Below are 51,095 nucleotides of genomic sequence, written 5' to 3' on the forward strand. Positions count from 1 at the left end.
AAACGCTCGGCCTGGCCGCGCAACGCTTCGGCCAGCACCTTGCCCGCCAGGTGCGTGTAGGTCACGCCATGGCCGCTGCAGCCCTGGGAGTAGTAGATGTTGTCGCCCAGGCGTCCGACCTGAGGCAGGCGCGACAGGGTCAGCAGGAAGTTACCGGTCCACGCATAATCGATCTTCACGTCCTTGAGCTGCGGGAAGGCCTTGAGCATCTTCGGTCGAATGATCGCTTCGATGTTCGCCGGATCCCGCGCGCCGTACACCACGCCGCCGCCGAAGATCAGGCGCTTGTCACCGCTGAGGCGGTAGTAGTCGAGCAGGTAATTGCAGTCTTCGACGCAGTAATCCTGAGGCAGCAGGGTCCTGGCCAGTTCTTCGCCCAGGGGCTCGGTGGTAATCACCTGCGTGCCGCAAGGCATCGACTTGGCCGCCAGTTCCGGCACCAGATTACCCAGATAGGCGTTGCCGGCGACAATGATGAATTTGGCCCGGACCTTACCCTGCGGTGTGTGCACCACCGGATTCGCGCCGCGCTCGATGCGCACGGCCGGCGACTGCTCATAGATCGTCCCGCCCAGGGATTCGACCGCCGCCGCTTCACCCAGCGCCAGGTTGAGCGGATGAATGTGGCCGCCACTCATGTCCAGCATGCCGCCGACATACTGATCACAAGCCACCACTTCGCGAATGCGGCGCTGATCCATCAACTCGAGCTGGGTGTGGCCGAATCGCTCCCACAGGCGCTTCTGCGACTCCAGATGACCCATCTGCTTGGCGGTCATCGCGGCGAACACGCCACCGTCCTTCAGATCGCACTGGATGTTGTACCTGGCGACCCGCTCACGAATGATCCGGCCACCTTCAAACGCCATCTGTCCCAGTAACTGAGCCTGCTTGGGGCCAACCGTGCGCTCGATGACATCGATGTCGCGGCTATAGCTGTTGACGATCTGCCCGCCATTACGCCCGGACGCCCCGAAACCTACCTTGGCGGCCTCAAGCACCGTGACCTTGAAACCGTTCTCCAGCAGAAACAGGGCAGAGGACAGCCCCGTGTAACCGGCGCCAATCACACAGACATCGGTCTCGACGTCATCCTGCAACGCCGGGCGCGGCGGAACCGCATTGGCCGATGCGGCGTAGTAGGACTCTGGGTAGGGAGTGTTAGCCATCCGGCAGCCTCTGTTTAATATATTTTACGAGTGCGTTGATCCTACCCGAGTTGAAAATCGCCCGCCAGCCACCCGGAAAATCTTCTTTGTACCGACAAAATTAAATATTTTGCATATTCATAGGGTTAGCGCGAAAAAAGGTGTTGACACCCCTCCGGAATTCCGTAGAATGCCGCCTCACAGCAGGCACGTAGCTCAGTTGGTTAGAGCACCACCTTGACATGGTGGGGGTCGTTGGTTCGAGTCCAATCGCGCCTACCAAACAAAATCCGCTCTGCTGGGCGGTCTGGAAGGGCTCACCGAAAGGTGGGCCCTTTTTTGTTGTTGCTGTTTACCTGCAGACTCAACGAAAGCGAAGCCAGGTCCGTCGCCGCCTGGCCACGAGCCTCACCCACTGCGTTACGCCTTCGAGATTTTTCGGGGGATTGTGATGCGAGGGGCGGGAGGGAGAAAGGCAACAGGTGGTTGCATCCAGATGGCATGTTCCATTGCCAGTGCTGAATACACTTACCTATTGCCGGGTAAATCGATCAGTGTGTCGCTTGCCCCATAAAAGCTCAGAGCGCGAAACCCGTCGCATGAACCAGATGCACCTCCTGCGCTCCAGCGATCAGGTGCATGGGGACGTTCTGATGTGCATCAATGGACGGTACCTCGAAGCTCCCGACAATCTGGAGGTGTCGCTCGCTCAGTTCGGTCGACTCTGCTGCCTTTTCCTTAGCCATTCTCGCGTGGTTCATTGCGATTTCGTTGAGCGTTGACACGTTACATCTCCCGGTGACTGACCAAGCGTATCGCTGGAGTCCTTAAGCATTGATTGAATGGCTGCTGCGTCAGAATTATGTCGTTCCGGCGCTGCTACGCGCGATCTGTGCAATCCTCAAGCCACGGATGCGGTTGAACTCATCGTCGTGTTTTGGCAGGCGACGAATGGCGGACAACGGTGGATGATGATCCGGATTCTTTGCCATTCAGGCGTAAACTAATGGGGCTGCCTCATTCAAAGGAGCCGCCTATGAACGTCGATCAAATCAGCAAACAGGCACCCGTAGACAAAGCCGTTTGGGATCAATACTTCTGCGCTGCGTTGATTGCCGAAAGCAATCTGACAGCCCCGGTTGTGGGCGGGGCTACGCACGAAGACAGGCAGAACCTGTTGATCGAGAGGGCTAAAACCCTGGCCGACAAAATGATGGAAAACCGGAAGTGACCAGAGCCCAGCCATCGCGCTGGGCTCTTTGCATGCGGGGTGCGCCGATGCTGGCGATGTGCGCGTTGTGGGTCAGGCGATCAACTCTACCTTGCCGCTCGCCAGGCGATAGATGCCTCCCACGATCTTCAGCATGCCTTTGCTCTGTGCATCGGTCAGCAAGGGCGAGGCCTGTTTCAGGCTGTTGACCGAATTTTTGACGTTCTGCGCGGTGGCGTTTTCCATCAGGCTCCCGGGTTGCTTGAGCACGGCCTCGATGGCCGACTTGAGTGCGTCGGTCAGTTTCGGGATATGGCCGGGGAAAACCGTCTGGTCCTTGACGGCCTTGATACCGGCCTCGATGGCGCCGCAGCTCTCATGGCCGAGTACCAGAATCAGCGGGGCGCCCAGTACGGCAACCCCGTATTCAAGACTGGCCAGGCCTTCCGGGGTGACAAAGTTGCCCGCGACACGGATGGAGAAAAGATCGCCGCGTGCAGTGTCAAACGCATACTCCGGGGCGATGCGCGAGTCAGAGCAGCTCAGCACGGCCACGAACGGATTTTGACCCGACACCAGGGCCTCTCGCTCGGCCTTGAAATCATGAGTCGTGGATGTGCCGCTTACATATCGTTCATTGCCCTCCATCAGTCTTTTCAGCGCCATGTCGGGGCTGATCACGTTTTGTGGTTTGGGTGGGGCCGACGCTTTTTCGGCTGCCTGGATGATCCTGCCGGGCAGTGTGCCGGTCAGCAGCAGGGCGCCTGCGCTCAATCCGGCAAATTGAAGAAAACGACGACGGCCTGTTGTGTTTGAAGCAGAGCTTGAATCACATGATTCACACATGATTTTGTTTACTCAGTTCAATGCGGTGAGAGTGAGTTGCTGTTGGGGCCGGGACTGCCACGGTAGCTCAATGCCAGCGCAGTGGAGTCTAGTTGGTCTGCCATATTGTGTTCCGGGCATTGCCAGGGATGCCGTGCAAGCAGCCATTTCATGGGCTACTACTGTCAGGCTTATACAACTTCGACCTGGCAGGAGTTTCTCGATGCTGACTCATTGGTTTCTGGCGGCGGTTCATCTTTTGGCAGTTGCCTTGGGGTTCTGGGCGGTGCTGACGCGAGGCACGGCTTTTCGGCGCTTGGCCGACGGGGCAGGAGAGGTGCGCAGTGTTCTGATAGCGGACAATATCTGGGGTATTTCAGCTGTCGTGTTACTGATCAGCGGGGGGATGCGAGCCTTTGGCGGGTACGAGAAAGGCACGGACTATTACCTGCATCAGCCATTGTTTCATCTGAAGATGACACTGTTCGTGCTGATCTTGCTGCTGGAGATTGCGCCCATGGTGACGTTGATCAAATGGCGGATAGCGCTGGGCCGTAAAGTCGCCTTCGATACCGGCCGTGCGAAGCTGTTTGCACGGATCAGTCATGTCGAGTCGCTGCTGGTGCTGTTGGTGATGGTGGCGGCGACTGGCATGGCGCGCGGGGTGATGTTTGGTTGATCACGCAGCGAACGTGTCCTTCCCCAGGATAAACAAGAAATGTCTGACAGCCAGGGCCTTGAGCTTGTCGCTAGTAACGACCCCTGAAAGCTTGCGTGGGAAAGCATGCGGAAGCGATGCGATGCTGAATCTTTAGCCAGCCGTGGTTGCGCACTGAACGGGCTGGCTACTGACTGCAGCAGAATTCAGGATTGCGGCTTTTCCGGGGCGGTCAGGCCGGCCTGAATGCGCTGATAAATTTCTTCACGGTGCACTGCAACGTCCTTCGGGGCGTTGATGCCGATCCTGACTTGCTGGCCGCTTACGCCCAGGATGGTGATCGTAATGTCATCACCGATATTAATGCTTTCACCGACTTTGCGGGTGAGTATCAGCATGGTCTTCTCCTTGATTGCTTCGTGGGGCACCTGATTCGGACAGTGCAGAGGTCGGTGGTATGTATAGATTAGTGCGAAGTCTCACAGTTTGGGTGCCTCTTTCTGACGCGCAGATGTGGCATTAATTCCCAAGGCGTAACTATACAGAGGCCGCCACCATGATTCTCGTTGTTTTGAGCCCATTTTACGGCACTCGTGAAGTATTCATGGATGTTAAAATCCCCCCTTTAAGCATTTAGAGGGAAACGCCGTGCACAAAATGGTCTTGATATTCGCGATGTTGGCACTGGCGGGATGTGGAGAGGGCGGCAGTGTGGATGCGCCGAAGCCAAAGCCGGCCATGGCTGCCGTACCTGCAGCAGTGTCCGGCCCGCAATGGGATCTTGAAGTGCGAGGTGAAACCCCTCAGGCGGTCAGCGATTTGAGTGGCTGGCTGATCGAGCACAGTTTCATGTCCAGCGTCGTCAAGGAAAATGGCAATACGCGAATCCTGATGGGGCCGTTCAGTTCGAAAGCCGAGGCCGACGCCAAGCAGGATGAAGTCCGTGCGGCGCTCACTCGCGCCAAGAAACAGAACATCGAATTGCTGGTGCTTGAGCGTCCAGCCGCTCAATAACATTCGGCAACGAAGATGTTGGGCAAACAAAAAGGCTGCTCCTACAGTTTCCCGGGATTGCGAACCAATAAAAAGGCCTCGGGGGTTTAGCCTCGAGGCCTTTTTTGTTTCGGGTGCCACCTGGATTCAGCCGCAGGCCTTCATGTCCACCGGGCCGACGAACTCGTTGCCGCGTCCCATGACGCACCCCACGCTCTGGTTGCGTTGACGCTCCCACGCCTGTACGGGATAGGTTTTGTCCCAGGCCTCGTACAGTTGCCGATCCTGTTTCGACAGGCGCAAGCCATACTGCTTGCTCATGTAGAAGTAGGTCCGGGCGATCATGCCGCGAATGGAAGGGCGGGGCATGACTTTCTTGGCCTTGAAGTCGACCTGGGTCAGGCACGAACCATACTGTCCCGACTGTTCGGGCAGCCAGCCGAAACTGAAGTTGCTGCGATCGCCATTGACCTCGCCAATGCTGGGCACCAGGTTGTGCAAATCAGCTTCGGCCTTCTGGTAAACCGGATCGTAGCGGGTGCAGTTCTTGCGACCGCCTTCTTGCCAGCACTGGCGTTGATGGCCGATCTGCCAGGCCGGAACGATATGCTCCCACTCGATGCGGGATGCGCGCTTGGCATTTTTGCGCGGCACATAACCGCAGGCGGCAAGGTTCACCCGGTTGCCGGTGTACTTGCAGCCACAGTAAAACTCGGTGGATTGGGGGGCGTAGAGCTTCCATGCGACCTTTTTCGCTTCGGTAAAGGTGCGCGGAGCGTCGGCTTGCGCCGCCATGGCAAAAAACACAAAAAACAAAGCAAACCAGCGGACACTCATCAACTCAATCTTCCTTCGGCACAACCCAGAAAATCTGCACGCCGCCATCGTCGCGATAGGCGAGGGTGACGTTGTCGTTCTCGTCGATTTCTTCCAGCAAGCGTTCCCATTCATCCACCGGCTCGTCAGGCAGGCGGAAGATCAGGGCTGCCCTGGCTTTTTGTGCGGTGGGGGAGTTGATGATTTTCTGAACGCGCAGGCCCATGCGTACATAGGTGTCAGGAGAGGCAGAGGTAGTGTCCACGGAATTATCCTTATTAAGCTGTACGTGTATACAGTATTTAACTGTAGGCAATTTCGCAACTGCTTAAAAATCAAGAAAATCCTCTGACAGCGGTTTGTTCTATTTGGTGTAAGGCGCAGGGAGTTTTTTTGTCAGATCGAGTGGCGCCAATCGCCAGGACTGGAGAATGGCGCACAGGGTGCCCGACCGGATCGGTCGGGCGAGGGCGAATCAGTATTCCCAGAACATCCGCTGCAGCTCTTTGCTGTCATTGGTCTTGGTCAGCGCGACCATCGCCAGGATCCGGGCCTTTTGCGGGTTCAGGTCGTGGGCCACAACCCAGTCGTATTTGTCGTCAGGCTGTTCGGCGTTGCGCAATACGAAGCCGCCGGCGTTGACATGGGAGGAGCGAATGATCTGCACGCCGTCCTTGCGCAGGGCTTGCAGGGTCGGGACCACGCGAGACGATACCGAGCCATTGCCGGTGCCGGCGTGGATGATGGCTTTGGCGCCTGATTGAGCGAGGGCCTTGTAGGCGGTGTCGCTGACATTGCCGTAGGAATAGGCGATCTCGACGTCAGGCAGGCTCTTGATGGTCTTGATGTCGAATTCGGAATCCATGGTGTGGCGCTTGGCTGGCAAACGGAACCAGTAGGATTTGCCTTCTACCACCATGCCCAGCGGACCCCAGGGGCTTTTGAACGCTTCGGTCTTGATGTTGATCATTTTGCTGACGTCGCGACCCGACTGGATTTCATCGTTCATGGTCACCAGCACGCCTTTGCCTCGTGCATCCTTGCTGCTGGCCACGGCCACTGCGTTGTACAGGTTGAGCATGCCATCGGCGGACATCGCGGTACCCGGGCGCATGGAGCCGACGACAATGATCGGCTTGTCGGTTTTTTCCACCAGGTTCAGGAAGTACGCGGTTTCTTCCAGGGTGTCGGTGCCGTGGGTGATCACGATGCCATCGACGTCTTTGCTGTCGGCCAGTTCGGCTACGCGGCGGCCCAGTTGCAGCAGGTTTTCGTTGGTGATGCTTTCGGAAGCGATTTGCATGACCTGTTCGCCGCGAACGTTGGCCAGTTGGCTCAGTTCTGGGACGCCGGCGATCAGTTGTTCAATACCGACTTTCGCCGCTTGATAGGTCGCGCTGTTGGCGGCGCTGGCGCCGGCGCCGGCAATGGTGCCACCGGTGGCCAGGATCACCACGTTGGCCAGTTTCTGTTGGGTTTCGGCTTCTTTGGCCTGAAGGGCGGTCGGCAGAAGCAGCAGCAGGGCCAAGGCGCCCGGAACAAAGGTCTTGAGTGCAGATGTCATTATTTTTCTCTTCTAGTTGTGAGACGGTGCAGATGCAGGTTCATCTAGATACGCCCCGGGCGAATCTGAACGCCGGAGGTGCGAGGAGAAGAGCAGGATCTGTACCAGTAACACCCTGAATCGAAAAACACGCGTAACTTAATGATTTGTAACGGTATTGCAGTTTGTTTCCGGAGGTGGTTCCGGGGCCGGGCGTCCGGATTGCCGAACATGTTTAACTTTTGCGTTCGGCTCTCCGAAACGGATGGCAGTCCTGTTTAGAATCTAAACGCATCAAATCGTCGTTAACGACTAAAGAAAAGCGCGCGTCGGTCGATGCTCCTTCAAGGGATCTATTTCTGCAGGAGTTCACATGTCGTTATCTATTGGCTTCCCGAATGCCGCGGGCATCACCATCGGGGGAAAGTCTGCGGCGACCATTCGTGCCTTGGGCGATGCAACAGAGGATTCGGCTGCCCAAGCGCTGGGTGTAAAGGAAGGCGACGGCACCCAGGTTAAAACCGGTCCGGTAGGTCTGGGACAAAGTGCCGGCGCACAGGCCGAATCGGAAACCAGCGATAACACCAGTATTGCGGTGAAGGTCCTGCTCAAGCGCTTGAAAGAGTTGCAGGATCAATTGCGTGAGCAACAGCAGCAATTGGCCCAGGCCCAGGCGGCGTCCTATCCGACCCCGGAAGCCAAGACCACCGCGGTAGCGGCCATTCAGGGGCAGGTCGCCGAAACCAGCGGCGCCATCCTGCAGGTGAGTGCGAGTCTGATCAAAGAGTTGGCCAAGGGTTCCGGCACGGGATCGGTGGTCAACACCACGGCATGAGCTGAATGCCGTTTTTCGCCAATCCGCTCTGAAAGCGCTTTTCAGGTCGTTGACAAATACCGGCAGGATTCGCATAGTCTGGGTCACGCAAACGTTTGCGCGCCCCCTGTAATGGCTTTCCACCACAGGGGGTCGTGGAGCTTACGCCAGCGCAAGCGTTGCTCACAATAATCATAAGATCGGAGTGAACCCATGAAGCTGCCATTTGCTGGACGTCTTCTCGCTGTCGCTGTGCTGGCTGCCGCATCCGCTGCACTGCCTGTCTCCTCTGCCTTCGCTGAAACCACAGAAAAACCGAAAGTCGCACTGGTCATGAAATCCCTGGCCAATGAGTTTTTCCTGACCATGGAAGACGGCGCCAAGGCCTATCAGAAAGATCACTCCGGCGAATTCGACCTGATCTCCAACGGCATCAAGGATGAAACCGACACCGCCGGCCAGACGCGGATCGTCGAGCAGATGATCCTGGCCAAGGTCAATGCGCTGGTGATCGCGCCGGCAGATTCCAAGGCCATGGTGCCGGTGATCAAGAAAGCCATCGATGCCGGTATCACCGTGATCAACATCGACAACCAGCTGGACCCTGCCGTCGTCAAAAGCAAAAACATCAGTGTTCCGTTCGTAGGCCCGGACAACCGCAAGGGCGCACGCCTGGTTGGCGATTACCTGGCCAAACAGCTGAAGGCCGGTGACGAAGTCGGCATCATCGAAGGTGTGTCCACCACCACCAATGCCCAGCAGCGCACCGCAGGTTTCAAGGATGCGATGGAGGCGGCGCAGATCAAGGTCGTGTCGTTGCAATCCGGTGACTGGGAAATCGACAAAGGCAACAAGGTGGCCGCCTCGATTCTCAGCGAATACCCGCAAACCAAGGCCCTGTTGGCCGGCAACGACAGCATGGCGGTCGGCGCGGTGTCTGCCGTGCGCGCCGCGGGCAAGGCCGGCAAGGTGCAAGTGGTCGGTTATGACAACATCAACGCCATCCAGCCGATGCTCAAGGATGGTCGGGTGCTCGCCACTGCCGACCAGTTTGCAGCCAGGCAGGCGGTGTTCGGCATCGAGACGGCATTGAAGATTCTCAAGGGCGAGAAGGTCGACGGCGGCGCCAATGGCGTGATCGAAACGCCGGTAGAGTTGGTCACCAAAGAGTCGGTCACCCAGTAACCTTCTGGCGACGCAACGGCGCTCGTCCAGCCGGACGGGCGCGTGGAGAGTTTTTATGTCCGCTTGCGCTACGAACGCTGTCCTCTCGGTCAGCGGTATCGGCAAGACCTACGCCCAACCGGTTCTGGCCGGCATCGACCTGACGCTCATGCGCGGTGAAGTGCTGGCGCTGACCGGCGAGAACGGCGCAGGCAAAAGCACGCTTTCGAAAATCATTGGCGGGCTGGTCGCACCGACCACCGGGCAGATGCAGTTTCAGGGGCAAGCCTATCGTCCGGGCAGCCGGAGCCAGGCAGAAGACCTCGGCATCCGCATGGTCATGCAGGAACTCAATCTGCTGCCGACCCTGTCGGTGGCGGAAAACCTGTTTCTTCACAATCTGCCCAACAACGGCGGCTGGATCAGTCGCAAGCAATTGCGCAAGGCTGCCATCGAGGCCATGGCTCAGGTCGGACTCGACGGCATTGACCCGGATACCCTGGTCGGCGAACTGGGCATCGGTCATCAGCAAATGGTAGAGATCGCCCGTAACCTGATCGGCGATTGTCATGTGCTGATTCTCGATGAGCCCACCGCGATGCTCACGGCACGCGAAGTCGAAATGCTGTTCGAGCAGATCACCCGCCTGCAGGCTCGCGGCGTATCGATCATCTATATCTCTCATCGCCTCGAAGAGCTGGCGCGGGTCGCGCAGCGCATTGCCGTGCTGCGCGACGGCAATCTGGTCTGTGTCGCGCCGATGGCCAACTACAACAGCGAGCAACTGGTCACCTTGATGGTCGGTCGCGAGCTCGGCGAGCACATCGATATGGGCGCGCGCAAGATCGGCGCTCCGATGTTGACGGTCAAGGGCCTGACCCGATCCGACAAGGTTCGCGACGTGTCGTTCGAAGTGCGTGCCGGAGAGATTTTCGGCATTTCCGGTTTGATCGGCGCGGGGCGCACCGAGTTGCTGCGCCTGATCTTCGGTGCCGATATCGCCGACAGCGGCACGATTGCCCTGGGCTCGTCGGCGCAGGTCATCACTGTGCGTTCGCCGGTGGATGCGGTCGGGCATGGCATCGCACTGATCACTGAAGATCGCAAGGGCGAAGGCCTTTTGTTGACGCAGTCGATCGGTGCCAATATCGCCTTGGGCAACATGCCCGGCATCTCCAGCGCCGGCTTTGTCGACAACGATGGCGAAAACGCCCTGGCCCAGCGGCAGATCGATGCCATGCGCATTCGCAGCTCCGGTCCGGCACAGTTGGTGGCCGAGCTGTCCGGCGGTAACCAGCAGAAAGTCGTCATCGGTCGCTGGCTGGAGCGCGATTGCTCGGTGCTGCTGTTCGACGAGCCGACCCGGGGCATCGACGTCGGCGCCAAGTTCGATATCTACAACCTGCTCGGTGAATTGACCCGCAAGGGCAAGGCGCTGGTGGTGGTTTCCAGTGACTTGCGCGAGCTGATGCTGATCTGCGACCGGATTGGCGTGCTGTCGGCAGGAAGACTGATCGATACGTTCGATCGCGACAGCTGGGCCCAGGATGAGTTGCTCGCCGCTGCTTTTGCCGGCTACCAAAAACGTGATGCGCAGCGCTTCGAAGCCGCGCCTAGGGATCTTCCATGAAAACCGCTTCTTTCGCCGGCACACGCAGTGGCAACTTCTATGGCCTGGGCACCTATCTGGGCCTGGCGGGTGCCTTGTTGGCGATGATCGTGCTGTTCTCGGTGCTGAGCAGTCACTTCCTGTCCTACGATACGTTCAGCACCCTGGCCAACCAGATTCCGGACCTGATGGTGCTGGCGGTCGGCATGACCTTTGTGTTGATCATCGGGGGTATCGACCTGTCGGTGGGTTCGGTGCTGGCACTGGCGGCCTCGACCGTGAGCGTGGCGATACTCGGCTGGGGCTGGAGCGTTCTGCCCGCAGCGTTGCTCGGCATGGCCGTCGCGGCGCTCGCTGGCACCATCACTGGTTCGATCACGGTGGCGTGGCGGATACCGTCGTTCATTGTGTCCCTGGGCGTGCTGGAAATGGCACGTGGAGTGGCGTACCAGATGACGGGTTCGCGTACGGCCTACATCGGCGATGCGTTCGCCTGGTTGTCCAATCCGATCGCCTTCGGCATTTCACCCTCGTTCATCATTGCGTTGCTGATCATATTCATCGCCCAGGCCGTATTGACCCGCACGGTATTCGGTCGCTACCTGATCGGTATCGGCACCAACGAAGAGGCTGTGCGGCTGGCGGGGATCAATCCGAAGCCCTACAAAATCCTGGTGTTCAGCCTGATGGGATTGCTGGCCGGCATTGCCGCGTTGTTCCAGATTTCTCGCCTGGAAGCCGCCGACCCGAATGCCGGCTCCGGCCTTGAGTTGCAGGTGATCGCCGCCGTGGTGATCGGCGGGACCAGCCTGATGGGCGGGCGCGGCTCGGTGATCAGCACGTTTTTTGGCGTCCTGATCATTTCCGTGCTGGCCGCGGGGCTGGCGCAGATCGGGGCAACCGAGCCGACCAAACGCATCATTACCGGCGCCGTGATCGTGGTGGCGGTGGTGCTGGACACTTATCGCAGTCAACGCGCAAGCCGGCGGACCTGAGTCATGGCGACTATCAAAGATGTGGCAGCCCTTGCCGGCATTTCCTACACCACGGTTTCCCATGTGGTGAACAAGACCCGCCCGGTCAGCGAAGAAGTCCGGCTCAAGGTCGAGGCCGCGATCGAGACCCTCGACTACGTCCCCAGCGCCGTGGCTCGTTCACTCAAGGCCAAGACCACGGCAACCATCGGCCTGTTGGTCCCCAACAGCCTCAACCCGTACTTCGCCGAGCTGGCCAGGGGGATCGAGGATTACTGCGAGCGAAACGGTTACTGCGTGATCCTGTGCAACTCCGACGACAATCCGGACAAGCAGCGCAGCTACCTGCGTGTGCTGCTGGAAAAGCGCATCGACGGCCTGATCGTAGCCTCGGCCGGCGGCGACAGTGGCCTGGTACAAGGCCTGAAAGGCGTGCGCACGCCCATGGTGATCGTCGACCGCGGACTGGACGGTGTCGATGCCGACCTGGTGCGCATCGACCATGAATACGGCGCGTACCTGGCGACCCGACACCTGTTGGAGTTGGGCCACCGGGATATCGCCACGATCAGCGGGCCGGAAAACACCAGTGTGGCGCAGATGCGTCTGGCGGGTTATCGCAGGGCCTTGAAAGAGGCGGGCGTCGAAGTCTCTCCCGAGCGCATGCTGGCAAGCGATTTCACCAGCACCGGCGGTTACAGCGCTGCCGCGATTTTGCTGGAAAGCCATCCGCCTACCGCCATTTTTGCCGCCAACGACATGATCGGCATCGGTGTGCTGCGGGCCGCCGCCGAGCGCAATATTCGCGTACCGAGCGAGTTGTCGGTGATCGGCTTCGACGATATCCAGATGAGCCGGTATGTCTATCCGTCGTTGACCACGGTGGGGCAGTCGATCCTGCAACTCGGTGAAATGGCTGCCGAAGTGCTGTTACGGCGAATCGCCACGCCGGGCCTGGCGACCGATCAGCGGATCGTGACGCCGAGTATTGTCATCCGTGAATCGACGGCGCCGCTGGCCGGTGTGTTTGCCCAGTGCCGTTGAAACAGAGAGCCGTTGAGAGCCGTTGAAAACAGAAAGCCGCTGACCCAAAAGCGCCGCCGAAACAGAATCGATGAGTAGCAATGTATGCCAGCAAAAGTAGTGGTAATAGGCAGTTTGAACATGGACCTGGTGACCCGGGCCCCGCGCTTGCCCAAGGGCGGTGAAACGCTGATTGGTCAGTCGTTTGCCACCGTCTCCGGCGGCAAGGGCGCCAATCAGGCCGTGGCTGCGGCGCGGCTCGGGGCCCAGGTGTCGATGATCGGCTGCGTGGGCAATGACGCCTATGGTGAGGCGCTGCGCGGGGCGCTGTTGGCCGAGCAGATCGATTGCCAGGCGGTGAGCACGATTGACGGTTCCAGCGGCGTGGCGTTGATCGTGGTCGACGACAGCAGTCAGAACACCATCGTGATCGTTCCCGGTGCCAACGGTGCATTGACCGCTGAAGCCATTGACCGTTTTGATTCGGTGATACAAGCGGCGGACGTGCTCATCTGTCAGCTGGAAGTACCCGATGCCTCCGTTGGTCATGCGCTCAAGCGCGGCCGCGAGCTGGGCAAGACGGTCATCCTCAACCCGGCGCCGGCCAGCCGTCCGTTGCCATCGCACTGGTACGGCTCTATCGATTACCTGATTCCCAACGAGAGCGAAGCGTCGGCCTTGAGCGGAGTGTCTGTGGACTCTCTGGAGACCGCGCAAGCCGCGGCGACCCGGCTGATTGCCCTGGGCGCCGGCAAGGTGATCATCACCCTCGGCGCGCAAGGTTCGCTGTTTGCCGATGGCCAGCGCTTCGAGCATTTCCCCGCGCCGGTCGTAAAGGCTGTCGACACCACGGCGGCGGGCGATACGTTCGTCGGTGGTTTCGCTGCGGCGTTGGCTGCGGGTCAGGATGAAGTGCAGGCGATCCGCTTCGGGCAGGTGGCTGCGGCGCTGTCGGTCACCCGTGCCGGCGCGCAACCGTCGATTCCCGCCTTGAGCGATGTGCAGGCGTTTAAAACTCCATGAAAAAGACACCCTTGCTCAACATCGCTTTGTCGCGGCTGATCGCCTCATTGGGGCATGGCGACATGGTCGTCATCGGCGACGCCGGTTTGCCGGTTCCACCGGGCGTTGAATTGATCGACCTGGCCTTGACCCAGGGCATCCCGGATTTTGTCAGCACCTTGAAAGTGGTGCTCAGTGAGATGCAGGTCGAAAGCCATGTGCTGGCTCAGGAGATTTTCGATAAGAAACCGTCGGCCCTGATCGCGCTGGATGAACTGAACGGCGAAGGCGCACTGGGGCGGCGTGAGGTGCTCAGCCATGAACAATTCAAGGTCCTGAGTCGGCAGGCGAGGGCGATTGTTCGTACCGGCGAGTGCCAGCCGTACTGCAACATCGTGCTGTTCGCCGGGGTTACGTTTTGACGGACTGCCTGCCTTTTGATTTCCCATGCACAAGGAGTGCGCCATGTATCGCTATGCTCAGAAACTGCACCAACTGCTCCGGAGTCTGCTGCTTTTGTCCCTGATTACCGCAACGAACGCCCAGGCGGCACAAAAAATCGACTTGATCATCGACACTGATCCGGGGGCTGACGATGTCGTTGCCCTGTTGTTCGCCCTGGCGTCGCCGGACGAACTGAATGTCCGGGCGCTGACCACCGTTGCGGGCAACGTTCGCCTCGACAAGACCTCGCGCAATGCGCGACTGGCCCGGGAGTGGGCGGGGCGCGAAGAGGTGCCGGTCTATGCGGGAGCGCCGAAGCCCCTGATGCGCACACCCATCTATGCCGAGGACATTCATGGCAAGGAAGGGTTGTCAGGCATTGCCGTGCATGAGCCCAAACAAGGCCTGGCCAAGGGCAGTGCCATCGCTTATCTGATCGACACCCTGAAATCCGCCGAGCCCCACAGCATTACCATCGCCATGCTTGGCCCGCAGACCAACCTGGCCCTGGCACTGATCCAGGAACCGGGTATCGTCCAGGGCATCAAGGAAGTGGTGGTCATGGGCGGTGCGCACTTCAACGGCGGCAACATCACGCCGGTGGCCGAGTTCAACCTGTTCGCCGATCCGCAAGCCGCCGAAGTGGTGCTCAAGAGTGGCGTGAAGCTGACCTACCTGCCGCTGGATGTGACCCACAAGATCCTGACCAGCGAAGCGCGTCTGAAACAGATTGCTGCGCTGAACAACAATGCCAGCCGTTTGGTGGGCGACATTCTCAATGAATACATCAAAGGCGACATGGAGCACTACGGCATTTCGGGTGGCCCGGTGCATGACGCCACGGTGGTCGCTTATCTGCTCAAGCCGCAGTTGTTCAGCGGTCGCTCGGTCAACGTGGTGGTCGACAGCCGCGAGGGGCCGACTTTCGGGCAAACCATCGTTGACTGGTATGACGGTTTGAAAGCGCCGAAGAATGCGTTCTGGGTTGAGAGCGGCGATGCCCAGGGCTTCTTCGATCTGCTGACCGAGCGTCTGGCCCGTCTGAAGTAAGTGTCATCTCCCGCAGGTGCCTGCCTGCGGGGTTCACTCCCGCCCGCTGACAGCGTCGGCCTTCTGGTCCGACAGATGTTTCTCGAAAATCTGCTCGATGAACGATTGGGCGGCTTCGGTTCCCAGGTCCCTGACCAATAGGTCGATACCGATAATGGCAAGCTCTTCCGTGCTGCTTGGACTGTAGGAGCTGTGGCCGTCCTGCCACTTGGCCTTGATGTCGGCGTCGATACTTACGGTGGTCATGATGGCACTCGTGAAGTCGGGGGAAGTCTGAGTGCCGAGTTAACCATTTTGCGGGGCTTTTGACACGTCGACTTAGGCATGAAAGAAGGGCTATGCGACACTTGGTCTCTGTCGAATTTTCAAGGAGCACGCTGTGCAGATCGATTTGAACTCCCCGGATGGCCTGACCCTCGAGGCGGTGCGTCAGTTGCTGGCCGGCGCCAGTGACGATGAGCACACCCAGTTGCGGGTCACCAAGGGAGGTATTGCGTACATCTCCTCGGGTGTCGTGGGCGGAACCGATATCGACGGCTTGTTGTTCCGGCTCGAAACCTGGGCCAAGGGCTCAGGATATGTCGGACGGGTCGCGGCCAGCGATGAAGTCTGGGTCATGCAAATCTTCAATGCCTTGAAAGAGAACTGGCCCAATCCGCCTTACGACTACATCGACGTCTATTGAGCGTTGTTCATATTCAGTCACGATTCAGTGATTAAGGGCAGGGCGGCGCTCAGGCAGAATCGCGGCTCGTGCGGATTGCGGGCAGGGTGCTGGCACTGCCTGTGAAACCAAACGCCAGTCTGGTTGTCGCACGATCTCAGCTTAATCATTGAATAAGGAGGCTTCATGCCTTGGAAGCTCGCGTCATTGGGTACTTTGCTGGCCGTTGCCACGCTGGCCGGTTGCAGCACTGCCTCTACGGAGTCGGCAAACGCGGATGTTGCGACGACTGACACGGGTCACAGCCGCTGTGAGGCGAAGGCTGCCGAGTTCACCATCGGCAAACAGGCATCGCCGCAGCTGCTTGAGCAGGCGCGTACCCGCGCAGGGGCGCAAAGCGCGCGGTTCCTGCTGCCAACCGATATGGTGACGCTGGAGTACCGTTCCGATCGCCTGAACCTGAACACCGATGCCGGCAGGGTGGTCACCCGGGTCAACTGCGGCTGATCCCCAGGCTTTTGTTTCACCCATAAAAAACCCCGTCACATGGACGGGGTTTTTTTAGTGCGCCTGGAAATTACTCTGGGCGAACTTGAGCAGCTTGCATACCCTTTTGGCCTTTCTCAGCCACGAAGGAAACAGTCTGGCCTTCTTTCAGGCTTTTGAAACCGTCGCTTTCGATAGCTTTGAAGTGTACGAACAGGTCGTCACCGCCACCTTGAGGAGTGATGAAGCCGAAGCCTTTTTCATCGTTGAACCATTTAACGGTGCCGGTTTGGCGATTAGACATGGTGTATCTCCAAGAAACATATATTTTCAGTAGTACTGTGCTGCTCAGGCCAACTGGGCACACCCGAGTATCATAGTCGAAATGTTCGGTTTGGGACCCCCCCAGACGCGCTGTTTGCTTTCATATTGCACGTCTTTCACCACCAGAAATGGCTGTGAGCCCCGGTTTCAGGGGGTTTGCGCTGCAAAACAGGGGAGTAAAAAAACCCGTAAAAGCTGCGTAAATTATGTGAATCAGCCGATATTTGGCTGATTTAGGCCCCCGGATCACTCAAAAAACGTCCTGCGCAGCGCTATTTCTGGACTCGGCACACCGAGATTTCTTTCAGTGCGCGTTGGCTCAATTCAGGGCCGGCTGGATTGTTTTTGTCCATCAACTGCGCGATCTCCTGGGTGGTGAATTTCTTCTCCAGAACGTCGGCGCCGCATGAGCAGTGCTTCTTCGCTTCGGCCGGGTTGACAGTTTGGCTGGCAGCTTTTGTGCAATCGCTCATGTACTGGGCTTTCACACCGTTTGGCCAGGCCGCGTGTGCGCTCAGTGGCAGCAACAGGGCAAGCGGCGCGGCAAAGGCAAAAAGACGGATAAGGCGCATGACAGGAACTCCTTGGGGTCGATATCTGTGGCGATTCTCAGTCAGTTTGAGGCATCTCGTATATCTCAAGTTCACTCTGCGCCATAAAAGTGAGGAAATTTTCACCGTCTGATTGCGTGCAGGCCGATAACCGTTCATCTGTGCTAGCATGCCCCGCTCGGGCGTTTGCAGGCTCCGACGGACCTTCAGTCCCGGTGGCGGCAGATGCGCGATTAATCCTGATTTGAATCCCAGTCACTCTGGTTCGGTTTTCCGGTTGGCCGCAAGGCTCCTGCCGCTGTAAGGCAGGCGTTCGTCATTGAATGGCCTGGACCGGATCTTGTACTGGCTCATCCCAACCCACGTGACCTTTGGTAGGGGTCACCACTAGGAGAGGAGGCGCCATGCCAACTATTACTCTTCCCGACGGCAGTCAACGTTCATTCGATCACCCGGTTTCCGTAGCCGAGGTCGCCGCATCCATCGGTGCAGGCCTGGCCAAGGCCACCGTTGCGGGCAAGGTCGATGGCAAGCTGGTCGACGCCAGCGATATCATCGACAGCGACGCGTCGCTGCAAATCATCACGCCAAAGGATGAAGAGGGGCTGGAGATCATTCGCCACTCTTGCGCCCACCTGGTTGGCCATGCGGTCAAGCAGTTGTACCCGACCGCCAAGATGGTCATCGGTCCGGTCATCGACGAAGGTTTCTATTACGACATCGCCTTCGAGCGTCCTTTCACTCCGGACGACCTGGCGGCCATCGAACAGCGCATGCAGCAGCTGATCGAGAAAGATTACGACGTGATCAAGAAAGTCACTCCGCGCGCCGAAGTGATCGAAGTGTTCAAGGCCCGTGGCGAAGACTACAAGTTGCGCCTGGTCGAGGACATGCCGAACGAACAGGCCATGGGCCTGTACTATCACGAAGAATACGTCGACATGTGCCGCGGTCCGCACGTGCCGAACACCCGCTTCCTGAAATCCTTCAAGCTGACCAAGCTGTCCGGCGCCTACTGGCGTGGCGATGCCAAGAACGAGCAATTGCAGCGCGTCTACGGCACCGCATGGGCGGACAAGAAGCAACTGGCGGCTTACATCCAGCGCATCGAAGAGGCCGAAAAACGCGACCACCGCAAGATCGGCAAGCGCCTGGGCCTGTTCCACACCCAGGAAGAGTCGCCGGGCATGGTGTTCTGGCACCCGAACGGCTGGACTCTGTACCAGGTACTCGAGCAGTACATGCGCAAGGTTCAGCGCGACAACGGCTACCTCGAAATCAAGACGCCGCAAGTGGTTGACCGCAGCCTGTGGGAGAAATCCGGGCACTGGGCCAACTACGCCGACAACATGTTCACCACCCAGTCGGAAAACCGCGACTACGCGATCAAGCCAATGAACTGCCCTTGCCACGTGCAGGTGTTCAACCAGGGCCTGAAGAGCTACCGCGAGCTGCCGATGCGCCTGGCCGAGTTCGGTGCATGCCACCGTAACGAGCCATCGGGTGCCTTGCACGGCATCATGCGTGTGCGCGCATTCACCCAGGACGACGCCCACATCTTCTGCACCGAAGAGCAGATGCAGGCCGAGTCCGCCGCGTTCATCAAGCTGACCATGGATGTCTACGCCGATTTCGGCTTTAAAGATGTCGAGATGAAGCTGTCCACTCGTCCGGAAAAACGCGTCGGTTCCGACGAGCTTTGGGATCGTGCCGAAGCGGCACTGGCCGCAGCCCTTGACAGCGCGGGCCTGCCGTACGATCTGCAGCCGGGCGAAGGTGCGTTCTACGGTCCGAAGATCGAGTTCTCGCTGAAAGATTGCCTCGGTCGCGTCTGGCAATGTGGTACCCTGCAGCTCGATTTTAACCTGCCTGTGCGTCTGGGAGCCGAATACGTCTCCGAAGACAACAGCCGCAAGCACCCGGTGATGTTGCACCGGGCGATCCTGGGGTCCTTCGAGCGGTTCGTCGGAATCCTGATCGAGCACTACGAGGGCGCGTTCCCTGCGTGGCTGGCTCCGACCCAGGCAGTGGTGATGAATATCACTGATAAACAGGCTGATTTTGCCGCCGAAGTGGAAAAAACTCTCAACGAAAGCGGGTTTCGTGCCAAGTCTGACTTGAGAAATGAAAAGATCGGCTTTAAAATCCGCGAGCATACTTTGCTCAAGGTTCCTTATCTCTTGGTTATCGGAGATCGGGAAGTCGAGATGCAGACTGTCGCTGTGCGTACTCGTGAAGGTGCTGACCTGGGCTCGATGCCCGTCGCCCAGTTCGCTGAGTTCCTCGCCCAAGCGGTTTCCCGGCGTGGTCGCCAAGATTCGGAGTAATTATTATTAAGCGTGAAATGAGACAAGATAAACGAACTGCACCGAAAGCCCCGATCAACGAGAATATCTCGGCACGCGAGGTTCGGTTAATTGGGGCTGAAGGTGAACAGCTCGGGATTGTGTCAATCGAAGACGCGCTTCTTAAGGCTGAAGAGGCCAAGCTGGATCTGGTGGAGATTTCCGCCGATGCAGTACCACCTGTTTGCAAACTGATGGACTACGGCAAATCGATCTTCGAAAAGAAGAAGCAGATTGCTGCGGCCAAGAAAAACCAGAAGCAGATCCAGGTTAAAGAAATCAAGTTTCGTCCAGGGACGGAGGAAGGGGATTACCAGGTAAAACTGCGCAACCTGGTACGTTTCCTGAGTGACGGGGACAGGGCCAAGGTATCCTTGCGATTCCGCGGCCGTGAGATGGCCCACCAGGAGCTGGGGATGGAACTCCTCAAGCGAGTTGAAGGTGACTTGCTCGAGTACGGTTCGGTCGAACAGCATCCTAAGATGGAAGGACGCCAGCTGATCATGGTCATCGCCCCGAAAAAGAAGAAGTAATCAACAGGGCACGGCAGGCCTTCTGATTATGTTTATCAACTGAATGCGGAGTATCCGAACATGCCAAAAATGAAGACCAAAAGTGGTGCTGCTAAGCGGTTTCTGAAAACTGCTAACGGTATCAAGCACAAGCACGCTTTCAAGAGCCACATCCTGACCAAAATGTCGACCAAGCGTAAGCGTCAACTGCGCGGTAGCAGCTTGCTGCATCCGTCTGACGTGGCAAAAGTCGAGCGCATGCTGCGCCTTCGTTAATTTTAGTCAAGAATAGAGGAAGTAACTCATGGCTCGTGTAAAGCGTGGCGTCATTGCCCGTAAGCGTCACAAAAAAATTCTGAAACTTGCTAAAGGCTACTACGGCGCACGCTCCCGCGTATTCCGTGTTGCCAAGCAAGCGGTAATCAAGGCAGGCCAATACGCCTACCGTGACCGTCGTCAGAAAAAACGTCAGTTCCGCGCTCTGTGGATCGCTCGTATCAACGCTGGTGCTCGTATCAACGGTCTGTCCTACAGCCGTTTCATCGCCGGCCTGAAAAAAGCGTCCATCGAGATCGACCGTAAGGTTCTGGCTGATCTGGCAGTGAACGAAAAAGCGGCGTTTGCTGCGATTGTCGAGAAAGCTAAAGCCACCTTGGCTTAAGTACCCCCGACAGTCACCCGGCCTCGCATCTGTGGGGTCAGGTGTTAAACGTCATAAATAGGGGAAGAGCCTTCAAGCTCTTCCCCTATTTTGTATCTGGAGTCTGTACATGGAAAACCTGGATGCGCTCGTCTCTCAAGCACTAGAGGCTGTGCAAAGCGCTGAAGATATCAATGCCCTGGAGCAAATCCGGGTTCACTACCTTGGCAAGAAGGGTGAATTGACTCAGGTGATGAAGACCCTGGGGAATTTGCCGGCAGAAGAGCGTCCGCAGGTCGGTGCGCTGATCAACGTTGCCAAGGAGCGTGTCACAGAGGTCCTTAATGCGCGCAAGGCATTGTTTGAAGAAGCCGATCTGGCTGCCAAACTCTCTGCCGAGTCCATTGACGTGACCCTGCCTGGCCGTGGTCAGACCTCCGGTGGTCTGCATCCGGTTACCCGCACTCTGGAACGCGTCGAACAATTCTTCACCCGTATCGGCTACGGCATCGCCGAAGGCCCTGAGGTCGAAGACGACTATCACAACTTCGAAGCGCTCAACATCCCAGGCCATCACCCGGCCCGGTCGATGCATGACACCTTCTATTTCAATGCGAACATGCTGTTGCGCACCCATACCTCGCCGGTACAGGTCCGCACCATGGAGTCCAAGCAGCCGCCGATCCGCATCGTCTGCCCGGGCCGCGTCTACCGCAGCGACTCCGATATCACCCACTCGCCGATGTTCCACCAGGTCGAAGGCCTGCTGATCGATCGCGACATCAATTTCGCTGACCTCAAAGGCACCATCGAAGAGTTCCTGCGGGTGTTCTTCGAAAAGGAACTGGCGGTGCGTTTCCGTCCTTCGTACTTCCCGTTCACCGAGCCATCCGCTGAAGTCGACATGGAATGCGTGATGTGCAGCGGTAAAGGCTGCCGCGTCTGCAAGCAGACCGGCTGGCTGGAAGTGATGGGCTGCGGCATGGTTCACCCGAACGTGCTGCGCATGTCCGGGATCGACCCGGAAGAGTTCTCGGGCTTTGCCTTCGGCATGGGCGTTGAGCGTCTGGCCATGCTGCGTTACGGCGTGAACGACTTGCGTCTGTTCTTCGACAACGACTTGCGGTTCCTCGCGCAATTTCGCTAGTCGTAACGAATTCTTAGGAGAGCAGGATGAAATTCAGTGAACAATGGCTGCGTGGCTGGGTTAGCCCGCAGGTAAGTCGCGACGAGCTGGTTGCTCGTCTGTCGATGGCCGGTCTTGAGGTCGATAGCGTTACGCCGGCCGCCGGTGTTTTCAGTGGCGTGGTGGTTGGCGAGGTGCTGAGCACCGAGCAGCACCCGGACGCCGACAAGCTGCGTGTGTGCCAGGTCAGCAACGGTTCTGAAACCTTCCAGGTGGTTTGCGGTGCGCCCAACGTGCGCCCGGGCCTGAAGATTCCTTTCGCCATGATCGGCGCCGAGTTGCCTGGCGACTTCAAGATCAAGAAGGCCAAGCTGCGTGGCGTTGAATCCAACGGCATGCTGTGCTCGCAATCCGAGCTGCAGGTCGGTGAAGGTAACGACGGTCTGATGGAGCTGCCGGCCGATGCGCCGGTGGGCGAAGATTTCCGTGTTTACCTGGACCTGGAAGACGCCAGCATCGAGGTCGACCTGACCCCGAACCGTGGCGACTGCCTGTCCCTGGCCGGCCTGGCCCGTGAAGTGGGTGCTTTGTACGCCGCTCCGGTCAGCCGTCCGGTAGTGGCTTCGGTGCCTGCCGCGCATGACGAAGTGCGTTCGGTAGAAGTGTTGGCGCCCGCCGCGTGCCCGCGCTACCTGGGTCGTGTGATCCGTAACGTTGACCTGTCCAGGCCTACGCCGCTGTGGATGGTAGAGCGCCTGCGTCGTGCCGACGTGCGCAGCATCGATGCTGCCGTCGACATCACCAACTACGTGATGCTGGAGCTGGGTCAGCCGCTGCACGCCTTCGATCTCGCCGAAATCAACGGCGGCATCCGTGTGCGCATGGCCGAAGACGGCGAGAAGCTGGTGCTGCTCGACGGTCAGGAAGTCAGCCTGCGCAGCGATACGCTGGTGATTGCCGACCACTCCCGCGCACTGGCAATCGCCGGTGTCATGGGTGGCGAGCACAGCGGTGTGTCCGCGACCACGCGTGACGTGTTCTTGGAAAGTGCCTTCTTCGACCAGATCGCCGTGGCAGGCAAGGCCCGTTCCTATGGCCTGCACACCGATGCATCCCATCGCTATGAGCGTGGCGTGGACTGGCAGCTGGCCCGCGAGGCCATGGAGCGCGCGACTGGCCTGCTGCTGGAAATCACCGGCGGTGAAGCGGGTCCGATCATCGAGACCGTCAGCGAACAGCACCTGCCGAAAATTGCTCCGGTCACCCTGCGTGCCCAGCGCATTACCCAGATGCTGGGTATGGAAATGGATTCGGCTGAAGTGGAGCGTCTGCTCAATGCCTTGGGCCTGGCCATTACTGCCGACGGGGCAGGGCAGTGGCGCGTAGAAGTGCCAAGCCATCGCTTCGATATCAGCCTGGAAGTCGACCTGATCGAAGAGCTGGCACGCCTGTACGGCTACAACCGTCTGCCGGTTCGTTATCCGCAAGCGCGTCTGGCGCCGCAAGCCAAGGCCGAAGCCCGTAGCGACCTGCCTGAACTGCGCCGCCTGCTGGTTGCCCGTGGCTATCAGGAAGCAATTACCTACAGCTTCATCGATCCGAAACAATTCGAACTGTTTAATCCGGGTGTTGAGCCGTTGCTGCTCGCCAATCCGATCTCCAATGACATGGCCGCCATGCGTTCGTCCTTGTGGCCAGGTCTGGTCAAGGCGCTTCAGCACAACCTGAACCGTCAACAGGATCGCGTACGCCTGTTCGAAAGCGGCCTGCGTTTCGTTGGTCAGCTCGAAGGCCTGAAGCAAGAGCCGATGCTCGCCGGTGTGGTTTGCGGCAGTCGCCTGCCGGAAGGCTGGGCGCAGGGTCGCGATACCGTCGACTTCTTTGACGTCAAGGCTGACGTGGAAGCGGTGCTCGGCTTCGCCGGTGCCCTGGATGCGTTCACTTTCGTGCCAGGCAAGCACCCGGCATTGCACCCGGGCCAAACCGCACGCATCGAACGCGATGGTCGTCTGGTCGGCTTCATTGGCGCGATCCACCCCGAATTATCGAAAACCCTCGGCCTCGACCGTCCGGTCTTCGTCTTCGAGTTGGTTCTGGCGGAAGTCGCGTCGGGAAAAATGCCTAAGTTCCACGAGTTATCGCGCTTTCCTGAAGTGCGTCGTGACCTTGCACTGATTGCGCACAAAGATGTTGCAGCCACGGCTGTACTGGACGTAATCCGTGAAAATGCAGGCGAATGGCTGACAGACCTCAGGCTATTTGACGTGTATCAAGGTAAAGGCATTGATCCTGATAGAAAAAGCCTCGCAGTCGGCTTGACCTGGCAGCATCCATCGCGCACTCTTAATGACGATGAGGTGAATACCGCAACGCAAAACATCCTCACCTCGCTCGAACAAAGGTTGAACGCCACGTTAAGGAAGTGACGTATGGGGGCTCTGACGAAAGCTGAGATGGCGGAACGTCTGTATGAAGAGCTGGGCCTGAATAAACGGGAGGCCAAGGAATTGGTCGAACTGTTTTTTGAAGAAATCAGGCACGCTCTTGAAGACAACGAACAAGTCAAATTGTCCGGTTTCGGCAATTTCGACCTTCGGGACAAACGCCAGCGGCCTGGCCGCAATCCGAAAACGGGGGAAGAAATCCCGATCACGGCTCGCCGTGTGGTCACCTTTCGTCCAGGGCAGAAGTTGAAGGCCCGAGTTGAGGCTTATGCTGGAACCAAGTCATAACGACGAGCTCCCCGTCATCCCGGGCAAACGCTACTTCACCATTGGTGAAGTCAGCGAGCTGTGTGCGGTAAAACCACACGTGCTGCGCTACTGGGAGCAGGAGTTTCCTCAACTCAACCCGGTCAAACGCCGCGGAAACCGCCGGTATTATCAGCGCCAGGACGTGCTGATGATCCGGCAGATCCGCGCGCTTCTTTATGATCAGGGGTTCACCATCGGCGGAGCGCGTTTGCGTTTGTCCGGTGATGAAGCCAAAGACGACACCACCCAATACAAGCAAATGATCCGCCAGATGATCGCCGAGCTCGAAGATGTTCTGGTGGTACTCAAGAAATAAATTCCTGCTTTTAAATACTTCCAGTTTTCAAAAGCTTGCGATATATTCTTGAGCGTTCCTCGAGGTGAGGGATGAGTAACACGCCTAGTCGGGGCGTAGCGCAGTCCGGTAGCGCACTAGCATGGGGTGCTAGGGGTCGAGTGTTCGAATCACTCCGTCCCGACCATATTTTTCAATGACTTAGGCCAATGTTCACAGCATTGGCCTTTTTCATGTGCGTGACTTTTGCGTGACTTCTCTATTTTTCACGCCTGCTTCCTCTTCAAGATTGTCAGGACCGGTCCACGCGAATCGGTTGCTGATACCATGTTTGCAGCTTCAATCAGATGCCCAAGCTCAGCGCCCGAGTAGTGACTGGTGATGCTGCCGTTCTTGTGGCCCAGAAGTGCCTTGCGGTCGTCCTCGGTGACGCCTGCCGCGCGTAGCCGACGGCCAAATGTGTGTTTGAGGTCATGGATCCTGATGGATGCATAACCTGGGTGAGCGGGGCGAAGGTTTTCCTCCTGCCAGAGTTTCGCCGCTGGCTCGCCCGCTTTTCGCCTGGAGTGATCAACTTTCCAGGCAAACTGACCAGTCAGAGGATCGTAGGAAATCATTTCCCTGAGTAGCCGTGTGCGCTGCTCTGAGTACATATCAGGCATGTCGTCACCTAAAGGATGGTGGCACTTGGGGTTGAAGTGGGGTATTTGTGTTCGCCCGGCATGGGGCTGGGTCAAGGAGAGAGCAATGCGATTGGCAAGAACGGACTACTACCATCGATTTATCTATGGACAGCCGGGTGTTGAAGTAATGGAGATGACTCACCAGAATGGTGACCTTTCCGAAATCTACGTGACTGATCCACAAGGCGGCTTTAGGACGATCTATGCGATGGTTTTCAGACCGGATGGCTCGTTCGTCAACGAACTACACATCACCGTCGATTCGCTTACCCCATCCCAGGTCAATAGTTGGGATGATCCAAACAATCCATTCCGGCTAGGTTGCGAATGGGCTGAAGCAACATCAGGTAGTCCCATGCTCGAGGATTAATCAATCAGGCGCGCCCTCCCGTGACCGGATGCGCAGCACAATGTATCGTATGGTTTGTGCATTCAGGGAGGATTGTGATGTTTTGGTACGGCAGCGAAAAAAGCAGGTTCCGGGCTCAGCGCTGGATATCATTTATCGTGCTGTTCTTCGCGCTAATTTTTCTGAGCTCAAAAATATACCTGTTCGTTGTAGGCGACGGGTCCGGGTATGACATATTTAAGGGCTTCGTCGCCACCGGAGTTGGATGCCTCATGCTTTACTTTTCCAATAAGTGGTGAGAGTAGGCGCCGCCCTCCGTGACCGGACGCGACAGCGGGGATGCGAATAGGAGTGCGCGAAGGTGCGTCACAAAACTGGTTTGGTTCGTTGAAGTGGGGTATTTGTGTTGGGTCCGGCATGGAGCCGGATCAAGGGGAAAAAATGACTATCGCCACAAAAATGCAGAACCAGTTGGAAGAGTTGCTTTCCGCTGGCGCAGCTCTTGAAGTTTCAGCCAAGGGCAAAATGGCAAATCAGCTTGTTGATTTGGCAGTTTGTGCCAAGCGTGGAGGCTCCCACTTGACCATCAATGATCTTGGGCTTTTGATGCAGAACCAGCTGATTGATATTGCCAGGGCGGGAAGCGGGCACGTCACATTCAAGGATTAACTGGGTCGATGATCTCGTCGCCCGGTTCTCGCTTTATCTCAGCGATGCTCTTTTCGTAAAATGCTCGCGACACCTTTTCTGTAAGCTCATAAGGTGTCGTGAAATTCCGCAGCATCCAAGCCTGAGTCTCGAAGTCGGCGCCGACCAGGTTCTTCAGAAGCCGCTAGTGAATATCCTGCTGGTTGTTGATGCCGTGGGCGGCCATGGCCTGCCTCTTCAATTTCGTGGGCCGGTAGATCCAGCCATGTCTGTCGTCGGCGCTGGCGCACCTGGTTGCTGATGCGCTTCATGCTGCGACCTTCACCTGATGCCAGGCGCCGGCGGCGCAGAACAGCTTGGCGGCCTGAGCCTCTTCGAGCGAAACCTCTGCAGGGATGGCGACCCATCCGGATGCAACCAGTTGATAATGACCGCATCCGAGAGAGACCGCGACATCCTCGCCCGCACGTTGTGGGGCGAGGCCCGCGGCGAATCCCTGGCCGGCCGGATCGCCGTGGCCTGGACCATCCGCAACCGCGTGAACGACGGCAAGGACAAGTCGTGGTGGGGGGAGGGCTATGCGGGCGTGTGCCAGAAACCCTACCAGTTCAGTTGCTGGAACCGGAGCGACCCGAACTTTGCCTACCTGAGCGGCGCAAAACAGATACCGTTCCGCGAACTGGCCCAGGCGCGGATTGCCGCTGACCAGGTGATCGATGGAAAGGTGTCGGATCCCGCCGGCGGTGCCACGCACTATTACGCGATCGCCATGAAGGCGCCTCCGGCCTGGGCGGCGAAGGCGAAGCAGACCCTCAAGCTGGATGGGCACGTCTTCTTCAAGGACGTGCCATGAAACCGATCTGGCTGCGGATCCTTCCTTACATCGCTGCACTGACTCTGGCGGCCGGGGCGCTGTTCGGCGCCTATCACCACGGCGTAACGGTAACGGATGAACAGTGGCAGTCGGCATGGAATGCCCGCGACGCCGGTGCCATGAGGCTATCGTGGCGCCATCCTGTACCGACCCTCAACGAAAGATAGCAGCATGGAAGGTTTAGAACTGAGCCTAACGATAGGCCGAAAAGCTTCTCGCTCAAATCGCCCGAGCGGATTCGATGATCATTGCGGCGAAGGCGGGCGCTTGTGCTGAGGGGGGGCTTGGCTTGGAGTCGGCCCGCGCGTTGAATGGCGCGATCATATATCGGCTATTTTTAAGGATTCAAATCATTTAGGGTTCCGCGTCAAAAAAATTAGAGACAGCGGTGTCATGCTTTTTACCTCATTCGAATTCATTTTTTGCTTTCTCCCTGTCGTCTTCGTGGGATTTTTCCTGCTGGCGCGCATATTGGGCAAAAATGCGGCGGCCATTTGGCTGGCTGCTACGTCAGTTTTTTTCTACGGGTGGTGGAGTACTACCTACATCCCACTCCTTTTGGCGTCGATAGTATTCAACTACACGGTCGGGTACATCATTGCGATGAACCAGGAACGTGCCCGCCACAGGGCCAAAGCAGCCCTGTTCGTCGGCGTAATCAGCAACCTGATGCTGCTCTGCTATTACAAATACTCTAATTTCTTTCTGGGCGAGATCGCAAGGTCGACTGGCGTGCACATGCCAATGTTGGAGTTGGTGCTGCCTCTCGGTATTTCTTTCTTCACATTTACCCAGATCGCTTTTCTGGTAGACGCTTGGAAAGGCAAAGCGAAGGAATACAATTTCTGGCACTACCTGCTGTTTGTGACTTGGTTCCCCCACCTCATCGCCGGCCCGATCTTGCATCACGGACAGATGATGCCGCAGTTTCGCGACCCATCTATCTATAAAGTTCGCTCTAAAAACATCGCAATTGGTCTCGCACTCTTCGCCATTGGCCTCGGTAAAAAGCTTTTGCTAGCTGACCCGATCAGCGCCTACGCCGATCCGGTTTTTCATGCCGCAGCGGCGGGTCAGGCCATTGGGCCGATGATCGCCTGGACCGGCGCAATGGCGTACACGTTGCAAATATACTTCGATTTCTCTGGCTACTCCGATATGGCCATAGGCCTGTCGATGCTGTTCGGAATCAAACTGCCCATCAACTTCAACTCCCCTTATAAAGCACAGAGTATCATTGAGTTCTGGCGACGCTGGCATATGACGCTGTCTCAGTTTCTGAGGGACTACCTCTACATTCCACTCGGTGGAAATCGAAATGGCGAGGCCCGTCGCCTGACCAACCTGATGTTGACCATGCTGCTCGGCGGCCTATGGCATGGTGCAAACTGGACCTTTGTAGTTTGGGGCGCACTTCACGGCACATACCTCTGCGTAAACCACTTGTTCCAAAAATTACCACCAGCTCTTCGTCTATCTGGAGTACTGCCAAAGGCCCTGACTGCCCCGCTCGGCGTGCTACTGACCTTCAGCGTTGTCGTGATTGCCTGGGTGTTCTTTCGTGCTGACACCATTCATTCTGCAGAGGCAATAATTGTTGCGATGGCGGGCCTACAGGATGCAGTTGTTTGGGAGTCCGTATTCGACAAGCTCAGTACCCTGACATTCATCTTCTACCTGATTGTCTCGATGGTAATAATTTGGGTATTCCCGAACGCTTACGAACTACTGAATCTTTTAGAAGAAAGCAAAGGCGAAGGTGGTCACGAAAAACAGCGAGTTAGTTCAATGGTGAGTGTAGGCGCGGGGATGATTACCGCTGCACTAATAGGCGTCAGCCTAACATCGACCTTTGGGACATCTGTCATCAGCCCATTCTTATATTTTCAATTCTAACTATGAACCTATATAGAACTTACGCTTTATCTGTGATCTGCGCATCAGTGGTGGCTTTTGGTGCATACTACTCAGCATTCGTTTACCAGCTTGGCGCACCAATCCCGGCATCCTACGACCTGCTGAACTGGATATACCTAAAAGAGAACGCCGCCCAAAATACGGCTGGGCGCCGCGTTCTTCTCATCGGTGATTCAAGTTCACTTTTCGGGGTAGATAGCCCGCAACTGGAAAAGGAACTTGGGCGCCCTGTCGTTAACATGTCGCTGCATGGCGGGCTACCGCTAGATTGGCTAACAGATTTTGCTGAACGTAACGTAAGAGCTGGCGATATTGTAGTTATGCCTCTGAATTGGGCCTACTACGCTCGTGATTTCAATAAACCAGAAGATTGGATGATTGATCAAATCGTAGCTTGGGACAGGGCTTACTTTGAGTCACTTAGTCCGCTGAAAAAGCTTAGTTATTTAGCAGCTGTTAAACCTCAAGTGCTTTATAACAACCTATTAACAAAGGATAGCGCCGCGCAAGCACTGACAAACTTTCCACTACGAAAAGTTCTATCAAAGCAAGAAGCGATGGAGCAATATCAAGCTCAGAATGGTGGGGCTACGACTTCTTTTTCGTGGAGTTACATAAATATAAATAAATATGGAGATATGTTAAATGCCTGTGGAAACGTCAACCCGGCGACAAGTTATTCAATAGGGGTAGCCCCTAATGTAAATGAAAATGTGCTGAAGTTACTTAAGAAAACATCGGAGAAAATTTCTAAGCTTGGCGGAGTTTTATTCGTTGTTCCGTCTATCACCGTGGCGGACTCTCAGTCGCAACAGCCTGATTACGAGAAGGCTCTCAACGGTCTTTTAAGTCAAGTCAGGGCAACGGGCGTAAACGTACTGGGAGATGCAAAGGAATTTTATTTCCCTCCGGAAGCGTTCTTCGATTCGATTTGGCACTTAAATTGCGCGTATAGCGGTGCGCGAACCACTGTCCTCGCGAACATACTAAAGCCTGCGTTGAAAGAGGATTCAGAGGCTAACGCCTCAGCTGGACTGTAAGGTCTAGCCTCAAAAAATCCAGAGATGGTTTCTTGTCGTCCGTGTCGAAATAGCACCACGCAAGAAGAACAAGCGAATGGACTACCCTTCCATAACTCCAGGATGTAGTGAGCTGGCTGCCCCATTCATCAATTCGAGCCGCATCATTTATTGAGTTTTAATGATGATGTGATGGGGGGCAGAGAGGTCAATCAAGCCGGCTCCTAGGGGAAGGCTCGACAATGGTGCCAACTCACTGAAGCATACGTTCAGAAAGATTCAACGACAGCTTTGGAGTGCTTCCTTGAAGGGCCGAAGGTGGCCGATAGCGGTCATTGGGGAGCCATCATCACCGCGAGCGTCATCCTGATGAACTCTTCGTTCTTGTCGATGGTGTCCAGGGCGCCGCACACGTTGTCGGCGACGTCGGCTGATCCGCGCTGCTCGACCCAGTTGGACAGCTCCATGATGGCTGCATCCAGGGCGAGCTGGTTTTCGTTGAGCTTGTAAAGCAGGGAAGGGAGTAGATCAGAATTTGGCATCGTGAATCCTCCGTGGAGATTTCAGCGTAGCACCGGGAAGTAGCGCATAAAGGGAATGGTGTTCGTCGGCAGGACGCCGGGGGAGGGGAATAAAGGCGTGCGTGACTTTCTCACGCGCCTGTAAGCACTTCTGGGCATTCGGTTGCAGCGAGCGCCAATGATTACGGCCAAAACAAAGGGTCTTGCATGGGTCCTGCGTGCATGGAGTGCCAGGGTTCGAGTGTTCGAATCACTCCATCCCGACCCTATAATTCAAGGGGTCGCGAGATTTAATCTCGCGACCCTTTTTTATTTCAGGTCGTTTTTACCCATACAAAACAGCTGGCTCTGGATGGAATCTTCGTCTGAATTTCTGTCGCTCCACATCCGAAGCCCACGAACTCAAACCGCCTGCCTCACCTCCCGATGCACCCACTGGGCTTCACTTTGCAGTTCCAGGACTTGCCAGTGAAAGCGCTCCAGCGAGGCATTGTGGCCGACGCTGATCATGATCGTCTCCGGCAGGGTTTGCTTGAGCAGCTGATAGCAGCGCGCTTCGTTCGCCGCATCCAGCGCCGAACTGCTTTCGTCCAGGAACAGCACGGTCGGGCGGGCCATCAGTGCCCGCACGAAGGCACAGCGTTGCTGTTCGCCGATGCTCAGGGTCTGGGTCCAGTCGCGATCCTCATCCAGTTGATCGCTCAGGTGCTGCAGGCCGACTTGCTGCATTGCCAGGCACAGGTCGGCATCTTCTTCGTGGCGGGGCGGGTTGGGGTACCACAGCGCCTCGCGCAGGCTGCCCAGCGGCAGATAAGGTTTTTGCGACAGCGTCAGTGCGCGCTCACGGTCGTAGGAGGTCGAGCCGGACGCATGGTGCCAAAGCCCGGTGACGGTACGTATCAGCGTCGATTTGCCATAGCCCGATGGCGCGCTGATCAGCAGGCTGTCGCCGGGCGCGAGTGAAAGGTTGAAGCCTTTGAGCAGGCGTCGGCCATTCGGCAGCCAGATATCCAGATCCTTGATATGAAGTCCGCTGGACTGCTGCTCGAGCGTGACCTTCGACTTGACCTCGACGTTGTCCAGGCGCTCCTGGAATCCGATCAACCGGTCGATCACCGATTTCCACGCCGACAGCTCCGGGAACACCTCCACCAGGTAGGCGATGGCCGCGTGCACTTCGCCGAAGGCGGCGCTTATCTGGGTCAGGCGACCAAGTGGAAATGCGCCGGCGAAGAACTGCGGCGCCATGATGAACATCGGGATGACCGTGGCACTGCGCAGGTAGAAGGTCGAGTAACCCATGATCAGCTTCTGCTTTTTCACCAGTGCCCAGAAGTTCTCCAGCGCTGCCTCCAGGCGTTGGTTGAAACGGGTGTTTTCCACCGCTTCACCACGGTACTGGGCCACCGAGTCGGCATTTTCCCGCAGGCGCATCAGCGCGAAACGGAAGTCGGCTTCGCGCCGCTGTTGCATGAAGTTGAGCCGTGGCAGTGCGCGCCCCAGCCAGAAGGCCAGGCCCGTGCCCAACAGCGCGTAGACCAGGGCAATCCACACCAGCAACCCCGGGATGACCAGGGACTCACCGGCGAACGGCACGCTGACCAGACTGGAGGCCTGCCAGAGGATATGCAGAAAGGAAAACAGCGACACCACCGACGTCAACAGCCCCAGGCTCAATTTGAGCGATTTGACGATGAACAGGTCGATGTCTTCGGCGATCCGCTGATCAGGGTTGTCGATATCGGTTTCGGTCAGTTTCAGCTTCTGGTAACGCTGGCTGTCCAGCCATTGACCGAGCAGGTTGTGGGTGGCCCAACGACGCCAGCGCAGCGTCAGTTTTTGCTGGAAGTGAAACGCGCCCACGGTAAAGGCCGCGGTGCCGATCTGCAGCAGCAGGAACTGCAGGCCACCGAGCAGAAACCCGGCGTAGTCCTTGTCCTGCAAGGCGTTGTAGAAGTGCAGGTTCCAGAAGTTGGTGAGGATATTGACGCCCACCAGGCACAGGGTCATCAGCACGGTGGCCACAAGCAGCAGCAAAGCCGGGTACTTCTGTTCGGATGCCCAGAACGGCCCTGCGAGACGCCAGAAATTGCGGAGAGTTTGCATGTGGTCTTGATAGGCCTGGTCGCTAGCGACGTTGAGTTTGCAAGGGAGGGAGGATAGGATCAGCCAATGCTAATCGTTTGCATTAATTAGGGAAAGTCACGGGAGAGCCGTTATCGAATTTCCAGAATGGCTCAGCCAGGCCTGGCCACCGATCCAGCGGGTCATACGGCGTGAACCGGGTGATCAGCCTTCGATCCCGTTGAGCCAGGTTGCCGACCCCGCCGTACTGAAACCCTTGCTGACACGCTTCGCCTTGCTCTATCCGGGAGTGAACCGCGCTGCCGTGGTGTCGCAGTGGTCGATGAACTATATGAGCATCGCCCTGCCGGCCGCCCTGGCCTGTGGCCTCACACGGCATGGCACGATCGATTTCTGGGGCAAGGAGGGCGTGTTGTTTCACGATGACGGTGAACCCAAGGCGCTGGGACTGGCCGACCGATTGCCATTTCTCGCGCCTGAAGACCGTGCTGCCTACTGGTCACGCTTGATCCACGAGCACCTGACACCCTTGTTCGCCACGCTGGCCGCCGCCGGTGGCCTGGCGCCGAAAATATTGTGGGGCAACATGGTTGCCATCTGGGACGGTGCCTTCGCGAGAATGGATGCCGACCTGTCCCGGGACGGGTTCGCCGAGGCGCACCGGTGGCTGGAGCAGGTCACGGTGAACGACGGGCGCCTGAAGCTGCGCGGGCTGCAGCGCATGGTGGAATCACCCGCGCCGCAGATTTGTCCCCGTCTGCCATTGCGTCGGCATTGCTGCCTGCATTACCAGTTGCACGAGCCGGTCGAAGGCGAACCGCCCGTGCTTTGCGAGTCCTGCCCCAAGCTGCATCGACTGCCGGTGGAAGCGCAGGTGAGTTACCTGCACTACATCTACCAGGACAGTTGAGCGGCGGTACCGGCCCGCCGTCAGGCATAAGCCGCGTGGGCTTCGACCTGGGTGAGACGGCCATTCTCGACTTTCAGCACCCGATCGGCCTGTTGGAAATACGCGTCGTCGTGGGTGATCACGATCACGGTTTTGCCCCGGGCCTTCAGCTCCGGCAATAGCTCCATGTAGAACACGCGCTTGAAAGTCGGGTCCTGGTCGGCGGCCCATTCATCGAACAGATAAAACGGCTTGTCATCCAGGTACGCCGACACCAGCGCCAGACGCTTGCGCTGTCCGGTGGACAGGTCGACGGTGGAAAAACGGTCGTCGACGATGCTGACCTTGTGCCCCAGACCCAGGGCTTTCACATAGCGGGTCGCTTCGGCGGTGCGGTGTTCGGCACCCGGCCCGTCGTCGCCCAGCAGATGTTCGAACAGATGGAAATCGGCGAATACAGCGGCAAAGTGCTGACGGTATTGCTCGCGATTGTCGTCGTCCACTTCCACGCCGTTGAGCACCACGCAGCCGGTTTCCGGGGCGTAGAGCCCGAGCAGCAGCATGGACAGGGTGGTCTTGCCGCTGCCGTTGCCGCCGACCACGAACACCAGTTCGCCCTGGTCCAGGGTCAGGTCCACCGGGCCGAGCATGAACGGATGATCTTCATGTTCACCCGGGTAGCGATGGCACACACCGTTGAGCAACAGGCGCATTGGCCCTTCAGTGGCGAACAGGTTGCCGGCCGGGGCGGCGGCCTGGGCTTCGCTGCTCAGTTCGGCGTCCAGTTGGCGAATGCGGTTCAGGGCGATGCTGGCCTGACGTAGCGAGGGCAGGGCGATCATCAGGTCGGAAATCGGCCGCACCAGATACAGCAAGGTCACGGTGAAGCTGGTCAGTACGGTGATCGATTGCGGTAACCAGAACGGCACGACAAACAGCAGCACGCCGAGGTTGAGGTAGAACAGCAATGTGCCGAGGTTGGCCACCACCGAATACCCGGCCATGCCACGCAGGAAACGCACGCGAAATTCATCGGCACCCGGTCGGATGACCCGCTCGACGAAGGCTTCGCCACGGGCATTGTTCAGTTGCAGTTCCTTGCTGCCTTCGATCAGGCTGCGAAAGTGCTGGTAGAGCACGTCCTTTTGTTGCCGCACCCGCTCCAGATGACTCAACGGCCCGCGTTCGGCCAGGTGAAACGCCACCAGTCCGACCAGCAGAAACAGCGCCAGAATCGCCAGCAACGACCACGACAGCCACGCCAGGTAGGCGAAGCACGCCAGGGTCACCACGGCGTTGACGAACAGCAGGGGTACCCATTCGAACGCGGCGGTAAAGGTATGCACGTCTTCGGTGAGGATCACCAGCAAACGGTGCTTGCCCATGCCTTGCAGGCGCTTGAGCGGCGTGGCCAGCAGCTTGCGCGAGAGGTCGATGCGCATCTGGAAAATCGCGCTTTGGGTCAGGTGCAGCAACGAGATTTCCGAGCAGAGCTTGCTCAGCAGCATGCCGGCGCACAGCCCGAAAAAGGCCAGGGCCAACTCCGGTAACTGCTGCGGGTTGGCCAGCCCGCGGTTGATCAGGATCACCAGCCCGGCACTGGCCAGACCGCCCAGTGCACCGGTGATGGACGCCAGCGCCAGCAGGCGGGCCGATTGGCGGTAGAGATAGAGAATCAGGTTCATGCGACGGTTTCCGTCGAGGCCATGGCCAGCGACTTGTTCAGTTGTTCATGGAAGGCGGATTGCCCGAGGATCGATTCGTGATCGGCGGCGACCTGATGATGACAGGTTAGCCGGCTGATCGCGTCCCACTGTGCGGGGAGGTCCGGGCGTTCGACCAGGGTTTGGCCGGCCCACCACAGTTGCAGGGTGGCGGCCACGGTCGGCACGGAGTAACCGTTGACCCAGCGACGGGCGTCGGCCATGACGTTCAGGGTCTGCTCGACATAAGCCTGGGGTGCCTGGAGGCTCAGGCCGTTGGCGCTTGCCCATTGCAGCAGGGCAAAGCGCAACTGCTCGACGCGATTTCGTCCGACCGTGGCCGTGCGCAATTCGCTCAGGCTTTCCGGGGCGAGGGTCGCCAGGCGCTGGCGACTGTCGCTGCTTAGCTCCTGGCGCACAATGCCGTACAACGCATCCCATTCCAGCGCCTGGTCCTCGGCGTGGAAGGTGCTGTCGAACAGGCCCAGCCATTCCACCGTTTGCCCCTGCGCCTCCAGTTGCCGGGTCAGCTCCAGGGCGAGCAGACCGCCCATGGACCAGCCGCCCAGACGATAAGGCCCCTGGTGCTGAACCTGGCGGATCTGCGGCAGGTAGTGGCTGGCCAGGGCGACGAGGTCCCGGTCACGCAACGACTCCGGCAGCGCGATGCCATGCACCGGTGTCTGCTCGGGCAATCCGGCGACCATCGATGCATAGTGATGAACCCCGCCCGCCGGCTGGTGCAGGCAGAACAACGGCGTCTGTCCCGGGGCGCCGGCCTGCAAGGTGATCAGGGTTTCACGGTCGTCGGGCCGAGTGATCTGCCCGGCGAGGCGGATCAGCGTCGGGTGCTGGAAAATGACATTGACCGGCACTTCGATGCCGAGAGCGGCACGCAGCCTGGCGGTCATGCGCACCACCAGCAACGAGTGACCACCGAGGGCGAAAAAGTCGTCATGGCGACCGATCACTTCGACTTCCAGCAGCTCTTGCCATATCGCCGCGAGCATCTGTTCCACGTGGCCTTCGGGCGCGACGTAAGCCGCGAGGCTGCGGTTCGGCACGCGGGCCAGCAGCGCCCGGTGATCGACCTTGCCGTTGGCGGTGCGGGGCAGCTGCGCCAGCCACTGGATGTCGACGGGGATCATGTGTGCCGGCAACAGGGGCGCCAGGGATTCGCGCAGCGCGTCGGCCTGCAACGTCGTGGCCGACTCGACGAAGGCGCGCAAGCCCGGTTCGGCCTGGGTGGTATCGAGCAATACGGTCGCCAGTCTGGCACCGCTGACCTTGCACAGCGCGGTCTCGATTTCGCCTAGCTCGATGCGGTAGCCGCGCAGCTTGATCTGCGAGTCGGTACGCCCGAGGAAGCGCAATTGCCCGTCCAGGTCCTGCCAGGCGAAATCGCCGGTGCGATACAGGCGCTGGCCGTCGAGGGCGGGATGAGTGGCGAGGATGAATTTTTCGGCGGTCATCTGTGCCAGGCCCAGATAGCCTGCGGACAGGCCCGGCCCGGCGATGTGAATTTCCCCTTTGAGGCCCCGGGCCACGGGCGCGCCCTCGCTGTCGAGCAGGTACACGCGGGTGTGGGCGATGGCGCGGCCGATGGGCACGCTGCCCGCGTCCTGGTCCGCCTGGCAGAGGGCGACGGTGCTCCAAACCGAGGCTTCCGTCGGGCCGTATTCGTTGTACAGCTGCGCGCCGGGTTGACGGCGATAATGCTGGGCGACCAGTGCCGGCGGGCAGCTTTCACCGGCGACAATCGCGGTGTTGAGCGGGCTCGGCGTGTCGCCCAATTCATCGAGCAACAGGGCATACAGCGAAGGCAACGCCAGCAAGTGCGAGACGCCGTGGTCGCGGATCAGGCGCGCCAGTTGCAGCGGGTCTTTCTGTTCGGTTTCGCTGGCCAGGTGCAGGCAGCCGCCCTGGGCCAGGCTCCAGAAGAGCCCGGCGATGGAGCTGTCGAAGGCGAACGACGACAGCAACAGGAAACGCTCCACCGGCTGCGGATACCCCGCCAGCCGCGCCGCCAGCGAATGCAAGGCATTGGCATGGCTGATGACTACGCCTTTGGGCTGGCCGGTGCTGCCGGAGGTGTAGATCAGGTAGGCCGGCTGGTCCCGCGCGACAGGGGGCTCGTCACACAACGGCACCGCCGGCAGGTCCTGGTCGATTGCCAGCGCGTTGGCTTGCCAGTCGGCCGGCAGGTCCTGCACGCGGGCGCGGTGGGTCAGCACCAGACATGCCTGGCTGTCACGCAGAATATGTTCGATGCGCTCGGCAGGGTAGGACGGATCAACCGGCACGTAGCAGGCACCGGCGCGCAAAATGGCGACCAGAGCCACCACGGCATCGATGTCCCGTGGCAGGAAATGTGCGATCCGCGCACCTGGCTCCAGGCCATGGGCGAGCAATTGTTGGGTGAGGGCGGTGACGCGCCGGTCCAGCTCGGCATGGCTCAGGGTACCGCTCGGTCCGGTTACTGCCGGACGCCCGGCATCGCTGGCCGATGCTTTGGCGAAGCACGCGGCCAGGTGGGGCAGGGCGAACGTCCTTGCGTACAGCTGTTCCTGCGCCGCAGTCAGGGCCGGCGCCGAGGCCAGTTCGCCGGTGACGCGTAGTTGCTCGGCGGCGTTGCAGGTCGCCAGTTGGCCGAGAGCGGTCGAAGGCTCGCGCAGGCTGTGTTCGATCACGCTCAGCAGTTGCCCGGCGAGGAGGTCGACATGGGCCGGGGTATAGAGCACGGCGTCAAAATGCAGCGACAAGGCGTGGGTCGAGTGCGGTTGATACTGCAACAGCAGCGCACAACCGGCGCTGACGCTGTCGGCCAGTTCAATCTGCCAGCCGGCATCGTTCAAGGCGCTGTGCGGGGTCATGGCGAGTTCACGAAAGCCCACGCCCGACAGCGCCGGCACGTTGCTCAGGTGGCTCGGGTAACTGTCCCGCGCATCGTTGAGCAGGCCGACGCGTTCCCTCAGTTGCTGGCACAGCGCGGCAAACGACTGCTCCGGCGCCGTGTCGAGGGTCAGCGGCAAGGGCTCGGAAAACAGGCCCAGTGCGTCGCCGAGCACATCCGGACGTGCCTGATGTTCGTAGGCCAGGGTCAGGCGTTCGGCTTCGCTGTAGCGTTGCCACAGCGCTACCCAGGCGCCCAGCACCAGCGTGCCGCTGCTGACACCGAGGCTGGCGGCTTGCCGGTCGAGACGCTGCAAGATGGCTTCGTCGAGCGCCAGTTGCACCCGGCCCGGCTCCAGCAGGGCGGATGACGCGCCGCGCTGGCGCTGCCAGGGTAACGGTACGTCATCGATCATTGCGCCGAGCTGTTCATTCCAGAACTGGCGGCCCTGTTCGTCGTCCGCCGATTCCTGGCGCCACGCGGCATAGTCGGCGTATTGCAACGGCGGGTCTTGAGGTGCCGCTTGCAGGTAACCCGAGGCCCATTCTTCACCCAGGTAACCCAGGCTGGTGCTGTCCAGATGCAGCGCCGGCAACCCCAGCGTCGCCGAACGGCCATCGGCCGCCAGTTGCAGCTCGATGCCCGGCGCTTGCCCATCGGCGACCGAATCGTCGATCACCTGCATCGGCAACGACAGGCCCGGCAATTGCTGGTAACGGGTGCGCAGGATCTCGTGGCGTTGCACCAGCGCCCACAGACTGCTTTGCAGCCGTGCGCCGTCCAGTGCCTGTTCGCTGCGAATGCGCAGCGTGGCCCGGTGTGCCGTCGGGGCCAGGCGGGTCTGTTGCAGGCGCCACAGATGAGCCTGCTGCGGCGACAGTTCGAAACCTTCGAACGGTGTGTCTTCGTGAGTCTGAGTCATGCTGAGACCTGTACAAAAAAGTGGGACATGGGCGCGAGGTTCACCGCAACAAGGGCAGTCATTGTTGGGCATCCTTCACGACACTGCGGCGGCGGGCCTGGCCCAGGGTGCTCTGGCGGGCATTGCCGGCCTCGCGCAGGGCGGCCTGCGCCTGGTCACGGCGGGCCTGTTGCAGTTGATTGACGGGCAGCAGCAGTTGCGCGACGCGGGTGTCGGGATTCGCCACGAGCTGTTCGAGCAGGCAGACGAACAGAGTGTCGAGCAGTTCGATGCTGGCGCTGGCGTAACGGCGGGTGTCGTAGTCGTACACCACCAGCAAGCCTTCGCCGTCATCCACCACATTGATCAGCAGGTCGACATCCGCGGCTTGCGGTTCCAGTTCCCGTTCGCTGATCGCCAGTCCCGGCAATTGCAGGTCTTGCTGGCGCGTGTTCTGCACCACCAGTTTGACCTGGAAGAACGGCGTGTACCGCGCGTCCCGCTGCGGCAACAGGTCGGCCACCAGCGCATCGAACGGCAAGTCCTGATGGGCAAAGGCATCCAGCGCCACGCGGCGGGCATCGCCGAGCAACTCGGCAAAGGTCAGTTCTGGCGTCACGCGACAGCGCAGCACCAACTGGTTGACGAAGAAGCCGACCATGTCTTCGGTCTGTTGCTGATGACGGTTGGCGATGTCGGTGCCGACCAGCAGGTCTTCGCGTCCGGTCTGCTGATGCAACAGTACGTTCAGCGCACTGTGCAGCAGCATGAACGGCGACGCATCACGAGCGGTGGCCAGTTCACCGATGGCCTGGGTCAGCGCCATCGACAGGCGACTGCGATGGCGCGCACAGCCGCCATGCTCGTGGCCCGGCTGCGCGGTTTTAGCGCCCGGCAACAGCAGTGGCGCGGGCACTGCCTGCAACTGCTGGCGCCAGTAGGCCAATTGCGTTTGCCAGACCGGCCCCGGCAGGTGCGTGCGTTGCCACACGGCGAAGTCGGCGTATTGCAGGGCCGGAGTGTCGATCGGGTCAGCGGCGGTACCGAAAGTGGCGTAGTCCGTGGCCAGTTGTTCCACCAGTTGCGCGATGGACCAGGCGTCCACGGCAATGTGGTGCAGGGCGATGGCCAGCACGTGGGTGTGGCTGTCGAGTTGCAGCAGGCGTGCACGGATCAGCGGTGCCCGGGTCAGGTCGAACGGCTCGCCGAACACATCGGCCAGATGCGCCTCGATGGCCGGTTCCTGATCGGCGACCTGTTGCAGATCGGTGACTGGCAAGGCAAATGCCTGCGGCGCTTCGATTCGCTGCCAGGGTTCGCCGTGATCGCTGTGCACGGTGCTGCGCAGCACTTCATGGCGAGCGACCAGTTGCTCGAAGGCCGAACGCAAGGCTTCGACATTCAGGGCACCGGTCAAGGTCAGGGCAAACGGAATGTTGAAACCGCTGGAGCCCGGGTTCAGTTGTTCCAGGAACCACAGGCGTTGCTGGGCAAACGACAACGGCAACGCGTGTTCACGGGAAGCCCGGGTGATCGCGGGCAGGCTCGCCGGGGCGGTCTGCAAACGTGCGCTGTCAATGGCGCGGGCGAGGTTTTCCAGCACCGGGTGATCGAACACCGCGCGCAACGGCAGGTCCACCGCGAGCTGGCTGCGGATCCGCGAGACCACCAGGGTCGCCAGCAACGAATGGCCACCGAGGGCAAAGAAGTTGTCGTCGGCACCGATGGTCGTCACGTTGAGGATCTGCGTCCAGATCGCCGCCAGTCGCTGCTCGGTTTCGCTGGCGGGCAGCCGTTGCTCGGTCAGGTCGCTGTTGTCCAGCGCCCTTGCGCTCAGCAGTTTGCGGTCGACCTTGCCATTGGCGTTCTGCGGCAGCGCCTCCAGGCGTTGCCAATGGGCCGGCACCATGTACGACGGCAGGCGTTGACCCAGCCATTCGCGCAACACGGCGACCGGCGTGTCGTCACCGACCCGGTAGGCGACCAGTTGCAGGTCGCCGCGCTGGTCGGCATTGACGATCACCGCCACCGCTTGCACCGCCGGATGACGACCGAGGTGATCTTCGATTTCCCCCAGTTCGATACGGTGGCCGCGGATCTTCACCTGCTGGTCGCGGCGGCCGAGGAACTCGATCACCCCGTCCGCACGCCAGCGCCCCAGGTCACCGGTGCGGTAGAAACGCGCACCGGGCTCGAAAGGATGCGCGACAAACGCGCTGCGGGTTTTTTCCGGATCGTTGAGGTAGCCACGACCGACGCCGACACCACCGACGCAGATTTCTCCCGGCACACCCACCGGTACCGGACGCAGGGCCGCATCCACCAGGTACAGGTGGTTGTTGGCGGTCGGCCGGCCAATCGGCATGGCATTGCCACCTTCGCTCGGCACCTCGGTCAGTGGGTGGAAGGCCACGTCGTCCGAGCACTCCGCCGGACCGTAGGCGTTCATCAGGGGCACATGGGCGAAGCGGCTCAGCCACGCCTGGGCCAGGGCCGGTGGCAGGGCTTCGCCGGTCGGCAGCAACCAGCGCAGGGCTGACAGTCGGGTGTCGGCATCGGCCAGGTCGAGCAGGGCGCGGATCATCGTCGGCACGGCTTCGAGCACCGACAGTTGCTCCTGCTCCAGCGCTTGCAGCAGACGCTCGGGGTCGTGGGCGATCACGTCCGGCAGAATGTGCACGGTGGCGCCGAGGATCGGTGCGGCGAGGAACTGCCAGACCGAAATGTCGAACGCCGGGGACGCGGTCTGGGCAATCCGGTCCGCGCTCGACAGGCCCAGGGTCGGGACCTTGCCGAAGATGTTGTTGAGCATGCCCCGTTGCTCGACCATCGCGCCTTTGGGCGTGCCGGTGGAGCCGGAGGTGAAGATCACGTACGCCAGGTCATCCGGGCTGCCGGTCACCGGCAGTGGCGTGGCGTCGCCGCTCAGCCACAGGGTTTCGGTGCGCAGGCGGCAAGGCGTCGCGCTGCACGCCGCCAGGGCCGGGTCGATGACCGCGTCGGCGCTTGCGCTGGTCATCAGCAGTGTCGCGCCGGACAGTTCGAGAATCTCGCCCAGGCGTTGGGGCGGATGCTTGATGTCCAGCGGCAGGTAGGCGGCACCCGCCTTGAGCACGGCAATCATCATGCACAGCAACGGCAGACCGCGTTCGCCGGCCAGGGCCACCAGGGTGTCGCGACCGGCGCCGCTTTCCACCAGCGCACGGGCCAGGCGATTGGCGCGTTGGTCCAGCTCGGTGTAGCTCAGGCTGTCGGCGCCACACACGGCGGCGATGCGTTGCGGATTCGCCGCCACTTGCCCGGCGAACAGTTGCGCATAGGTCTGATCCAGCGGGAAGTCCAATTCGCTGCGGTTCCAGTCCACCAGCAAAGTCTGGCGCTCGTCCGGGGTCAGCAGCGACAGGGTCGCCAGCGGCGCATCGGGTTGCGCGACCATTTGCGTGAGCAACTGACGCAGGTGGCCGAGCATGCGCTGCACGGTGTCGGCATCGAAACGCGCGGCATCGTAGGTCAGGCGAATGCCCAGTCGATCGCCGGGGTACAGCACGACGGTCATCGGGTAGTTGGTGTGCACGCGGTCTTCGTAGATGTCGACGTTGAAGTCCACCTGACGATCCGACAGGCCGGCATCGAACGGCGCGTTTTCAAACACCACCAGGCTGTCGAACAGCGACCGGCCGTGCTCGATTTCACTCCAGCGCTGGATATCCACCAGCGGCGCATGCTCGTAGGCTCGCAACTCGAAGTTGTGCGCGAACAGCGCTTGCAGCCATGGCAGTACCCTTTGCGAATCATCCACCTTGACCCGCAGCGGCAGGCTGTTGATGAACAAGCCGACGATGTCTTCCACACCGGGCAACTCGGTCGGGCGACCCGACACGGTCACACCGAACAGCACGTCATCGCTGCCGCTGTAACGGGACAGCAGCAGGGCCCAGGCGCCCTGGATCCAGGTGTTGGGCGTGAGTGAGTGCTGTTGGCACAAGGAGGTCAAGGCACGGGTTTCGGCAATCGACAGGGTGACGTCCAGGTTGGCCACCGCTTCGACCGCTTGCTCGGTCACCGTCGGGCGATCCACCACCAACGGCGTCGGCGCGCTGAAGCCCGCCAGTTCGCGGGTCCAGAACTGCTCGGTGATGCGGCTGTCCTGGCATTGCAACCAGTGGATGTAGTTGCTGAACGACGGCAGCAACGGGCGTGCGGCGGGCTGGCCGAGCACGCGGGCCTGATAGTGGGCGAACAGGTCGGCCATCAACAGGCCGAAGCACCAGGCGTCGGTGAGGATGTGGTGGAAACTGCGCACGATCAGGAACTCCTGGTCGGCGACCTGGAACACCCGCAGGAACGTCAGCGGCGGGCGGCGCATGTCGAAGCCCTGACGGCACTCGGCATCCAGCACGGCGTCCAGTTGACGCTGGCGGCTGGCTTCGTCGAGACCGCGCCAGTCGTACCAGGCGAAGGCCGGGTCGGTGTCGTGGTAGACGCATTGCAGCGCGGCCTTGCCGTCCTGCCACCAGAAACCGGTGCGCAGCATCGGGTGCCGTGCCAGTTGCTGCGCCCAGGCGTATTCGATGGCGCTGCGGTCGAGTTCGCCGTCCCAGCGATAACGTTGCTGCATCAGGTAAATGCCGCTGTTGGGGCGCAGCAGGGTATGCAACAGCATGCCTTCCTGCATCGGCGACAGCGGCAGCAAGTCATCGATGCCGGCCCAGTCGAAGTTCGCGCCCAGGGCGCTGAGGTCGTGTCCGGCGGCGCGGCACAGCGGGAACGCGTGGGCACCCGGAAGGGCGTTTTCGGCGTCGGCGGCCAGCAGGTTCAGCCGCTGCTCCAGCGCCTGGGCCCAATGATCGGCACCCGGGCCACGGCAATCAATGTGCAACTGACCCTGTTGCAGGCTGACGCACAGGGTCAGCCCGGCGCCATCGGTGGGCGCGCTGGCGGCAATGACATCGCCCAGGGGGCCTTCATGGGCCTGCCATTCACCGGCCATGACGATATGCACGCTCGGCTGTGGCAGGCTCAACAGCGGATCGCGCAGGTAGTCGTTGTCGGTCAGGTAACGCAGCACACCGTAATCGTCACCGGTGTGCGGTGCGGCGGCCAGTTGCGCGTCGACCTGGGCGAGCATCTGCGCGGCGCCGCCGGTCTGAGTCACGCTCAGTCGCAGGGGAACGGGGTGGCTCAGGGCGCCGATAACCGTGGCCGGATTGAAATCGGTGCGAGTCAGGGCACTGTCGAGCGACAGGCGTGCGCGCTCGCAGCGGCCGCGATCCAGGGTCAGCCAGATGTCTTGAGTCGCGCTTTGCTGAGCCAGCTCCGCCGCGACTGCGGCGGTCACCAGCGACGCCCAAGGGGCGTGGCTGCGGCGTTGCAGCAGATTCAGGCGGGCATTGAGAGATGCGTCGATCTGCACCCGGCGCGCAGTGGCCGGACCATGGGTTTGTGCGCTGGCTGGCAGGGTTTCACCGGCGTACTGCAGCCAGTATTCCCAGGCCGGTTCCAGTGCGTCTTCGTCACGGGCACGGTTGTGTTGATGCTCGGCCCATTCATCCAGATGGCCGCCGTGATGGGGCAGCTCGATGGCACGCTCGAATTGCGCTTGAGCCAGCGCCAGCGCCAGGTCGGTCATCAGCAAGGCCCAGGACGCCGCGTCCAGCCGCAGGGCGTGGGTGACCAGCAGCACGGCATCGCCCTGTTGCGAAAGGACGGCGTGCCAGCCTTCGCCCGCCGCGTGATCGAGGGTGGCCAGAACGTGTTCGGCCTGTTCGGCCAAGGCCTTGGCGTCGTCAATGTTCAATGGCTGACAGCTGGCGCTGACCGGTTTCGGCGTCGTTGGCAGGTTCTGTGACCAACCGCCGTCCGCCTGCTGCACCAGTCCCAGTTGCAAGGCGCGGTGCTGCTGTTGCAGGGCCAGCACGGCGCGGTTCAGCACCTCGACACTGATCGGCGTGTTCAGCGCCACGCAACGCCAGTCCGCCGCCAACGGGCCGGCTTCGATCCGCGCATGTTGGCCCGGGGTCAGCGGTACATTGCGCGCGGCACTGGAAGTGTCGCGGCTGTAATTCGCGCCCTGGCTGATCACCGCGGAGATTTCGCCGATGGTGCGGTTTTCGAACAACTGCTTGGGCGTCAGCTTCATGCCGCGCTGGTGAGCGCGAGCGATGATTTGCAGGTTGAGAATCGAATCGCCGCCGAGGGCGAAGAAGTTGTCGTGAATGCCCACGCGCTCGACTTGCAGCACATCCTGCCAGATCTCGGCAAAGGCGATTTCCACCGCGTCGCGGGGGGCTACGTAGTTGTCCTGGGAGGTCGGTGCGTCCGGCAGGGGCAGGCGGGCAATGTCCGGCTTGCCGTTGGCATTGAGCGGGATCGCGTCGAGGGCGATGAAATCCGCCGGCACCATGTAATCCGGCACCCGCAGTGCCAGGTCGGAGCGCAGCTTGTCGGTCGAGAGCGAGGTGCTGGCGACCAGCCATGCGATCAGGCGCGGGGTCTCGTTGGCCGGCTGCACCACCCGTACCAGCACGTGTTCGATGTTACCCGACAGGCGTTTGATCTGGGCTTCGACTTCACCCAGTTCAATGCGGTAGCCACGCAGTTTGATCTGATTGTCGACGCGACCCAGGAACGCCAGTTCGCCGGATTCCAGCCAGCGCACACGGTCGCCGGTGCGGTAGGCACGGGGCAGGTCGGCGACGGCGGCGAAGCGTGCGGCGGTTTGTGCCGGATCGCCCAGGTAATCGATGGCCAGGCCTTCGCCACCGACCCACAGTTCACCCGGTACACCCACGGGCACCGCATGGCCCTGGCTGTCGAGTACCCGCAGTTGGCGGTTCGGTTGCGGATGGCCCAGCGGCTGGACTCCGGCCAGCGGCTGGTCGATGCGCGACAGGCAAATCCCCACGGCGCTTTCGGTCGGGCCGTAGTGGTTGTAGACCGCAAGGTCTGGACGCAGCCCGCGCAGGGTGTCCAGCAAAGTGCCTTGCAAGGCTTCGCCGCCGAGCAACAGGGCCTGGCGCGGCAAGAGGCTGGCGTCAGGGTGCGCGGCGAGCAGGCCGTGCAAGTGATTGGGCGTGAGCTTGACCAGGTCCGGGGTGAATTCGGCAAAACATTGCGCCAGGGCGTTCGGGTCGGCGCGGGTGTCGTCGTCCACCAGCAGCAGGCTGCCTCCGCTGACCAGCGCCCCGAACAACTGGGTGTAGCCGAGGTCGGCCGCCAGGGTCGAGAGCAGTGCATGGCGCCATGGCTGTTCGGCGTCGGCGCACCCCAGTTCGGCGAGGATGCCGCTGACATAGGCAACGATGGCGCGATGGGACAGGCGCACGCCTTTTGGTGTACCGGTGGAACCGGAGGTGTAGATCACATAGGCGCAGGCCTGTTGATCCACCGCCGGCAGGTCGATGCCGGCAGCGCGGGCTGTGGCGTCGATCACCTGGGCCGACGCGGTGTCGAAGGTCGGCGTGCCGATGATGAAGTCAACGTCGGCACTGGTCATCAGCGCCCCCAGGCGCGAGGCCGGCTGACCGAGGTCCAGCGGCAGGAAGCAGCCGCCGGCCTGCATCACCGCCAGCAGCGAGACCACCGCGTCGTTGCCGCGGGGCAGGGCCAGCGCCACGCGATCACCCGTTTGCAGGCCGCGTTGGCGCAAGGCACTGGCGAGACCGGTCGAGGCTTGCAGCAGTTCGCCATAGCTCAAGGCACCCTGGGCGTCGCGCACCGCTTCGCGCTGGGGATGGCGGCGTGCCTGGTCGGCGATCAGTTCGTGCAGCGGCGCATCCGGCAATTGGAGCGTCGCACCGTTACCCCAGGCGCGGGTCAGGTTCAGTTCCTGCGCCGGGCACAGCGGCACGTCAGCCAGTGGCCGGGAGGCATCGCGGCTCAGTTCGTCGATCAGCGTGACCAGTTGCTGCAACAGGCGTGCGCCGGCGGCATCGGACAGGCGTTTGCGCTGGTGCACCAGGTGCAGTTGCAAGCAGTCGCCTTCCATCGAAGCGATCAACGACATCGGGTAGTTGTTGCGTCCGCCGGTGTGGCGCAGCGCTGCGCTGTGTTCGGCATCGGGCAGGCCGAAGAGGCCGTCGTCGATCTGGTCCAGTTCGCGGGGGAACGGGAAGTTTTCGAACACCATGATCGCTTCGAACAGCTCGCCGCCGGGCGGCAGCGCGGTCAAGGCGCGCAGGCTGGCCAGCGGCGTGTGTTCATGCTCGCGCATCTCGGCGTTCCAGTCCTGAATGCCCGCCAGCCACTGGCCCACGGTCGGTGCATCGTCCCAGCGCACGCGCAGCGGCAAGGTGTTGATGAACAGGCCGACCATGCGTTCGACACCGCTCAGGCGCTGCGGACGCCCGGCCACGGTGACGCCGATCAGGGCTTCGTCAGTGCCGTTGTGGCGGCCCAGCAGGTAGGCGTAGGCCGCTTGCAGCAAGGTGTTGACGGTCAGGTTGTTGTCCCGGGCGAAACCGCTCAGGCGGGCGGTGGCCCCGGCATCCAGTACCAACAGGTGTTCGGTGCACGGCAGGTGCGCCTCGACCGGGTCGGCGAGCAGGCCACGGGGATCGGACTCCGGCACGCGAGTGGTGTTGGCGAAATCCGCCAGGCGAGGGCGCCAGAATTCGTCCGCCGAAGGACGTTCGCCCAGCCACGCCACGTAGTCCTGGAACGGCCGCACGCTGTCCAGCGCCGCGTGTTGACCACGGCGTGCCGCACGGTACAGGTCGCGCCAGTCCGCCAGCAGCGAACCGACGCTCCAGCCATCGAGCAGCAGGTGATGGTGCGTCCACAGCAGCGACCAGTGCGCCAGACCGTCCTTATCGTCCAGTCGCGCCAGGGTCAGGCGCATCAGCGGCGCGGCACCCAGGTCGAAGGCCTGGCCATGATCCTGCGCCGCCAGCGCCGCAAGACCCTGCGGGTTGCCGCGCAAGTCGACTTCGCGCAGCGGCAGGTCAACCTCCTTGAGGATGACTTGATAGGCATCGTCCAGCTCTTCCCAGAGGAACGCCGTGCGCAATACCGCGTGGCGTTGCATCAACGACAGCCAGGCCTGGCGGAAAGCGCCGAGGTCGAGTTCGCCGGCCAGGGCGATGTTCATCTGCTGGTAGTAAACCCGAGACTCGGGGGCATAGGCCTCGTGGTACAGCAGGCCTTTTTGCAGCGGAGTCAGCGAATAGATGTTTTCGATTTGGTCATGCATGGCAGCAGTGTTCAATCCAGAAAAACCAAGGGGCACGTGCGCCGCGAACGGCGCACTCCGAAATCAGATCCAGGGCGATGGCGGGGCTCACTTCTTCGGCCCCAGGCGTTTGAGCAGGGTGTCGAGGGTGGCCTGGTTCATGCCTTTGGCCAGCGGGAAGTCCGATGGCATCAGTGTCCCGGCCTGCGGGTCGAGGCAATGCCCGACCAGCGCTTGCAGGTGCTCCAGCAGGCGGGCGGGCAGGCGGCTGTCGGCGTTCGGCGTGACGCTGTGCCAGTCGACATGCAGCACACCGTCCTCCAGCCAGGCCACCACTTCGCGGCCATGGCTCACGCGGTTGGCCAGGGCCACTTCCGACGGCGGCGTCAGCTGGCTGGCGCGCAACCAGCCACCGGCCGATTGCTCATGCCCCAGGTAGTTGAACAGCACATCGCCACGACCCGCCGGCAAGGCGCCGCGCTGGCGTAGCAAGGCGTGACCCAGACCCTGGCCCGGCACGGCGCGCAAGGCCTCCTTGGCGTTGCGCACCCGGTCGCCGGGGGCTCCACTGGACGTCACGCGCAACGGGTAGAGGGTGGTGAACCAGCCGACGGTGCGGCTGACATCCAGGCCTTCGAACGGGGCATCGCGACCATGACGCTCCAGATCCACCACGATGTCGGCGCGGCTTTCGGCTTCCGCCAGCGTCGCGGCGAGGGCGGCGATCAGCAGCTCTTCCGGTTGTGTGCGGTAGGCGGCGTGGGACTCGGTCAGCCATTGGTGGGTGCGCGCAGCATCCCAGCGGGCCGACAGGGTCCGGCGCTCGGCGACCGTGGCCAGCGGTGCCGCGTTGAGGGTCGTCTGGTTGCTCCAGTAGCGCTGTTCGGCGCCGACCTTGTCGCCGTGGGCGCGCATGTGCTCGGCCCATTGGCGGTAGGACGTGGTTTTCGCCGGCAGGCTCGGGTTCTCGCCACGCTCCAGGCCTTGATACAGCTGCTGGAAATCCTCCAGCAACGGCGTCCAGGACACGGCGTCGATCGCCAGGTGATGGGCCACCAGGTACAGGCGTTGCGGCTGGCCTTCCAGCAGGGCGGCGGCGAACAGCGGACCGTGTTGCAGGTCCAGGCTCTGTGCAACGTCTTGCAGTTGTTCCGGGTGGTCGCAGCAGGTCAGTTGCGCTGGCGCTACCGGTGCGATGTGCGCCTGCCATTGCCCTTCGACTTTGGCAAAACGCAGGCGCAGGGCGTCGTGATGGGCCACCAGACGATCCAGCGTGGCCTGCACAAGGGCCGGCTCCAGGCGACGGTCGCTGTCGGCCAGCACCGACTGGTTCCAGTACGCCGCTTGCGGTTGCTGCTGATCGAAGAACCATTGATGCAACGGCATCAGCGGCATGGCGCCGGTCACGTCGTCCTGTTCGGCCAGGGTCAGCAGTGGGCTCGCCACCTGCGCCAGCGCCGCCGGTGTCGGTGAACGGAACAGATCCCTCGGGGTGAGCGAGTAGCCGTTTTCACGCAGGCGCGAGATCAGCTTCAAGCCGAGAATCGAATCACCGCCCAGGGCGAAGAAACTGTCCGTGGTGCCGACTTCGCGGTCGCTGCTCATCATTTCACCCAACAACTCGTCGAACAGCTGGCACAGCAGCGTTTCCAGCTCGTTGCGCGGTGCCGCGTAGGCTTCCTGGCTTTGTGGCAATGGCAGGGCCGCCAGGGCCTTGCGGTCGATCTTGCCGTTGCTGGTCAGGGGCAGGGCCGCGACTTCGACCCAGACCGCCGGCACCATGTACGCCGGCAATTCGGCAGCGAGCACTGTGCCCAGCTCCGATTGCGGCGCGCTGCTGCTGTAGAAGGCGATCAGTCGGTTATCGATCACCAGCGTGCAAGCGCCGGTGATTGCCGGCTGGTTCAGCAGGGCGGCGTCGATTTCCCCCAGCTCGATGCGCTGGCCACGCAGTTTCACCTGATGGTCCAGACGCCCGAGGTATTCGATGTTGCCGTCGGCGAGGAAGCGGCAACGGTCGCCGGTGCGGTACAGGCGATCACCGTCAATGAACGGGCTGGCGAGGAAACGCTCCTCGGTCAGCTCCGCACGTTTCAGGTAGCCCCGGGCCACGCCGACGCCGCCGATGTACAGCTCGCCGATGCTGCCGATCGGCAGCGGCCGCATGGCCTCGTCGAGGATGTACAGGTGCAGGTTGGCGATCGGTTTGCCGATCGGCACGATCACATCGTCCGCCGAGCAGCGCCACACCGAGACGTCGATGGCCGCTTCGGTCGGGCCATACAGGTTGACCAGCGCCGCCGGGTGCTGGCCCATGAAGCGCCGCACCAGATCCACCGGCAGCGCTTCGCCGCTGGCGAACACCTGACGCAGGCTGTGGCAGTTCTTCAGGCTCGGTTCTTCGACAAAGGCGCGCAGCATCGATGGCACGAAGTGCAGGGTGGTGACCTGTTCCTGCTGGATCAACTGGCTCAG

At 60.4% G+C, this 51,095-nt stretch carries 44 protein-coding genes, 2 tRNA genes and 1 pseudogene; 30 read left to right on the forward strand and 17 right to left on the reverse strand.

Going from position 1 to position 51,095, the window contains the following annotated elements; all coding sequences use genetic code 11:
- Positions 1-1,169: NAD(P)/FAD-dependent oxidoreductase (locus AC3WJW_RS13155; RefSeq protein ID WP_493726282.1), on the reverse strand; the 1,169-nt coding region annotated here is incomplete at its 3' end.
- A 184-nt stretch (positions 1,170-1,353) separates the two neighbouring features.
- On the opposite strand from AC3WJW_RS13155, the gene AC3WJW_RS13160 reads away from it, so the two are divergent.
- Positions 1,354-1,430: transfer RNA gene (locus AC3WJW_RS13160), tRNA-Val, on the forward strand.
- Between the two features lie 296 nt (positions 1,431-1,726).
- On the opposite strand, the gene AC3WJW_RS13165 is transcribed toward AC3WJW_RS13160, so the two are convergent.
- Positions 1,727-1,933, reverse strand: a complete 207-nt coding sequence (locus AC3WJW_RS13165; RefSeq protein ID WP_493726283.1) for a hypothetical protein — start codon at positions 1,931-1,933, stop codon at positions 1,727-1,729.
- A 251-nt stretch (positions 1,934-2,184) separates the two neighbouring features.
- Here AC3WJW_RS13165 and AC3WJW_RS13170 point away from each other — a divergent pair, with 251 nt between their 5' ends.
- A complete protein-coding gene (locus tag AC3WJW_RS13170; RefSeq protein ID WP_007975687.1) occupies positions 2,185-2,379 on the forward strand; it encodes a hypothetical protein in 195 nt (64 codons plus the stop codon).
- Positions 2,380-2,451: 72 nt separating this feature from the next.
- Here the strand turns inward: AC3WJW_RS13170 and AC3WJW_RS13175 are convergent, their stop codons facing one another.
- Positions 2,452-3,204: a carbonic anhydrase gene (locus tag AC3WJW_RS13175; RefSeq protein ID WP_493726284.1), complete on the reverse strand. Its 753-nt coding sequence runs from the start codon at positions 3,202-3,204 to the stop codon at positions 2,452-2,454.
- 202 nt (positions 3,205-3,406) lie between these two features.
- On the opposite strand from AC3WJW_RS13175, the gene AC3WJW_RS13180 reads away from it, so the two are divergent.
- Positions 3,407-3,862 carry a DUF2214 family protein gene (locus AC3WJW_RS13180; RefSeq protein WP_493726285.1) on the forward strand — a complete coding sequence of 152 codons (456 nt, stop codon included), beginning with the start codon at positions 3,407-3,409 and terminating at the stop codon, positions 3,860-3,862.
- Between the two features lie 185 nt (positions 3,863-4,047).
- Here AC3WJW_RS13180 and csrA read toward each other — a convergent pair whose 3' ends face one another.
- Positions 4,048-4,239, reverse strand: a complete 192-nt coding sequence (gene csrA, locus AC3WJW_RS13185) for a carbon storage regulator CsrA (RefSeq protein WP_007975691.1) — start codon at positions 4,237-4,239, stop codon at positions 4,048-4,050.
- Between the two features lie 250 nt (positions 4,240-4,489).
- Between csrA and AC3WJW_RS13190 the strand changes: the two genes are divergently transcribed.
- Positions 4,490-4,855 carry an SPOR domain-containing protein gene (locus AC3WJW_RS13190; RefSeq protein ID WP_493726286.1) on the forward strand — a complete coding sequence of 122 codons (366 nt, stop codon included), beginning with the start codon at positions 4,490-4,492 and terminating at the stop codon, positions 4,853-4,855.
- Between the two features lie 126 nt (positions 4,856-4,981).
- On the opposite strand, the gene AC3WJW_RS13195 is transcribed toward AC3WJW_RS13190, so the two are convergent.
- The 3 genes from AC3WJW_RS13195 to AC3WJW_RS13205 form a co-directional block, all read right to left on the reverse strand.
- Positions 4,982-5,671, reverse strand: coding sequence for an endonuclease (locus AC3WJW_RS13195; RefSeq protein ID WP_493726287.1), 690 nt, complete (start codon positions 5,669-5,671; stop codon positions 4,982-4,984).
- 4 nt (positions 5,672-5,675) lie between these two features.
- The gene (locus AC3WJW_RS13200; RefSeq protein WP_493726288.1) at positions 5,676-5,966 is read right to left on the reverse strand and encodes a DUF1654 domain-containing protein; all 291 of its coding nucleotides are present in this window, start codon (positions 5,964-5,966) and stop codon (positions 5,676-5,678) included.
- 159 nt (positions 5,967-6,125) lie between these two features.
- A complete protein-coding gene (locus AC3WJW_RS13205; protein ID WP_493726289.1) occupies positions 6,126-7,214 on the reverse strand; it encodes an asparaginase in 1,089 nt (362 codons plus the stop codon).
- A gap of 352 nt (positions 7,215-7,566) precedes the next feature.
- Here AC3WJW_RS13205 and AC3WJW_RS13210 point away from each other — a divergent pair, with 352 nt between their 5' ends.
- The 8 genes from AC3WJW_RS13210 (at position 7,567) to AC3WJW_RS13245 (ending at position 15,273) form a co-directional block, all read left to right on the forward strand.
- A complete protein-coding gene (locus AC3WJW_RS13210; RefSeq protein WP_493726290.1) occupies positions 7,567-8,028 on the forward strand; it encodes a hypothetical protein in 462 nt (153 codons plus the stop codon).
- 192 nt (positions 8,029-8,220) lie between these two features.
- On the forward strand, positions 8,221-9,192 hold the full coding sequence (locus tag AC3WJW_RS13215; RefSeq protein WP_493726291.1) for a sugar ABC transporter substrate-binding protein: 972 nt from the start codon (positions 8,221-8,223) through the stop codon (positions 9,190-9,192).
- A gap of 55 nt (positions 9,193-9,247) precedes the next feature.
- Positions 9,248-10,801 carry a sugar ABC transporter ATP-binding protein gene (locus AC3WJW_RS13220; protein WP_493726292.1) on the forward strand — a complete coding sequence of 518 codons (1,554 nt, stop codon included), beginning with the start codon at positions 9,248-9,250 and terminating at the stop codon, positions 10,799-10,801.
- The gene (locus AC3WJW_RS13225; protein WP_223547757.1) at positions 10,798-11,775 is read left to right on the forward strand and encodes an ABC transporter permease; all 978 of its coding nucleotides are present in this window, start codon (positions 10,798-10,800) and stop codon (positions 11,773-11,775) included. Before AC3WJW_RS13220 ends, AC3WJW_RS13225 begins: the two co-directional genes overlap by 4 nt.
- A gap of 3 nt (positions 11,776-11,778) precedes the next feature.
- On the forward strand, positions 11,779-12,798 hold the full coding sequence (locus AC3WJW_RS13230) for a LacI family DNA-binding transcriptional regulator (protein WP_493726293.1): 1,020 nt from the start codon (positions 11,779-11,781) through the stop codon (positions 12,796-12,798).
- An 84-nt stretch (positions 12,799-12,882) separates the two neighbouring features.
- Positions 12,883-13,800 carry a ribokinase gene (gene rbsK / locus AC3WJW_RS13235; protein WP_493726294.1) on the forward strand — a complete coding sequence of 306 codons (918 nt, stop codon included), beginning with the start codon at positions 12,883-12,885 and terminating at the stop codon, positions 13,798-13,800.
- Positions 13,797-14,201: a D-ribose pyranase gene (rbsD, locus tag AC3WJW_RS13240; RefSeq protein WP_015095847.1), complete on the forward strand. Its 405-nt coding sequence runs from the start codon at positions 13,797-13,799 to the stop codon at positions 14,199-14,201. The genes rbsK and rbsD overlap by 4 nt, the downstream gene beginning before the upstream one ends.
- A gap of 43 nt (positions 14,202-14,244) precedes the next feature.
- Positions 14,245-15,273 (forward strand): nucleoside hydrolase, encoded by a 1,029-nt coding sequence (locus tag AC3WJW_RS13245; protein ID WP_102674382.1) that lies wholly within the window; start codon positions 14,245-14,247, stop codon positions 15,271-15,273.
- Positions 15,274-15,306: 33 nt separating this feature from the next.
- On the opposite strand, the gene AC3WJW_RS13250 is transcribed toward AC3WJW_RS13245, so the two are convergent.
- Complete coding sequence (locus AC3WJW_RS13250) at positions 15,307-15,519, reverse strand: hypothetical protein (RefSeq protein ID WP_493726295.1); 213 nt, start codon at positions 15,517-15,519, stop codon at positions 15,307-15,309.
- 133 nt (positions 15,520-15,652) lie between these two features.
- Between AC3WJW_RS13250 and AC3WJW_RS13255 the strand changes: the two genes are divergently transcribed.
- Both AC3WJW_RS13255 and AC3WJW_RS13260 read left to right on the forward strand, forming a co-directional pair.
- Positions 15,653-15,958: a hypothetical protein gene (locus tag AC3WJW_RS13255; protein ID WP_007975706.1), complete on the forward strand. Its 306-nt coding sequence runs from the start codon at positions 15,653-15,655 to the stop codon at positions 15,956-15,958.
- Between the two features lie 165 nt (positions 15,959-16,123).
- Entirely contained in the window at positions 16,124-16,444 is a 321-nt protein-coding gene (locus AC3WJW_RS13260; protein ID WP_104449607.1) for an I78 family peptidase inhibitor, read from the forward strand.
- 70 nt (positions 16,445-16,514) lie between these two features.
- Here AC3WJW_RS13260 and AC3WJW_RS13265 read toward each other — a convergent pair whose 3' ends face one another.
- Complete coding sequence (locus tag AC3WJW_RS13265; RefSeq protein WP_003179963.1) at positions 16,515-16,727, reverse strand: cold-shock protein; 213 nt, start codon at positions 16,725-16,727, stop codon at positions 16,515-16,517.
- Positions 16,728-17,019: 292 nt separating this feature from the next.
- Positions 17,020-17,319 (reverse strand): hypothetical protein, encoded by a 300-nt coding sequence (locus AC3WJW_RS13270; protein WP_007975709.1) that lies wholly within the window; start codon positions 17,317-17,319, stop codon positions 17,020-17,022.
- Between the two features lie 383 nt (positions 17,320-17,702).
- Between AC3WJW_RS13270 and thrS the strand changes: the two genes are divergently transcribed.
- From thrS to AC3WJW_RS13315, 9 genes are all read left to right on the forward strand, one after another.
- On the forward strand, positions 17,703-19,625 hold the full coding sequence (gene thrS, locus AC3WJW_RS13275; RefSeq protein ID WP_007975710.1) for a threonine--tRNA ligase: 1,923 nt from the start codon (positions 17,703-17,705) through the stop codon (positions 19,623-19,625).
- The gene (gene infC, locus AC3WJW_RS13280) at positions 19,625-20,176 is read left to right on the forward strand and encodes a translation initiation factor IF-3 (RefSeq protein ID WP_172435703.1); all 552 of its coding nucleotides are present in this window, start codon (positions 19,625-19,627) and stop codon (positions 20,174-20,176) included. The genes thrS and infC overlap by 1 nt, the downstream gene beginning before the upstream one ends.
- A 60-nt stretch (positions 20,177-20,236) precedes the next feature.
- Positions 20,237-20,431, forward strand: coding sequence for a 50S ribosomal protein L35 (gene rpmI, locus AC3WJW_RS13285; RefSeq protein ID WP_002553160.1), 195 nt, complete (start codon positions 20,237-20,239; stop codon positions 20,429-20,431).
- A 28-nt stretch (positions 20,432-20,459) separates the two neighbouring features.
- Positions 20,460-20,816 (forward strand): 50S ribosomal protein L20, encoded by a 357-nt coding sequence (gene rplT / locus AC3WJW_RS13290; RefSeq protein ID WP_007905879.1) that lies wholly within the window; start codon positions 20,460-20,462, stop codon positions 20,814-20,816.
- A 109-nt stretch (positions 20,817-20,925) separates the two neighbouring features.
- Positions 20,926-21,942, forward strand: coding sequence for a phenylalanine--tRNA ligase subunit alpha (pheS, locus tag AC3WJW_RS13295; protein WP_007975711.1), 1,017 nt, complete (start codon positions 20,926-20,928; stop codon positions 21,940-21,942).
- A gap of 26 nt (positions 21,943-21,968) precedes the next feature.
- Positions 21,969-24,347 (forward strand): phenylalanine--tRNA ligase subunit beta, encoded by a 2,379-nt coding sequence (gene pheT, locus AC3WJW_RS13300; protein ID WP_493726296.1) that lies wholly within the window; start codon positions 21,969-21,971, stop codon positions 24,345-24,347.
- Positions 24,348-24,350: 3 nt separating this feature from the next.
- A complete protein-coding gene (gene ihfA, locus AC3WJW_RS13305; RefSeq protein WP_002553164.1) occupies positions 24,351-24,653 on the forward strand; it encodes an integration host factor subunit alpha in 303 nt (100 codons plus the stop codon).
- Positions 24,634-24,990 carry a MerR family transcriptional regulator gene (locus AC3WJW_RS13310; RefSeq protein ID WP_003179985.1) on the forward strand — a complete coding sequence of 119 codons (357 nt, stop codon included), beginning with the start codon at positions 24,634-24,636 and terminating at the stop codon, positions 24,988-24,990. The genes ihfA and AC3WJW_RS13310 overlap by 20 nt, the downstream gene beginning before the upstream one ends.
- A gap of 89 nt (positions 24,991-25,079) precedes the next feature.
- Positions 25,080-25,156: transfer RNA gene (locus AC3WJW_RS13315), tRNA-Pro, on the forward strand.
- A gap of 79 nt (positions 25,157-25,235) precedes the next feature.
- On the opposite strand, the pseudogene AC3WJW_RS13320 reads toward AC3WJW_RS13315, so the two are convergent.
- Positions 25,236-25,526: pseudogene (locus tag AC3WJW_RS13320) on the reverse strand (tyrosine-type recombinase/integrase); the annotation flags it as partial.
- A 190-nt stretch (positions 25,527-25,716) separates the two neighbouring features.
- On the opposite strand from AC3WJW_RS13320, the gene AC3WJW_RS13325 reads away from it, so the two are divergent.
- The 6 genes from AC3WJW_RS13325 to AC3WJW_RS13350 all read left to right on the forward strand — a co-directional run bounded on the left by AC3WJW_RS13325 (position 25,717) and on the right by AC3WJW_RS13350 (position 30,480).
- Positions 25,717-26,022, forward strand: coding sequence for a hypothetical protein (locus tag AC3WJW_RS13325; protein ID WP_218481330.1), 306 nt, complete (start codon positions 25,717-25,719; stop codon positions 26,020-26,022).
- A gap of 330 nt (positions 26,023-26,352) precedes the next feature.
- Positions 26,353-26,670 carry a hypothetical protein gene (locus tag AC3WJW_RS13330; protein WP_493726297.1) on the forward strand — a complete coding sequence of 106 codons (318 nt, stop codon included), beginning with the start codon at positions 26,353-26,355 and terminating at the stop codon, positions 26,668-26,670.
- A gap of 406 nt (positions 26,671-27,076) precedes the next feature.
- On the forward strand, positions 27,077-27,502 hold the full coding sequence (locus AC3WJW_RS13335; RefSeq protein ID WP_493726298.1) for a cell wall hydrolase: 426 nt from the start codon (positions 27,077-27,079) through the stop codon (positions 27,500-27,502).
- A complete protein-coding gene (locus AC3WJW_RS13340) occupies positions 27,499-27,690 on the forward strand; it encodes a hypothetical protein (protein ID WP_493726299.1) in 192 nt (63 codons plus the stop codon). The genes AC3WJW_RS13335 and AC3WJW_RS13340 overlap by 4 nt, the downstream gene beginning before the upstream one ends.
- Positions 27,691-27,916: 226 nt before the next feature.
- Entirely contained in the window at positions 27,917-29,419 is a 1,503-nt protein-coding gene (locus AC3WJW_RS13345) for an MBOAT family O-acyltransferase (RefSeq protein ID WP_493726300.1), read from the forward strand.
- 50 nt (positions 29,420-29,469) lie between these two features.
- Entirely contained in the window at positions 29,470-30,480 is a 1,011-nt protein-coding gene (locus AC3WJW_RS13350; RefSeq protein WP_493726301.1) for a class I SAM-dependent methyltransferase, read from the forward strand.
- A 311-nt stretch (positions 30,481-30,791) separates the two neighbouring features.
- On the opposite strand, the gene AC3WJW_RS13355 is transcribed toward AC3WJW_RS13350, so the two are convergent.
- Positions 30,792-31,001 (reverse strand): hypothetical protein, encoded by a 210-nt coding sequence (locus AC3WJW_RS13355; protein ID WP_493726302.1) that lies wholly within the window; start codon positions 30,999-31,001, stop codon positions 30,792-30,794.
- A gap of 381 nt (positions 31,002-31,382) precedes the next feature.
- Positions 31,383-33,086, reverse strand: coding sequence for an ABC transporter ATP-binding protein/permease (locus tag AC3WJW_RS13360; RefSeq protein WP_493726303.1), 1,704 nt, complete (start codon positions 33,084-33,086; stop codon positions 31,383-31,385).
- Between the two features lie 199 nt (positions 33,087-33,285).
- Here AC3WJW_RS13360 and fhuF point away from each other — a divergent pair, with 199 nt between their 5' ends.
- Positions 33,286-33,975: a siderophore-iron reductase FhuF gene (gene fhuF / locus AC3WJW_RS13365; RefSeq protein ID WP_493726304.1), complete on the forward strand. Its 690-nt coding sequence runs from the start codon at positions 33,286-33,288 to the stop codon at positions 33,973-33,975.
- Positions 33,976-33,995: 20 nt separating this feature from the next.
- Here fhuF and AC3WJW_RS13370 read toward each other — a convergent pair whose 3' ends face one another.
- The 4 genes from AC3WJW_RS13370 to AC3WJW_RS13385 form a co-directional block, all read right to left on the reverse strand.
- Positions 33,996-35,639, reverse strand: a complete 1,644-nt coding sequence (locus tag AC3WJW_RS13370) for a cyclic peptide export ABC transporter (protein WP_493726305.1) — start codon at positions 35,637-35,639, stop codon at positions 33,996-33,998.
- Complete coding sequence (locus tag AC3WJW_RS13375; RefSeq protein ID WP_493726306.1) at positions 35,636-39,472, reverse strand: non-ribosomal peptide synthetase; 3,837 nt, start codon at positions 39,470-39,472, stop codon at positions 35,636-35,638. Before AC3WJW_RS13375 ends, AC3WJW_RS13370 begins: the two co-directional genes overlap by 4 nt.
- Positions 39,473-39,530: 58 nt before the next feature.
- Positions 39,531-48,641, reverse strand: a complete 9,111-nt coding sequence (locus AC3WJW_RS13380) for an amino acid adenylation domain-containing protein (RefSeq protein ID WP_493726307.1) — start codon at positions 48,639-48,641, stop codon at positions 39,531-39,533.
- An 87-nt stretch (positions 48,642-48,728) separates the two neighbouring features.
- Positions 48,729-51,095, reverse strand: a 2,367-nt coding sequence (locus AC3WJW_RS13385) for a condensation domain-containing protein (RefSeq protein ID WP_493726308.1), incomplete at its 5' end; no start/stop codon positions are given.

It is taken from the genome of Pseudomonas sp. GW821-FHT07G06, assembly GCF_058986625.1.

What these genes read in the sequence shown, in the direction of transcription:
- AC3WJW_RS13355 (WP_493726302.1), bottom strand. Translation starts at nt 31,001, where the DNA reads ATGCCAAATTCTGATCTACTCCCTTCCCTGCTTTACAAGCTCAACGAA.
- AC3WJW_RS13325 (WP_218481330.1), top strand. Translation starts at nt 25,717, where the DNA reads ATGCGATTGGCAAGAACGGACTACTACCATCGATTTATCTATGGACAG.
- AC3WJW_RS13380 (WP_493726307.1), bottom strand. Translation starts at nt 48,641, where the DNA reads ATGCATGACCAAATCGAAAACATCTATTCGCTGACTCCGCTGCAAAAA.
- ihfA (WP_002553164.1), top strand. Translation starts at nt 24,351, where the DNA reads ATGGGGGCTCTGACGAAAGCTGAGATGGCGGAACGTCTGTATGAAGAG.
- AC3WJW_RS13250 (WP_493726295.1), bottom strand. Translation starts at nt 15,519, where the DNA reads ATGACCACCGTAAGTATCGACGCCGACATCAAGGCCAAGTGGCAGGAC.
- AC3WJW_RS13370 (WP_493726305.1), bottom strand. Translation starts at nt 35,639, where the DNA reads ATGAACCTGATTCTCTATCTCTACCGCCAATCGGCCCGCCTGCTGGCG.
- AC3WJW_RS13215 (WP_493726291.1), top strand. Translation starts at nt 8,221, where the DNA reads ATGAAGCTGCCATTTGCTGGACGTCTTCTCGCTGTCGCTGTGCTGGCT.
- rplT (WP_007905879.1), top strand. Translation starts at nt 20,460, where the DNA reads ATGGCTCGTGTAAAGCGTGGCGTCATTGCCCGTAAGCGTCACAAAAAA.
- pheT (WP_493726296.1), top strand. Translation starts at nt 21,969, where the DNA reads ATGAAATTCAGTGAACAATGGCTGCGTGGCTGGGTTAGCCCGCAGGTA.
- AC3WJW_RS13340 (WP_493726299.1), top strand. Translation starts at nt 27,499, where the DNA reads ATGAAACCGATCTGGCTGCGGATCCTTCCTTACATCGCTGCACTGACT.
- AC3WJW_RS13265 (WP_003179963.1), bottom strand. Translation starts at nt 16,727, where the DNA reads ATGTCTAATCGCCAAACCGGCACCGTTAAATGGTTCAACGATGAAAAA.
- AC3WJW_RS13345 (WP_493726300.1), top strand. Translation starts at nt 27,917, where the DNA reads ATGCTTTTTACCTCATTCGAATTCATTTTTTGCTTTCTCCCTGTCGTC.
- AC3WJW_RS13375 (WP_493726306.1), bottom strand. Translation starts at nt 39,472, where the DNA reads ATGACTCAGACTCACGAAGACACACCGTTCGAAGGTTTCGAACTGTCG.
- AC3WJW_RS13335 (WP_493726298.1), top strand. Translation starts at nt 27,077, where the DNA reads ATGACCGCATCCGAGAGAGACCGCGACATCCTCGCCCGCACGTTGTGG.
- AC3WJW_RS13210 (WP_493726290.1), top strand. Translation starts at nt 7,567, where the DNA reads ATGTCGTTATCTATTGGCTTCCCGAATGCCGCGGGCATCACCATCGGG.
- AC3WJW_RS13225 (WP_223547757.1), top strand. Translation starts at nt 10,798, where the DNA reads ATGAAAACCGCTTCTTTCGCCGGCACACGCAGTGGCAACTTCTATGGC.
- csrA (WP_007975691.1), bottom strand. Translation starts at nt 4,239, where the DNA reads ATGCTGATACTCACCCGCAAAGTCGGTGAAAGCATTAATATCGGTGAT.
- AC3WJW_RS13270 (WP_007975709.1), bottom strand. Translation starts at nt 17,319, where the DNA reads ATGCGCCTTATCCGTCTTTTTGCCTTTGCCGCGCCGCTTGCCCTGTTG.
- AC3WJW_RS13230 (WP_493726293.1), top strand. Translation starts at nt 11,779, where the DNA reads ATGGCGACTATCAAAGATGTGGCAGCCCTTGCCGGCATTTCCTACACC.
- AC3WJW_RS13220 (WP_493726292.1), top strand. Translation starts at nt 9,248, where the DNA reads ATGTCCGCTTGCGCTACGAACGCTGTCCTCTCGGTCAGCGGTATCGGC.
- AC3WJW_RS13360 (WP_493726303.1), bottom strand. Translation starts at nt 33,086, where the DNA reads ATGCAAACTCTCCGCAATTTCTGGCGTCTCGCAGGGCCGTTCTGGGCA.
- AC3WJW_RS13195 (WP_493726287.1), bottom strand. Translation starts at nt 5,671, where the DNA reads ATGAGTGTCCGCTGGTTTGCTTTGTTTTTTGTGTTTTTTGCCATGGCG.
- pheS (WP_007975711.1), top strand. Translation starts at nt 20,926, where the DNA reads ATGGAAAACCTGGATGCGCTCGTCTCTCAAGCACTAGAGGCTGTGCAA.
- thrS (WP_007975710.1), top strand. Translation starts at nt 17,703, where the DNA reads ATGCCAACTATTACTCTTCCCGACGGCAGTCAACGTTCATTCGATCAC.
- AC3WJW_RS13205 (WP_493726289.1), bottom strand. Translation starts at nt 7,214, where the DNA reads ATGACATCTGCACTCAAGACCTTTGTTCCGGGCGCCTTGGCCCTGCTG.
- AC3WJW_RS13245 (WP_102674382.1), top strand. Translation starts at nt 14,245, where the DNA reads ATGTATCGCTATGCTCAGAAACTGCACCAACTGCTCCGGAGTCTGCTG.
- AC3WJW_RS13175 (WP_493726284.1), bottom strand. Translation starts at nt 3,204, where the DNA reads ATGTGTGAATCATGTGATTCAAGCTCTGCTTCAAACACAACAGGCCGT.
- rbsK (WP_493726294.1), top strand. Translation starts at nt 12,883, where the DNA reads ATGCCAGCAAAAGTAGTGGTAATAGGCAGTTTGAACATGGACCTGGTG.
- AC3WJW_RS13170 (WP_007975687.1), top strand. Translation starts at nt 2,185, where the DNA reads ATGAACGTCGATCAAATCAGCAAACAGGCACCCGTAGACAAAGCCGTT.
- rbsD (WP_015095847.1), top strand. Translation starts at nt 13,797, where the DNA reads ATGAAAAAGACACCCTTGCTCAACATCGCTTTGTCGCGGCTGATCGCC.
- AC3WJW_RS13180 (WP_493726285.1), top strand. Translation starts at nt 3,407, where the DNA reads ATGCTGACTCATTGGTTTCTGGCGGCGGTTCATCTTTTGGCAGTTGCC.
- AC3WJW_RS13260 (WP_104449607.1), top strand. Translation starts at nt 16,124, where the DNA reads ATGCCTTGGAAGCTCGCGTCATTGGGTACTTTGCTGGCCGTTGCCACG.
- AC3WJW_RS13310 (WP_003179985.1), top strand. Translation starts at nt 24,634, where the DNA reads ATGCTGGAACCAAGTCATAACGACGAGCTCCCCGTCATCCCGGGCAAA.
- rpmI (WP_002553160.1), top strand. Translation starts at nt 20,237, where the DNA reads ATGCCAAAAATGAAGACCAAAAGTGGTGCTGCTAAGCGGTTTCTGAAA.